This window comes from Streptomyces sp. NPDC014907 (genome assembly GCF_055562975.1).
This window is the reverse complement of the sequence record NZ_JBVHEG010000003.1, coordinates 603578-659049: the sequence shown is the minus strand read 5'-3', so window position 1 is coordinate 659049 and position 55472 is coordinate 603578. Positions and strand designations below refer to the sequence as shown.

Annotated in this window: 54 protein-coding genes (2 of these 54 running past the window's edge); 21 read left to right on the top strand and 33 right to left on the bottom strand. The window is 73.0% G+C overall.

Annotation, left to right across the window (positions count from 1 at the left end):
• The 3 genes from ACZ3IL_RS12155 to cseC form a co-directional block, all read left to right on the top strand.
• Window positions 1–479, top strand: partial view of a hypothetical protein gene (locus ACZ3IL_RS12155; RefSeq protein ID WP_467389225.1) — the 3' portion only. 334 nt of this gene lie to the left of the window's left edge; the window shows 479 of its 813 coding nt (coding positions 335–813); its start codon lies beyond the left edge, outside the window; the stop codon is at window positions 477–479.
• A gap of 70 nt (window positions 480–549) precedes the next feature.
• A complete protein-coding gene (gene cseB, locus ACZ3IL_RS12150; RefSeq protein ID WP_467389223.1) occupies window positions 550–1251 on the top strand; it encodes a two-component system response regulator CseB in 702 nt (233 codons plus the stop codon).
• Window positions 1248–2567, top strand: coding sequence for a two-component system sensor histidine kinase CseC (gene cseC, locus ACZ3IL_RS12145; protein WP_467389221.1), 1320 nt, complete (start codon window positions 1248–1250; stop codon window positions 2565–2567). The genes cseB and cseC overlap by 4 nt, the downstream gene beginning before the upstream one ends.
• A 212-nt stretch (window positions 2568–2779) precedes the next feature.
• On the opposite strand, the gene ACZ3IL_RS12140 is transcribed toward cseC, so the two are convergent.
• A complete protein-coding gene (locus ACZ3IL_RS12140; protein ID WP_467389219.1) occupies window positions 2780–4366 on the bottom strand; it encodes an MDR family MFS transporter in 1587 nt (528 codons plus the stop codon).
• 103 nt (window positions 4367–4469) lie between these two features.
• On the opposite strand from ACZ3IL_RS12140, the gene ACZ3IL_RS12135 reads away from it, so the two are divergent.
• Window positions 4470–5027 (top strand): TetR/AcrR family transcriptional regulator, encoded by a 558-nt coding sequence (locus ACZ3IL_RS12135; protein WP_467389217.1) that lies wholly within the window; start codon window positions 4470–4472, stop codon window positions 5025–5027.
• A gap of 12 nt (window positions 5028–5039) precedes the next feature.
• On the opposite strand, the gene ACZ3IL_RS12130 is transcribed toward ACZ3IL_RS12135, so the two are convergent.
• On the bottom strand, window positions 5040–5735 hold the full coding sequence (locus ACZ3IL_RS12130; protein WP_467389215.1) for a M23 family metallopeptidase: 696 nt from the start codon (window positions 5733–5735) through the stop codon (window positions 5040–5042).
• A 600-nt stretch (window positions 5736–6335) separates the two neighbouring features.
• On the opposite strand from ACZ3IL_RS12130, the gene ACZ3IL_RS12125 reads away from it, so the two are divergent.
• Entirely contained in the window at window positions 6336–8984 is a 2649-nt protein-coding gene (locus ACZ3IL_RS12125; RefSeq protein ID WP_467389213.1) for an NACHT domain-containing protein, read from the top strand.
• Window positions 8985–9060: 76 nt separating this feature from the next.
• Here ACZ3IL_RS12125 and ACZ3IL_RS12120 read toward each other — a convergent pair whose 3' ends face one another.
• Window positions 9061–11586 (bottom strand): ATP-dependent Clp protease ATP-binding subunit, encoded by a 2526-nt coding sequence (locus tag ACZ3IL_RS12120; protein WP_467389211.1) that lies wholly within the window; start codon window positions 11584–11586, stop codon window positions 9061–9063.
• A 476-nt stretch (window positions 11587–12062) separates the two neighbouring features.
• Between ACZ3IL_RS12120 and ACZ3IL_RS12115 the strand changes: the two genes are divergently transcribed.
• A complete protein-coding gene (locus tag ACZ3IL_RS12115; protein WP_467389209.1) occupies window positions 12063–12653 on the top strand; it encodes an SCO3374 family protein in 591 nt (196 codons plus the stop codon).
• On the opposite strand, the gene ACZ3IL_RS12110 is transcribed toward ACZ3IL_RS12115, so the two are convergent.
• From ACZ3IL_RS12110 to ACZ3IL_RS12065, 10 genes are all read right to left on the bottom strand, one after another.
• Window positions 12632–12967 (bottom strand): histone-like nucleoid-structuring protein Lsr2, encoded by a 336-nt coding sequence (locus tag ACZ3IL_RS12110; RefSeq protein ID WP_388690706.1) that lies wholly within the window; start codon window positions 12965–12967, stop codon window positions 12632–12634. The two genes, ACZ3IL_RS12115 and ACZ3IL_RS12110, sit on opposite strands and share 22 nt — an antisense overlap.
• Window positions 12968–13120: 153 nt before the next feature.
• Window positions 13121–13654, bottom strand: coding sequence for an amino-acid N-acetyltransferase (locus ACZ3IL_RS12105; protein WP_467389207.1), 534 nt, complete (start codon window positions 13652–13654; stop codon window positions 13121–13123).
• 9 nt (window positions 13655–13663) lie between these two features.
• Complete coding sequence (locus ACZ3IL_RS12100; RefSeq protein ID WP_467389205.1) at window positions 13664–14083, bottom strand: BlaI/MecI/CopY family transcriptional regulator; 420 nt, start codon at window positions 14081–14083, stop codon at window positions 13664–13666.
• 116 nt (window positions 14084–14199) lie between these two features.
• Window positions 14200–14379 carry a hypothetical protein gene (locus ACZ3IL_RS12095; protein WP_467389203.1) on the bottom strand — a complete coding sequence of 60 codons (180 nt, stop codon included), beginning with the start codon at window positions 14377–14379 and terminating at the stop codon, window positions 14200–14202.
• 14 nt (window positions 14380–14393) lie between these two features.
• Window positions 14394–14954 carry a hypothetical protein gene (locus ACZ3IL_RS12090; RefSeq protein ID WP_467389310.1) on the bottom strand — a complete coding sequence of 187 codons (561 nt, stop codon included), beginning with the start codon at window positions 14952–14954 and terminating at the stop codon, window positions 14394–14396.
• Between the two features lie 257 nt (window positions 14955–15211).
• Complete coding sequence (locus tag ACZ3IL_RS12085; protein WP_467389201.1) at window positions 15212–16018, bottom strand: type III pantothenate kinase; 807 nt, start codon at window positions 16016–16018, stop codon at window positions 15212–15214.
• The gene (gene nadC, locus ACZ3IL_RS12080) at window positions 16018–17043 is read right to left on the bottom strand and encodes a carboxylating nicotinate-nucleotide diphosphorylase (RefSeq protein ID WP_467389199.1); all 1026 of its coding nucleotides are present in this window, start codon (window positions 17041–17043) and stop codon (window positions 16018–16020) included. Before nadC ends, ACZ3IL_RS12085 begins: the two co-directional genes overlap by 1 nt.
• A complete protein-coding gene (locus ACZ3IL_RS12075; protein WP_467389198.1) occupies window positions 17040–18737 on the bottom strand; it encodes an L-aspartate oxidase in 1698 nt (565 codons plus the stop codon). The genes nadC and ACZ3IL_RS12075 overlap by 4 nt, the downstream gene beginning before the upstream one ends.
• The gene (gene panC / locus ACZ3IL_RS12070) at window positions 18734–19813 is read right to left on the bottom strand and encodes a pantoate--beta-alanine ligase (protein ID WP_467389196.1); all 1080 of its coding nucleotides are present in this window, start codon (window positions 19811–19813) and stop codon (window positions 18734–18736) included. The genes ACZ3IL_RS12075 and panC overlap by 4 nt, the downstream gene beginning before the upstream one ends.
• Window positions 19810–20775 carry a Rossmann-like and DUF2520 domain-containing protein gene (locus tag ACZ3IL_RS12065; protein ID WP_467389194.1) on the bottom strand — a complete coding sequence of 322 codons (966 nt, stop codon included), beginning with the start codon at window positions 20773–20775 and terminating at the stop codon, window positions 19810–19812. Before ACZ3IL_RS12065 ends, panC begins: the two co-directional genes overlap by 4 nt.
• A 124-nt stretch (window positions 20776–20899) precedes the next feature.
• On the opposite strand from ACZ3IL_RS12065, the gene ACZ3IL_RS12060 reads away from it, so the two are divergent.
• Window positions 20900–22105, top strand: coding sequence for a threonine aldolase family protein (locus ACZ3IL_RS12060; RefSeq protein ID WP_467389192.1), 1206 nt, complete (start codon window positions 20900–20902; stop codon window positions 22103–22105).
• Between the two features lie 99 nt (window positions 22106–22204).
• Here ACZ3IL_RS12060 and ACZ3IL_RS12055 read toward each other — a convergent pair whose 3' ends face one another.
• Window positions 22205–22885, bottom strand: coding sequence for a response regulator (locus ACZ3IL_RS12055; RefSeq protein ID WP_467389190.1), 681 nt, complete (start codon window positions 22883–22885; stop codon window positions 22205–22207).
• A 29-nt stretch (window positions 22886–22914) separates the two neighbouring features.
• Complete coding sequence (locus ACZ3IL_RS12050; protein WP_467389188.1) at window positions 22915–24117, bottom strand: sensor histidine kinase; 1203 nt, start codon at window positions 24115–24117, stop codon at window positions 22915–22917.
• Between the two features lie 96 nt (window positions 24118–24213).
• Here ACZ3IL_RS12050 and ACZ3IL_RS12045 point away from each other — a divergent pair, with 96 nt between their 5' ends.
• A complete protein-coding gene (locus tag ACZ3IL_RS12045) occupies window positions 24214–25209 on the top strand; it encodes an SAM-dependent methyltransferase (protein WP_467389186.1) in 996 nt (331 codons plus the stop codon).
• A 30-nt stretch (window positions 25210–25239) separates the two neighbouring features.
• Complete coding sequence (locus ACZ3IL_RS12040) at window positions 25240–26382, top strand: NADH-quinone oxidoreductase subunit D (RefSeq protein ID WP_467389184.1); 1143 nt, start codon at window positions 25240–25242, stop codon at window positions 26380–26382.
• Window positions 26383–26393: 11 nt separating this feature from the next.
• Here the strand turns inward: ACZ3IL_RS12040 and ACZ3IL_RS12035 are convergent, their stop codons facing one another.
• From ACZ3IL_RS12035 to ACZ3IL_RS12015, 5 genes are all read right to left on the bottom strand, one after another.
• The gene (locus tag ACZ3IL_RS12035; RefSeq protein WP_467389182.1) at window positions 26394–26882 is read right to left on the bottom strand and encodes a GNAT family N-acetyltransferase; all 489 of its coding nucleotides are present in this window, start codon (window positions 26880–26882) and stop codon (window positions 26394–26396) included.
• Window positions 26879–27940: a hypothetical protein gene (locus ACZ3IL_RS12030; RefSeq protein WP_467389180.1), complete on the bottom strand. Its 1062-nt coding sequence runs from the start codon at window positions 27938–27940 to the stop codon at window positions 26879–26881. Before ACZ3IL_RS12030 ends, ACZ3IL_RS12035 begins: the two co-directional genes overlap by 4 nt.
• Before the next feature lie 130 nt (window positions 27941–28070).
• Window positions 28071–29060, bottom strand: coding sequence for an ABC transporter substrate-binding protein (locus ACZ3IL_RS12025; protein ID WP_467389178.1), 990 nt, complete (start codon window positions 29058–29060; stop codon window positions 28071–28073).
• Window positions 29061–29113: 53 nt separating this feature from the next.
• A complete protein-coding gene (locus ACZ3IL_RS12020) occupies window positions 29114–29848 on the bottom strand; it encodes an ABC transporter permease (RefSeq protein WP_467389176.1) in 735 nt (244 codons plus the stop codon).
• Between the two features lies 1 nt (window position 29849).
• Complete coding sequence (locus ACZ3IL_RS12015; protein WP_467389174.1) at window positions 29850–30536, bottom strand: ABC transporter permease; 687 nt, start codon at window positions 30534–30536, stop codon at window positions 29850–29852.
• Between the two features lie 143 nt (window positions 30537–30679).
• Between ACZ3IL_RS12015 and ACZ3IL_RS12010 the strand changes: the two genes are divergently transcribed.
• Window positions 30680–31693: an ABC transporter ATP-binding protein gene (locus ACZ3IL_RS12010; RefSeq protein WP_467389172.1), complete on the top strand. Its 1014-nt coding sequence runs from the start codon at window positions 30680–30682 to the stop codon at window positions 31691–31693.
• Between the two features lie 63 nt (window positions 31694–31756).
• Here the strand turns inward: ACZ3IL_RS12010 and ACZ3IL_RS12005 are convergent, their stop codons facing one another.
• The gene (locus tag ACZ3IL_RS12005) at window positions 31757–32869 is read right to left on the bottom strand and encodes an alpha/beta hydrolase (protein WP_467389170.1); all 1113 of its coding nucleotides are present in this window, start codon (window positions 32867–32869) and stop codon (window positions 31757–31759) included.
• A gap of 165 nt (window positions 32870–33034) precedes the next feature.
• On the opposite strand from ACZ3IL_RS12005, the gene ACZ3IL_RS12000 reads away from it, so the two are divergent.
• The 6 genes from ACZ3IL_RS12000 (at window position 33035) to ACZ3IL_RS11975 (ending at window position 37860) form a co-directional block, all read left to right on the top strand.
• Window positions 33035–34873: a phosphatidylglycerol lysyltransferase domain-containing protein gene (locus tag ACZ3IL_RS12000; RefSeq protein WP_467389168.1), complete on the top strand. Its 1839-nt coding sequence runs from the start codon at window positions 33035–33037 to the stop codon at window positions 34871–34873.
• A gap of 31 nt (window positions 34874–34904) precedes the next feature.
• Window positions 34905–35765: a dihydropteroate synthase gene (gene folP, locus ACZ3IL_RS11995; RefSeq protein ID WP_467389166.1), complete on the top strand. Its 861-nt coding sequence runs from the start codon at window positions 34905–34907 to the stop codon at window positions 35763–35765.
• On the top strand, window positions 35762–36238 hold the full coding sequence (locus ACZ3IL_RS11990) for a nuclear transport factor 2 family protein (protein ID WP_467389164.1): 477 nt from the start codon (window positions 35762–35764) through the stop codon (window positions 36236–36238). Before folP ends, ACZ3IL_RS11990 begins: the two co-directional genes overlap by 4 nt.
• Before the next feature lie 134 nt (window positions 36239–36372).
• Window positions 36373–36732, top strand: coding sequence for a dihydroneopterin aldolase (gene folB / locus ACZ3IL_RS11985; RefSeq protein WP_467389162.1), 360 nt, complete (start codon window positions 36373–36375; stop codon window positions 36730–36732).
• Window positions 36729–37328, top strand: a complete 600-nt coding sequence (gene folK / locus ACZ3IL_RS11980; protein ID WP_467389160.1) for a 2-amino-4-hydroxy-6-hydroxymethyldihydropteridine diphosphokinase — start codon at window positions 36729–36731, stop codon at window positions 37326–37328. Before folB ends, folK begins: the two co-directional genes overlap by 4 nt.
• Before the next feature lie 52 nt (window positions 37329–37380).
• The gene (locus ACZ3IL_RS11975; protein WP_467389158.1) at window positions 37381–37860 is read left to right on the top strand and encodes a DUF3180 domain-containing protein; all 480 of its coding nucleotides are present in this window, start codon (window positions 37381–37383) and stop codon (window positions 37858–37860) included.
• A gap of 46 nt (window positions 37861–37906) precedes the next feature.
• On the opposite strand, the gene folE is transcribed toward ACZ3IL_RS11975, so the two are convergent.
• From folE to dacB, 6 genes are all read right to left on the bottom strand, one after another.
• Window positions 37907–38515, bottom strand: a complete 609-nt coding sequence (gene folE, locus ACZ3IL_RS11970; RefSeq protein WP_467389156.1) for a GTP cyclohydrolase I FolE — start codon at window positions 38513–38515, stop codon at window positions 37907–37909.
• Between the two features lie 99 nt (window positions 38516–38614).
• On the bottom strand, window positions 38615–40633 hold the full coding sequence (ftsH, locus tag ACZ3IL_RS11965; RefSeq protein ID WP_467389154.1) for an ATP-dependent zinc metalloprotease FtsH: 2019 nt from the start codon (window positions 40631–40633) through the stop codon (window positions 38615–38617).
• A 171-nt stretch (window positions 40634–40804) separates the two neighbouring features.
• The gene (hpt, locus tag ACZ3IL_RS11960) at window positions 40805–41344 is read right to left on the bottom strand and encodes a hypoxanthine phosphoribosyltransferase (RefSeq protein WP_388691329.1); all 540 of its coding nucleotides are present in this window, start codon (window positions 41342–41344) and stop codon (window positions 40805–40807) included.
• A 41-nt stretch (window positions 41345–41385) separates the two neighbouring features.
• Entirely contained in the window at window positions 41386–42408 is a 1023-nt protein-coding gene (gene tilS, locus ACZ3IL_RS11955; RefSeq protein WP_467389152.1) for a tRNA lysidine(34) synthetase TilS, read from the bottom strand.
• Between the two features lie 217 nt (window positions 42409–42625).
• Window positions 42626–43765: a zinc-dependent metalloprotease gene (locus ACZ3IL_RS11950; RefSeq protein WP_467389150.1), complete on the bottom strand. Its 1140-nt coding sequence runs from the start codon at window positions 43763–43765 to the stop codon at window positions 42626–42628.
• A 253-nt stretch (window positions 43766–44018) separates the two neighbouring features.
• On the bottom strand, window positions 44019–45425 hold the full coding sequence (dacB, locus tag ACZ3IL_RS11945; RefSeq protein ID WP_467389148.1) for a D-alanyl-D-alanine carboxypeptidase/D-alanyl-D-alanine endopeptidase: 1407 nt from the start codon (window positions 45423–45425) through the stop codon (window positions 44019–44021).
• 102 nt (window positions 45426–45527) lie between these two features.
• Here dacB and ACZ3IL_RS11940 point away from each other — a divergent pair, with 102 nt between their 5' ends.
• Both ACZ3IL_RS11940 and ACZ3IL_RS11935 read left to right on the top strand, forming a co-directional pair.
• Window positions 45528–46019: an inorganic diphosphatase gene (locus tag ACZ3IL_RS11940; protein ID WP_388690783.1), complete on the top strand. Its 492-nt coding sequence runs from the start codon at window positions 45528–45530 to the stop codon at window positions 46017–46019.
• A 137-nt stretch (window positions 46020–46156) separates the two neighbouring features.
• Complete coding sequence (locus ACZ3IL_RS11935) at window positions 46157–47854, top strand: threonine/serine exporter family protein (RefSeq protein WP_467389307.1); 1698 nt, start codon at window positions 46157–46159, stop codon at window positions 47852–47854.
• Between the two features lie 18 nt (window positions 47855–47872).
• Here the strand turns inward: ACZ3IL_RS11935 and ACZ3IL_RS11930 are convergent, their stop codons facing one another.
• Window positions 47873–48574 (bottom strand): DedA family protein, encoded by a 702-nt coding sequence (locus ACZ3IL_RS11930; RefSeq protein ID WP_467389145.1) that lies wholly within the window; start codon window positions 48572–48574, stop codon window positions 47873–47875.
• 277 nt (window positions 48575–48851) lie between these two features.
• On the opposite strand from ACZ3IL_RS11930, the gene ACZ3IL_RS11925 reads away from it, so the two are divergent.
• Both ACZ3IL_RS11925 and ACZ3IL_RS11920 read left to right on the top strand, forming a co-directional pair.
• Complete coding sequence (locus tag ACZ3IL_RS11925) at window positions 48852–49220, top strand: YbjQ family protein (RefSeq protein WP_467389305.1); 369 nt, start codon at window positions 48852–48854, stop codon at window positions 49218–49220.
• Between the two features lie 72 nt (window positions 49221–49292).
• Entirely contained in the window at window positions 49293–50582 is a 1290-nt protein-coding gene (locus tag ACZ3IL_RS11920) for an ion channel protein (protein WP_467389143.1), read from the top strand.
• 44 nt (window positions 50583–50626) lie between these two features.
• Here the strand turns inward: ACZ3IL_RS11920 and ACZ3IL_RS11915 are convergent, their stop codons facing one another.
• From ACZ3IL_RS11915 to ACZ3IL_RS11900, 4 genes are all read right to left on the bottom strand, one after another.
• On the bottom strand, window positions 50627–51241 hold the full coding sequence (locus ACZ3IL_RS11915) for a PadR family transcriptional regulator (protein ID WP_467389141.1): 615 nt from the start codon (window positions 51239–51241) through the stop codon (window positions 50627–50629).
• 44 nt (window positions 51242–51285) lie between these two features.
• Complete coding sequence (locus ACZ3IL_RS11910) at window positions 51286–51834, bottom strand: DinB family protein (protein WP_467389139.1); 549 nt, start codon at window positions 51832–51834, stop codon at window positions 51286–51288.
• A gap of 91 nt (window positions 51835–51925) precedes the next feature.
• Window positions 51926–53383 carry an aldehyde dehydrogenase family protein gene (locus ACZ3IL_RS11905; protein WP_467389137.1) on the bottom strand — a complete coding sequence of 486 codons (1458 nt, stop codon included), beginning with the start codon at window positions 53381–53383 and terminating at the stop codon, window positions 51926–51928.
• Window positions 53384–53519: 136 nt separating this feature from the next.
• Window positions 53520–54392: a helix-turn-helix domain-containing protein gene (locus ACZ3IL_RS11900; protein ID WP_467389135.1), complete on the bottom strand. Its 873-nt coding sequence runs from the start codon at window positions 54390–54392 to the stop codon at window positions 53520–53522.
• Between the two features lie 337 nt (window positions 54393–54729).
• Between ACZ3IL_RS11900 and ACZ3IL_RS11895 the strand changes: the two genes are divergently transcribed.
• On the top strand, window positions 54730–55227 hold the full coding sequence (locus tag ACZ3IL_RS11895; RefSeq protein ID WP_467389133.1) for an ATP-binding protein: 498 nt from the start codon (window positions 54730–54732) through the stop codon (window positions 55225–55227).
• Window positions 55228–55385: 158 nt separating this feature from the next.
• On the opposite strand, the gene ACZ3IL_RS11890 is transcribed toward ACZ3IL_RS11895, so the two are convergent.
• Window positions 55386–55472 carry the final stretch of a DUF397 domain-containing protein gene (locus ACZ3IL_RS11890; RefSeq protein ID WP_467389303.1) on the bottom strand. 126 nt of this gene lie beyond the right edge of the window, so 87 of the gene's 213 nt are visible here — the last part of the coding sequence; its start codon lies beyond the right edge, outside the window; it ends in the stop codon at window positions 55386–55388.

The window sequence follows — 55472 nt, the reverse complement described above, 5'->3', positions numbered from 1 at the left end:
CCGCGGGGCCGCGGCCGTCCGAGCGGGTGGACCCGATCAAGCTGCTCAAGGCCGACCCGAAGATCAGCGAGCGGTTCAAGGCCGACCTGAAGCCCTGCTCCGCGCACTCGTACCCGGTGGACACCTCCTACGGCAACCTCACCGGCGCCCCCGCCCCCGACGTCGTCGTCAACGTGATGACCTGCGGCGACGCCATCGGCATCGGCACGTACGTCTACCGCAGGCAGAGCGACCGGTACGAGAACGTCTTCATGGCCGAGGACGCGGCGGTCTACGCCACGATCGACCGGGGCGACCTCGTCGTCACCAAGCAGGTGTACGCGAAGGGCGACCCGGTCGCGTACCCCTCGGGCGAGGACGTGATCACCTACCGCTGGACGGGGAACCGGTTCACCCAGCACGACTGGGTGCACAACGACTACAGCCGGTCGGCCGGCGGCGCCGAGGCGCCCGCGCCGGCCGAACCCCACCCGAGCTGAGCCGCACGCCGAGGACACCGCCTCCGGGAACACGCCCCGGCAGGACGCACGACCCCGAAGGACACCCACGATGGCCGAAACCCATGTCCTGTTCGTCGAGGACGACGACGTCATCCGTGAGGCCACCCAGCTCGCCCTGGAGCGGGACGGCTTCCGGGTCACGGCCATGCCCGACGGGCTCTCCGGCCTGGACGCCTTCCGGGCGCGGCGGCCGGACATCGCGCTGCTCGACGTGATGCTGCCCGGCATGGACGGCGTCAGCCTCTGCCGCCGCATCCGCGACGAGTCGTCGGTCCCGGTGATCATGCTGTCGGCGCGCGCGGACTCCATCGACGTCGTCCTCGGCCTGGAGGCCGGGGCGGACGACTACGTCACCAAACCCTTCGACGGCTCCGTGCTCATGGCCCGCATCCGGGCCGTGCTGCGCCGCTTCGGACAGGCGGGCGGCGAGAACGGCGAGGGGCCGGCGGAGGACGGCGGCCTGCTCGTCTTCGGCGACCTGGAGGTGGACACCGAGGGCATGGAGGTCCGCAGGGGCGGGACGCCGGTGGCGCTCACCCCGACCGAGATGCGGCTGCTCCTGGAGTTCTCGTCCGCGCCGGGCACCGTGCTGTCCCGGGACAAGCTCCTGGAGCGCGTGTGGGACTACGGCTGGGGCGGCGACACCAGGGTGGTGGACGTCCACGTGCAGCGGCTGCGCGCCAAGATCGGCCAGGACCGGATCGAGACCGTCCGCGGCTTCGGCTACAAGCTCAGGGGACAGGGCGGGTGAGGCCGTTCCCCCTCCGTACCGGGGTCCGCTGGAAGATCGCCGTCGCCATCGCGGCGGTCGGCGCGCTCATCGCCGTCACCCTGAGCGTGGTCGTGCACAACGCCGCCCGCATCTCGATGCTCGACAACGCGCGCGAGGTGCAGATGGAACGGCTGCTCTTCGCGCAGCGGATGTACGAGACGTCGAAGCCCAAGGAGCCCCGCTTCGGCACCAAGATCAACGACTCGGCGCTGCCGCCCCAGCTCGACCGGCTGATGCGGTCCAAGCGGCGCGGCACCTACGTGCAGGAACACCGGCACGGCGGGCCGCCGGACGTGTGGGCGGCCGTGCCGCTCGCCAACGGCGACGTGCTGTCGCTGCACATCCCCTTCGCCGACCGCAGCGCGAAGATCATGCGGGATCTGGACCGGGCGCTCGTCGTCGGTTCGGTCTCGGTGGTCTTCGGCGGCTGCGCGCTCGGCGTGCTCATCGGCGGCCAGCTCTCGCGGCGGCTGCGGAAGGCCGCCGTCGCGGCCGGCCGGGTGGCGCAGGGCAACACCGACGTACGGGTACGGGACGCCGTGGGCGGGGTCGTGCGGGACGAGACCGACGACCTGGCGTGGGCGGTCGACGCCCTGACCGACGCCCTGAACGAGCGGATCGAGGCCGAGCGGCGGGTCACCGCGGACATCGCGCACGAGCTGCGCACCCCCGTCACCGGACTGCTCACGGCGGCCGAACTGCTGCCCCCGGGGCGCCCCACGGAACTGGTGCGGGACCGGGTGCAGGCCATGCGGACGCTCGTCGAGGACGTCCTGGAGGTGGCCCGGCTCGACAGCGCGTCGGAGCGGGCCGAGCTGCAGGAGATCACGCTCGGCGAGTTCGTGGAGCGGCGGGTGCGGAACCTCGACCCGGAGATCGTCGTCCGGGTCGTCCACGACTCCTGGGTGAACACCGACCCGCGCCGCCTGGAACGGGTCCTGGGCAACCTCCTCGCCAACGCGGCCAAGCACGGCAGGCCGCCGGTCGAGGTCACCGTCGAGGGCCGGGTGGTGCGCGTCCGCGACCACGGGCCGGGCTTCCCCGAAGCGCTGCTGCGGGAGGGACCGAGCCGGTTCCGCACGGGGACGAGCGACCGCGCGGGCCAGGGCCACGGCCTGGGCCTGACGATCGCGGCGGGCCAGGCCCGGGTCCTCGGCGCCCGGCTGACCTTCCGGAACGTGGCCTCCGAGGGGTCCCCGGACGGGGTGGGCGGCGCCGTCGCGGTCCTGTGGCTCCCGGACCACGCCCCGACGAACACGGGGACCTTCCCGGTGCTGCGGCAGCCGGAGCGGTAGGAGGGAACGGCGGGGGCCTGCCCCGGAGGAAACGGCACGGGGGCCGCCCCCGGAGGAAACGGCGGAGGGCCGGCCCCCGGAGGGACCGGCCCCTTGAACCGCCCGGACCACCCGGCCGGACCACCCGCCCGGATCAACCGGACCACCCGGCCCGGGCGTCCACCCGGACCTGGCGGTCCACCCGGCCCGGCCGCCCGGTGCGTTCCGGTCGCTCAGACCTTCTCGCCGGTCCCGGCCTTCACCGGGTCGCCGTCGGAGGGCTCCTTCGGGGCGGTGGCCGGCCCGGCGCCCCGGAGCGCCACCTCCTTGACGAAGAAGGCGAGGAGGAGGCCGAGGACGGCGACCGCCGAGGCGAGCAGGAAGGCCCCGTGGGTGCCGGAGGCCACCGCGTGCTGGTAGGCCTCGCGCAGCTCCGCCGGCAGCTTGGCGAGGCTCGCCGCGTCGAGCTGGGCGGTCCGCTCCGTGAGCCCGGCCCCGCCCCGGGCCGCCATCTCGTCCTGGACCCGGGCGGTGAAGAGCGCGCCCATGATCGCGACGCCGAAGGAGGAGCCGAGCGTCCGGAAGAGGGTGGTGGAGGACGAGGCGACGCCCATGTCCTTCATCTCCACGCTGTTCTGGGCGACCAGCATGGTGATCTGCATGAGGAAGCCCATGCCCGCGCCGAGGACGGCCATGTAGAGGCCGGAGGTCAGCCGCGAGGTGCCGGTGTCCATCGTGGAGAGCAGGAAGAGGCCGGCCGTCATGAGGGCCCCGCCCGCGATGGGGAAGGCCTTGTACTTGCCGGTGCTGGTGGTGATCCGGCCGGCGACCAGCGAGACGACCATCATCGAGAGCAGCATCGGCAGGAGCAGCAGTCCGGAGTTGGTCGCGGAGGCGCCCTGGACGGACTGCTGGAAGAGCGGCAGGTAGAGGACCGCGCCGAACATCACGAAGCCGGTGATGAAGCCGATCAGGGACATCAGGGTGAAGTTGCCGTTGCGGAAGATGTGCAGCGGCACGATCGGGTCGCCGGCCCGGGTCTCCACCCACAGGAAGGCGAGGAGCGCGGCGACGCCGCCGACCGCGAGGCCGACGATCGTGGCCGAGCCCCAGGCGTACTCCGTGCCGCCCCAGGTGGTGACCAGGACGATCGCGGTGATGCCGGCGGTCAGCAGCACGGCGCCGGGCAGGTCGATCCGGGTGTCCGTGCCGCGCGGCTTCTTCGGCAGGTGCAGCACGGTGGTGACCATGGCGAGGGCGACGGCGCCGAGCGGCAGGTTGATGTAGAAGGACCAGCGCCAGCCCCAGTGGTCGGTGATGCTGCCGCCGACGAGGGGGCCGCCGATCATGGCGAGGGCCATCACGCCGGCCATCATGCCCTGGTACCTGCCGCGCTCGCGGGGCGGGATGAGGTCGCCGATGATCGCCATCACGCCGACCATGAGGCCGCCGGCGCCGAGGCCCTGGATCGCGCGGAAGCCGATGAGCTGGCCCATGTCCTGGGCCATGCCGCTGAGCGCCGAACCGATCAGGAAGATCACGATCGAGGTGAGGAAGACGCCCTTGCGGCCGAACATGTCGCCGACCTTGCCCCAGAGGGGGGTGGAGGCGGCGGTGGCCAGGGTGTAGGCGGTGACGACCCAGGAGAGGTGTTCCAGGCCGCCGAGTTCGCCGACGATCGTCGGCATCGCGGTGCCGATGATCATGTTGTCCAGCATCGCGAGGAGCATCGCGATCATGAGGGCGAGCAGCACGACCCGGACGCTGCGTGCCGGTGGTGCCCCTTCCTCGTGTGTTCCAACGGTCCGTCGCGTCGCCATGTCGTTCCCTTACTTGCCGCCCGGCTGGTTACTACACTGGGGACGGTAGGCCCGTAACTTGTCGGTCGTCAAGTAAGTTCTTTGGAAAGTGGAGGGCACCCCCATGGCCCGCGGCAACACCCGTCAGCGCATCCAGGACGTGGCCCTCGAACTCTTCGCGGAGCAGGGCTACGAGAAGACCTCCCTGCGCGAGATCGCGGAACGCCTCGACGTCACCAAGGCGGCGCTCTACTACCACTTCAAGACCAAGGAGGACATCCTCGTCGGGATCTTCCAGGACCTGACCAGGCCGATGGACGAGCTGATCGAGTGGGCGGGGGAACAGCCGCGCACCCTGGAGACCCGGCGGGAGATCGTGCGCCGCTACCAGGTCGCACTGCTCGCGGCGGCGCCGCTCTACCGCTTCATGCAGGAGAACCAGGCGGCCGTGCGCGAGCTGAGCATCGGGCTCACCTTCAAGGAGCGCATGCTGTCCCTGACCGGTCTGCTGTACGACGACGACTTCCCCGTCAAGGAGAAGATCCGCTGCGTCGGCGCGATCTTCACGCTGCACGCGGGCACGTTCTTCACGCAGAACGTCGAGGGCGACCCCGAGGAGAAGCGCGAAGCCGTCCTCGAGGTCGCCCTCGATCTCGTCGACGAGGCCCATCGGGCCCCGTGAGTCCCGGGTGGGTCAGATGCCCACGCCGTGCGCCCGCAGGAAGGCGGCGGGGTTCACGGCGGAGCCGTAGTTCGGGGTGGTGCGGATCTCGAAGTGCAGGTGCGGGCCGGAGGAGTTCCCGGTGTTGCCCGAGAGGGCGATCCGCTGACCGGCGCCGACCTTCTGGCCGATCTTGACCTGGATCTTCGACAGGTGGGCGTACTGCGAGTAACGGCCGTTGGCGTGCTTGACGACGATGGCGTTGCCGTACGCGGGGCCGTCACCGCCGCCGTACGGGCCCGCCTTCACGACGGTGCCGGCCGCGGCGGCCTTGACCGGGGTGCCGACCGGAACGGCGAAGTCCTGGCCGGAGTGCTTGTGGGCCCACATGGCGCCGCCCTGGTTGAAGCTGGCGCTGAGGGTGTAGGAGCTGACCGGCTTGACCCAGGCCGGGGCCTTCTTGGCCACGGCGGCCTTCTTGGTGGCGGTCGCCTTGACGACCGTGACCTTCGCCTTCGCGGCGGCGGCCTTCACCTGGGCGGCGAGGTGGGCCTGCGTCTCCGCCTGGGCGGCGACGGCGGCGGACGCGGTCGCCGCGACCGGGGCGACCGCCTTGCCCTCGGCGGCGAAGGCGGACCCTGCTCCGGCCACCAGCGACGCTCCGAGGCCGGCGGCGGCGAGAGCGACGGCGGTGGCACGGGCGGCGGGGTTCATGACGCGCTTCGACATACGGGGGTGATCCTCCGGGGTGTACGGGACCCGGCGTGTTCGCCGGGGGTGCGGAACCCGACGCGCTTTCGGCGTGATGTCGGGCTTGCTCATCTTTGGTAACTCGGCACCCCACTCCGGCCAAAACACCCCATCTACGACATCTCTTCGTAGCGGACTCCTGGAAAGTTGACCCCTTGACGACCTGGAGCGAGGGATTGAAAAACGGACATAAACACCCATCGGGAGCGGTTTAACCGCACGTCGCGGCGGCCGGAACCGCCGGGAACACCGCCACCCGCCCGACCCGGCACCCCCGGCGCCCTCCGGACCGGGGGACCGCGCCCGGACGACCCGATTCGACCCCAATAGTCGCCACTATTCCGGTTAGTACCGGCCCGAAGGCCTGTGCGCCTTGTCACCAGAGGGCCGTTCCGGATGAGATCCGGGTCACGCGAAAAGGCATTCCGCGTGCGACCCGGGTCACGTGACCGGGGCCACGAAAAGGGATTCGAAGGGTGCGGAAAGGCGCCCGGAAGGGACCCGGGTCACACGTCCGGGCCCTCCGGAACCCCCTGCCCCACTACGCTGACCGCTCCGGGGAACCACAGGGGGTCACACATGGAACCGGCAGTCATCGGCACCCGCCTCGCCTCCGCCGCGATCGGGCCGCTCCTGAAGAAGCTTCTGGTCAGCGAGGGCCCGGGGGCGGGCCTCGTCAGCAAGGACGCCGAGGTCCGGCTCTCCGGACTCGTCTCCTTCCGCGGCGAGAAGCGCACGCTCACCGAGAAGGACGTGCGGAAACTCGCCGCCACCCTGGTCGAACGCTCCCGGCGGGGCCCCGGGGAGGAACCGTTCCCGGCCGACGAGACCGAGGCCGTCACCGACGCCCTCGCCGCGAACCTGCTGGCCCTCGGCGACCTCGACATGGACGACGTCCAGGCCGTCCGCCTCGGCCACCGCGACCTCGCCCGCCGGCTGCGCGCCGCCGCCCCGGCCCCCGACGGCCTCTCCACCGACGCGGTCCTCTACCTGGAGACGGTCACCGAGTGGTCCTGCCTCCACATCCTGGAGTTCTTCACCCGGCGCTCCTCCTTCGTCGCCCGCAGCCTCGTCGAACAGACCCGCGCCCAGGCCGAGATCCTCACCGGGGTCGACACCGTCCTCACCCGCACCCCGGACACCGGGAGCCGGGACGCGGCCTTCGAACGCCGCTACCTGGACCACCTCGCGAAGAAGCACGGCCGGCTGACCATCCACGGCATCGACCTGCGCCACTCGCCGGACGCGTGGCCGCTGGACGTCGCGTACCTGTCCCTGGAGGCCACGGGCGGGGAGGACGCTCCTGAGGCCCCCGGCCGGCGGGAGCAGGCCACCGGCCGCGCCGACCTCGCCCTCGCCCGCCACGAGAGGGTCCTGCTGCGCGGGCTCGCGGGCTCCGGCAAGACCACGCTCGTCCAGTGGCTGGCGGTCTCGGCGGCGGCCGGGGGCCGGACGGAGGGCATGGCGTACCTCCGGGGCCGGGTCCCCTTCGTCCTGCCCCTGCGCACCCTCACCCGCCACGGCGAACGGCTCCCCTCCCCCGACCGCTTCCTCCCCGCCGCCGGCTGCCCGCTCACCCCGCCCGACGGCTGGGCCGACCGGGTCCTCGCCGCCGGCCGGGGCCTGGTCCTGGTCGACGGCATCGACGAGATCCCCGAGGCCGAGCGCGGGCGGGCCCGCGCCTGGCTGCGCGACCTCCTCGGCGCGTACGACGGCAACCGCTGGCTCGTCACCTCCCGCCCCACCGCCGTACGGGACGACTGGCTGGCCCCGGACGGCTTCGCCGAACTGACCCTCGCCCCCATGAGCCGCACCGGGGTCACCACCTTCGTGCGCCGCTGGCACGAGGCCGCCGGACCGGACGCGGCGGCCTACGAGCAGCCGCTCCTGGACGCCCTGCGCACCGCCGCGCCCGTGGCCCGGCTCGCCACCAACCCCCTGATGTGCGGGCTGATCTGCGCGCTCCACCGCGACCGGCGCGGCTTCCTGCCCCGGGGCCGCAAGGCACTCTACGAGGCGGCCCTGTCCATGCTCCTGTCCCGGCGGGACCGCGAGCGGGACATGGGCGCCCCGACCGGGATCATCCTCGACGAGGCCCCGCAGATCCAGCTCGTCCAGCGCCTGGCGTACTGGCTGACGCTGAACGGGCGCGCGCAGATGGACCGCGCCCACGCCGAGTCGGTCGTCGCCGAAGCCGTACCGGCGGTGCCGGAGGCCTCCGCGTACCCCCCGGACCAGGTCTTCGCCCACCTCCTCCAGCGCAGCGGCCTCCTCCGCGAGCCGGCCGACGGCACGGTCGAGTTCGTCCACCGCACCTTCCAGGACCACCTGGCCGCCAAGGCCCTCGTGGACCGCTGGGACATCGGCGTCCTGGTCCGCCACGCGGCCGACGACCAGTGGGAGGACGTCATCCGCATGGCGGTGGGCCACGCCCGCCCGCGCGAGTGCGCGGAGATCCTGCGGGAACTGCTGGGGGCGGCGGACGCGGCCGGGGACCGCCGGGTCCGGCTGCGCCTCACCCTGCTGGCGGCGACGGCCCTGGAGCACGCGACGGAGGTGCCCCCGGAGATCCGCCGGGAGGTGCTGCGGCGGACGGAGGAGGTGATCCCGCCCCGCACGCCGAGCGAGGCGTGGCAACTGGCGGAGACCGGTCCTCTGGTGCTGGAGCTGCTGGGCGAGCCGCAGGAGCTGACCGAGGTCGAGGCACTGCACTCGGTGATCGCCGCGACCCATGTCGTGTCCGAAGCGGCCCTCCCCTACCTGTCCCGCTTCGCTCGGCACCCGAGCCTGCAGGTCCGTGCGCAACTCATCTGGTCGTGGCGCCGCTTCGAGGCGCGGCCCTACGCCGAGGAGGTCGTGGCGCGCCTCGACCTGGACGATCTCATCGTCACCCTCCAGGACGACTCCCAGGTCGACGAACTGGTCCGGCTCGGGATGCGTCCCTCCCTGCTGAACGTCGACCTCCCCGTCTCCGCCGATCGGACGAACACGCTCGTGTCCCTGTGCGATCCGATCGATCTGCACCTGGAACTCGGCACGCCGCCCGAACTGCCGTCCTTCTCTCCGCACGCGCGGCTGAAACACCTCGACCTGCACCGGGCCGCCTCCGAGGAGGTCTTGGACCTGGCACCGCTCGCCGCTCTGCCCTGCCTGGAGACGGTGGAGGTCTCCGGCCCCGTGGTCGGCGCCGAACTCCTTCCCTCGCGCGTCCGGCTCACCTGCCGCTGACGACGACGAAGGGGCGGCCCCGGAACCAGTCGGTTCCGGGGCCGCCCCTTCGTCGTGCTACGCGCTCGGCGCGGCGTCACGCGTCCTTCGAGAGGTTCGGGCCCGAGCCGCCCGCCGCCTCGACCGGGGGAGAGTCCGGCAGGGCCGCCTTCTCCTCGCCGCGGAAGGTGAACTTGCGCTCCTCGCCGTCGCCCTCCGTGTCCACGACCACGATGTGACCGGGGCGCAGCTCGCCGAAGAGGATCTTCTCCGAGAGCGTGTCCTCGATCTCGCGCTGGATCGTCCGGCGCAGCGGCCGGGCGCCCATCACCGGGTCGTAACCCTTCTTGGCGAGCAGCTCCTTCGCGGTCTGGGAGAGCTCGATGCCCATGTCCCGGTCCTTGAGGCGCTCGTCCACGCGGCCGATCATCAGGTCGACGATCTGGAGGATGTCGTCCTGCGTCAGCTGCGGGAAGACGATGATGTCGTCCACACGGTTGAGGAACTCCGGGCGGAAGTGCTGCTTCAGCTCGTCGCTGACCTTCGCCTTCATCCGCTCGTAGTTGGACTTCGTGTCGCCCTGGGCCGCGAAGCCCAGGTTGAAGCCCTTCGAGATGTCCCTGGTCCCGAGGTTGGTCGTCATGATGATGACCGTGTTCTTGAAGTCCACGACCCGGCCCTGGGAGTCGGTCAGACGACCGTCCTCCAGGATCTGGAGAAGGGAATTGAAGATATCGGGGTGGGCCTTCTCGACCTCGTCGAAGAGGACGACGGAGAACGGCTTGCGGCGCACCTTCTCGGTGAGCTGGCCGCCCTCTTCGTAGCCGACGTATCCGGGCGGCGAACCGAAGAGACGGGAAACCGTGTGCTTCTCGCTGAACTCCGACATGTCGAGGGAGATCATCGCGTCCTCGTCGCCGAAGAGGAATTCGGCGAGGGCCTTCGAGAGCTCGGTCTTACCGACACCGGACGGACCGGCGAAGATGAACGAGCCACCGGGGCGCTTCGGGTCCTTCAGACCGGCCCGCGTACGGCGGATGGCCCGCGAAAGACCGATGACGGCGTCCTTCTGGCCGATGACGCGCTTGTGGAGCTCGTCCTCCATGCGGAGCAGACGCGAGGACTCCTCCTCGGTCAGCTTGAAGACCGGAATGCCGGTGGCGGTCGCGAGGACCTCGGCGATCAGCTCGCCGTCGACCTCCGCGACGACGTCCATGTCGCCGGCCTTCCACTCCTTCTCGCGCTTGGTCTTCGCGGCGAGGAGCTGCTTCTCCTTGTCGCGCAGGGACGCGGCCTTCTCGAAGTCCTGCGAGTCGATCGCGGACTCCTTGTCGCGGCGGACGTCGGCGATCTTCTCGTCGAACTCGCGGAGGTCCGGCGGCGCGGTCATCCGGCGGATGCGCATCCGGGAGCCGGCCTCGTCGATCAGGTCGATCGCCTTGTCCGGCAGGAAGCGGTCCGAGATGTACCGGTCGGCCAGGGTCGCGGCCTGGACGAGGGCCTCGTCGGTGATGGAGACCCGGTGGTGGGCCTCGTACCGGTCGCGCAGGCCCTTGAGGATCTCGATGGTGTGCGGCAGCGACGGCTCGGCGACCTGGATGGGCTGGAAGCGGCGCTCGAGGGCCGCGTCCTTCTCCAGGTACTTCCGGTACTCGTCGAGGGTGGTGGCACCGATGGTCTGGAGCTCGCCGCGGGCCAGCATCGGCTTGAGGATGCTGGCGGCGTCGATCGCGCCCTCGGCGGCGCCCGCACCCACGAGGGTGTGGAGCTCGTCGATGAACAGGATGATGTCGCCGCGGGTGCGGATCTCCTTGAGGACCTTCTTCAGGCGCTCCTCGAAGTCACCGCGGTAGCGGGAGCCGGCGACCAGGGCGCCGAGGTCCAGGGTGTAGAGGTGCTTGTCCTTGAGGGTCTCGGGCACCTCGCCCTTGACGATGGCCTGGGCCAGGCCCTCGACGACGGCGGTCTTGCCGACGCCGGGCTCGCCGATGAGGACCGGGTTGTTCTTGGTGCGGCGGGACAGCACCTGCATGACCCGCTCGATCTCCTTCTCGCGCCCGATGACCGGGTCGAGCTTGGATTCGCGGGCCGCCTGGGTGAGGTTGCGGCCGAACTGGTCGAGGACCAGGGACGTCGAGGGCGTGCCCTCGGCGGGGCCGCCGGCCGTGGCGGCCTCCTTGCCGCTCTGGTAGCCGGAGAGCAGCTGGATGACCTGCTGCCGGACCCGGTTGAGGTCGGCGCCCAGCTTCACGAGGACCTGGGCGGCGACGCCCTCGCCCTCGCGGATCAGGCCGAGCAGGATGTGCTCGGTGCCGATGTAGTTGTGGCCGAGCTGGAGGGCCTCGCGGAGCGACAGCTCCAGGACCTTCTTGGCACGAGGGGTGAAGGGGATGTGCCCGGACGGGGCCTGCTGCCCCTGCCCGATGATCTCCTCCACCTGCTGGCGGACCGCCTCGAGCGAAATCCCGAGGCTCTCCAGGGCCTTAGCGGCGACACCCTCACCCTCGTGGATAAGGCCCAGAAGGATGTGCTCGGTGCCGATGTAGTTGTGGTTGAGCATCCGGGCTTCTTCCTGAGCCAGGACGACAACCCGCCGCGCGCGGTCGGTGAACCTCTCGAACATCGTTAATCGCTCCTCAGAGCGGTCAGTCAGTTAGGGGTCGATCCCCTCCCTGTCCTTCCGCAGCTTAGTCCCGCGAGCGGGGACCGCTCATTCCAACTGCCGACATCCGTCCGGATCACCCCGCTCTTCCGCGGGGGGACCTGCTGCCGAACAGCCGACAAATGCTCCAACCCGATGGTGCGAGACGATGTTCCCGCAGGCCAAGTAGTAAGCCGCGCCTTCAGTACGCCGATGGCGAACGCGAGACGCCCGGGTCCGCAGGGCCACCCCTCTCCACTAGGAATGTCTTACCCGTAAGTACGGACACTCCATGCGGCGAACCCCGGTTCCCTCCGCTACCAGCGAACACCCTTGCGTGCCCGAATGCACGCGTACGCCCCATCCCGGACACCGCGCGCGTCCGGCGGCGGACGGTGCGTCACGGCCGGGTGGCGTCCGGGGCGTAACCAAGTCGCCCCCGGGGCCGTTCCACGGGCATGGTCCCCGCCGTCCCGCCCCCCCGTGTGCCGCCCGACGCCGGTCCGGCGCGGTGGTACGAGGACGAACTCGGCTGGACGACGGTGGCGGGCCCGCCGGTGGAGCTGGTCACGGGGCTGCGCTTCGACGTCCTGGAGCTGCCCGCCGAGGCCGGCCGCGGCGTCCTGCGGCGGTTGGGCGGGGCGACCGGGCCGGTGGCCCTGGCGGGGAACCGGATGGCGCTGCTCGTGGCCGCGGGGAGCGCGGAGGAGCTGCCGGGGCTGCTCGACTGGCTGGAGTGGGGCGGGATCGCGCTGGACCTCACGGCCCTCGGCGCCGGTGGCCGGATGACCGCGCCCCTCCCGCCGGGGCAGGGCGGCTCCGGGGCGCCGGGTCCCGCCGTGTGGCTGCGGCCGCCCGTACCGGGTCGCGAGGCCGAGTCCTCGCTCCCCGCCCTGCGGGCCGCGCCGTGGGACGGTGGGGACGCCCCCGGCCTGGCGCGGCTCGTGGCCGCCGCCGCCGCGGAGTGCCACCGGGTGCGGCTGCTGAGTGCGCGGGCCCGGGGGCCGGCGGCCCAGCAGCTCCCGCCTCAGCGGTTCGCGTCCTCGTAGGCGGCCTTGACCTTCGCCGGGACGCGGCCGCGGTCGTTCACCTCGTAGCCGTTCTCCTTGGCCCACGCGCGGATCTTCGCGGTGTCGGCGTTGCCGCCGGCGGCGACCCGGCCCTTGCCGCGGGGGGCGGCGGCGCGGCCACCGGTGCGCCGGCCGCTCTTGGTGTAGGGCTCGAGAAGACCGCGGAGCTTTTCCGCGTTCGCGGTGGTGAGGTCGATCTCGTAGCTCTTGCCGTCCAGCGCGAACGTCACGGTCTCGTCCGCCTCGACGCCGTCGAGGTCGTCGACAAGAAGGACCTGAACCTTCTGTGCCACCGGTTTTCCTTTCATCGAAAATGCAGTACGCGGAAAGGAAACCGCTTTTCCCTGCAAAACACAAACCCCCGGGAGGGGTTCAGAAGCCCGGGAGTGCGGGAAACATGCGCGTTTCGGACATAGGGTTCGAGCGCCGTTCGGGCCGGTTCCCCCTCACAGGTGCAGAAGCATCCGGCTGTTGCCCAAGGTGTTCGGCTTCACTCGTTCGAGACCGAGGAACTCCGCGACTCCCTCGTCATAGGAACGCAGGAGCTCGCTGTACACATCCCCGTCGACCGGCGTCTCGCCGATCTCGACGAAGCCGTGCTTCGCGAAGAAGTCGACTTCGAAGGTCAGGCAGAATACCCGCCGCACCCCGAGCCATCGGGCGGTGTGCAACAACTTGTCGAGCACCCGATGTCCCACACCGGCTCCCCGGAACGCGGGATCGACGGCGAGAGTGCGCACTTCGGCGAGGTCTTCCCACATCACGTGGAGCGCCCCGCAGCCGACGACGACACCGTCCTCGTCGCGTTCCGCGACCCAGAACTCCTGGATGGACTCGTAAAGGGTCACGGTCGCCTTGTCGAGCAGGATGCCGCGCCGGACGAAAGGGTCGACGAGCCGGCGGACGGCGGTGACATCGGTGGTGCGGGCCCTGCGCACGGTGACGGCTTCGGAGGGGGCCGGGGAGGAGGACGGCGACATGGGGGGACGTTATCGCTCGCGGGCCCCGGTCCCCTCGCCGCCCTCCGCGGGCGGGGCGGACGGGGGCGTGTCGCGCTGGACGATGCGGATGGCGTCGTCGAGCGCCTGGCGCTGTTCCTGCGACATCATTCCGAAGAAGGCGACGAGGGCCGCCGCCGGATTGTCGCTCCGGGACCACGCCTCGTTCATCAGTGCGGCCGCGTAGGCGGCGCGGGTGGAGACCGCCGTATAGCGATAGGCGCGGCCTTCGACCTCCCTGCGGACCCAGCCCTTCTGGTGGAGATTGTCCATGACGGTCATGACGGTGGTGTAGGCGATGGAGCGTTCCCGCTGGAGGTCCTCCAGAACTTCCCGGACGGTCACCGGACGGTTCCATTGCCATACGCGCGTCATGACGGCGTCTTCGAGCTCTCCCAAGGGACGGGGCACAGCGCCACCCTAGTGCTCAAAACGCCAAAAAGAGTCGATTGACGGCATCAAACGAAACAAAAAGGACGCACGACCTCGAAAGGTCGCGCGTCCCCGGTGACCCGGAACCGGCGGGCTCAGGAGGCGGTGGAGCCCTCCGGCCGGTGGGCGGCCTCGGCGCGGGCGAGGGCGGCGTCCACGACGGCGTCCTCCTTGGCCTTGTTCGGGCCGCCCTGGCTCTTGACGATCGTGACGACGAGGCCGATGAAGAACGCGGCCATCACGACGGGGGGCAGGAGCGCGGATACGTAGTCCATGACGACCAGGGTAGCTATCCGGCGGCCCGCTCCTCGGGCGGGGGCGGCGGAACGGGCCGCCGGCGCGGCGGGAACACCTCGGAGGGCTTGGGCACCGGCCGCTCCTCCGGGCCCGGCGGGGCCGGGCGGGGCCCGTCGGCCGCCGCGCGCCCGCCGGGGAGGGCGAGCAGCCGGGCACGGGGGCTGCGGGAGGCGGGGACGGTGACCCGGGCCAGGCGGGCGCGCACGGAGCGTTCCGCGAGGCCCCGGCAGCGGTCCAGGAGTTCGGCGGCGGCCGGGTTGCGGCGCAGCGCGCGCAGGGCGGCGAGGTCGTCGGCGCCGGGGTCGTACCCGGCGGCCAGGGCCTCCCGGAGGAGCGTCAGGTAGCCGGCGAGGGAGCCGGGCAGCGCCTCGCGGTAGCGGGTCAGGTCGGCGAGGAGGAAGGCGCGCAGCCGGTCGGCCTCGCGTACCGCCTCGTCCAGGGATGCGGTCAGGCGCAGACAGTCCTGGACGTCCTGGTCCTGGAGGGGGGCGGGGCCGAGGGCGGCGGCGAGGGCGCGGCGGAGCACGCGCAGCTCGTCCGCGCCGAAGGCCATGCCGCCGCGAGATCCGTATGGCGTGGGCATGGGCCGACGATACGCGCCAATCGGACAACTTACGCTTAGCGATCATTTTCGGCGCGTCGTCGGCGGGACGTCCGGGAGGCCCGGCCGACGGCGCCCCGCACCGCGCCCCCGGGCCGCCGGGAGGGGGCTGGCGCGAGGCCGTCGGTGCGAGGCCGTAGACGCGGAGGGGCCGACGCGAGGCCGTCGGTGCGAGGCCGTCGGCGGGGAGCCGCCGGGGAGGCCGCACCTCACATGCGCGAGGCGTTCCGCTCGTACACCAGGCGCAGGCCGATCAGGGTCAGCCACGGCTCGTGCTCGTCGATCTCCTTCGAATCGGCGAGGACCATCGGCGCCAGGCCGCCCGTCGCGATCACCTTCACCGCGGACGGGTCGCCCTGGGGACCGGCCAGTTCCCGCTTCATCCGGCCCACGATGCCGTCCACCTGCCCGGCGTACCCGAAGACGATGCCGGACTGCATCGCCTCGACCGTGTTCTTGCCGATCACGCTGCGCGGGCGGACCAGCTCGATCTTGCGCAGCTGCGCGCCCCGGACGCCCAGCGCCTCCATCGAGATCTCGATGCCCGGCGCGATCGCCCCGCCCGCGTACTCGCCGCGCGGGCTGACCGCGTCGAACGTGGTCGCCGTGCCGAAGTCCACGACGATCGCCGGGCCCCCGTACAGCTCGACCGCCGCGACCGCGTTGACGATGCGGTCGGCGCCGACCTCCTTGGGGTTGTCCATGAGGATCGGGACGCCCGTCTTCACCCCCGGCTCGACCAGGACCGCCGGCACGTCCCCGTAGTACCGGCGGGTCACGTCGCGCAGCTCGTGCAGCACCGAGGGGACCGTCGCGCAGATCGCGATGCCCTCGATGCCGTCGCTCAGCTCGACGCCCAGCAGCGGGTGCATGCCCATGAGGCCCTGGAGCAGGACCGCCATCTCGTCGGCGGTCCTGCGCGGGTCCGTGGAGATCCGCCAGTGCTCGACGATCTCGTCCCCGTCGAAGAGGCCGAGGACCGTGTGCGTGTTGCCGACGTCGATGGTGAGCAGCATCAGGCCCGCACCTCGCGCAGGTCGAGGCCGATGTCGAGGATCGGGGAGGAGTGGGTGAGGCCGCCGACCGCCAGGTAGTCGACGCCGGTCGCCGCGTACGCCGCCGCGTTCTCCAGGGTCAGGCGGCCCGAGGACTCCAGGACGGCGCGGCCCGCGACGAGCGCCACGGCCTCCTCGGTCTCCTCCGGGGTGAAGTTGTCGAGCAGGATCAGGTCGGCGCCCGCGTCCAGGACCTCGCGGACCTGGTGCATCGTGTCGACCTCGACCTCGATCGGCACCTCCGGGAACAGCTCGCGCACGGCCTTGAAGGCCTCGGCCACGCCGCCGGCCGCCACCACGTGGTTGTCCTTCACCAGGGCCGCGTCGGAGAGCGACATGCGGTGGTTGACGCCGCCGCCGCAGCGGACCGCGTACTTCTCCAGGGCGCGCAGGCCCGGGGTCGTCTTGCGGGTGTCGCGGACCTTCGCCCCCGTGCCCTCCAGGGCGTCGGCCCACGCGCGGGTGGCGGTGGCGATGCCGGAGAGGCGGCACAGGATGTTGAGCGCGCCGCGCTCGCCGGTGAGCAGGTCGCGGGTGCGGGCGGTCACGCTCAGGAGCACGGTCCCGGCCTCGACGCGCTCGCCGTCCTCGACGTGCCGCTCGACCTCGAACTCGTCGGTGCAGACGATCGACAGGACCGCCTCCGCGACCCGCAGGCCGGCCACCACGCCGGCCTCGCGGGCGGTGAAGTCGGCGGTGGCGACGGCCTCCTCGGGGACGGTCGCCACGGTCGTCACGTCCACCCCGCCGTCGAGGTCTTCGGCGATCGTCAGGTGGGCGACGTCCTCGACCTGGACCGGGTCGAGGCCGGCCTCGGCGAGCAGCGCGGCGAGCGCCGGGTCGAGCCCGCACTCGAACTCCTCGGCGCCGCCGCAGCCGCAGCCGTCGCCGCAGCCGCCGGCCTCCTCTGCGGCCGGTCCGGAGGCGCTGATCTGGATGAGAGGGACGTCCACGGGTTCGGGACGGGCTTCCTCGGGCGTGCTCACGACTGCGTCTCCTCGGCTGGACGGGCGGTTACGGGGGGAAGGTCCGCGGTGGCGGTGGGGCGGACGGCGAGCGCGCCGCGGGGGGAGCGCCGCACGATCAGGTGGCGTCGCCACGCTTCGTCGTCGCGTTCGGGCCGGTCCTCGCGCCAGTGGCAGCCGCGGGTCTCCTCGCGGGCGAGGGCGGCCGTCACCAGGGCGCCGGCGACCTCCAGGAGGTTGGCCGCCTCCCAGGCCTCGGTGCACGGCTCGGCCGCCTTGCCCGGGTGGCCCGCGGCGGTGTCCGCGCCCAGGGACTCCAGGGCCCCGGCCGCCCTGCGCAGGCTCTCGCCGGAGCGCAGCACGCCCGCGTCCGCGCTCATGATCCGCTGGAGCACGGGGCGCAGCGCGGGGTCGGGCACCGGCACCGTCCGCGCCGGGGCGGCCGGGACTGGCGTCCCCTCGCGGTGCGGGCCGTTCGCGGCGATGTCGTCCGCGATCCGCTCGGCGAAGACCAGGCCCTCCAGGAGCGAGTTCGAGGCGAGCCGGTTGGCGCCGTGGACGCCCGTGCAGGCGACCTCCCCGCACGCGTACAGGCCGGGGACGGTGGTCCTGCCGTACAGGTCCGTGCGGACGCCGCCGGAGGCGTAGTGGGCGGCGGGGGCCACCGGGACCGGCTCGGTCACCGGGTCGATGCCGTGGGCGCGGCAGGCGGCCAGGATCGTCGGGAAGCGCCGCTCCCACATCCCGGCCCCGAAGTGACGGGCGTCGAGGTACATGTGCTCGGCGCCCCGCTCCCGCATCCGGCGCGTGATCGCCTTGGCGACGACGTCCCGGGGCGCCAGCTCGGCCAGCTCGTGCTGCCCCAGCATGAAGCGGACCCCGTCGGCGTCGACCAGGTGCGCGCCCTCGCCCCGCACCGCCTCGGAGACCAGCGGCTGCTGCCCCTCGGCGTCCGCGCCCAGGAAGAGCACGGTCGGGTGGAACTGGACGAACTCCAGGTCGGAGACCTCGGCCCCGGCGCGCAGCGCGAGCGCCACGCCGTCGCCGGTCGAGACCGGCGGGTTGGTGGTCGCGGAGAAGATCTGGCCCATGCCGCCGGTGGCGAGGACCACCGCGGGGGCGCGGACGGCGCCGACGCCGTCGTGCTGTCCCTCGCCCATGACGTGCAGGGTGACCCCGGCCGTCCGGCCCTCGGCGTCCGTGAGGAGGTCCAGGACGAGGGCGTGCTCGACGGTGCGCACGCCCCGGTCGCGTATCGCCCCGACCAGCGCGCGGGAGATCTCGGCGCCGGTCGCGTCGCCGCCCGCGTGGGCGATCCGGCGCCGGTGGTGGCCGCCCTCGCGGGTCAGCGACAGCTCGCCCCCGGAGGTCGTGTCGAAGTGGGCGCCGGTCTCGATCAGCCGGCGGACGGCGTCGGGGCCCTCGGTGACCAGGGTCCGCACGGCCCGCTCGTCGCAGAGCCCGGCGCCGGCCACGAGGGTGTCGTCCAGGTGCTGTTCGGGGGTGTCGCCCTCGCCGAGCGCGGCGGCGATGCCGCCCTGGGCCCAGCGGGTGGAGCCGTCGTCGAGGGTGGCCTTGGTGACGACGACCGTGCGGAGCCCGGCGGCGGTGCAGCGCAGGGCGGCGGTGAGGCCGGCGACGCCGGAGCCGACCACGACGACGTCGGCGTCGAGGGACCAGCCCGGTTCGGGGGCGTGCAGCCGGGTTCCGGTCACGTGGCGGCTCCGAGGGTGAGGGGGACGTTGTCGATGAGCCGTGTGCTCCCCACGCGCGCGGCGACGGCGAGGACCGCCTCCCCGGTGTGACCGTCCTCGACCTCGGTGAAGTCGGCCGGGTCGACCAGGGCCAGGTAGTCGAGGACGAGCGGCGGTTCGGCCGCGGCGGCCTCGTCCAGGACGGCGCGGGCCGCGGCGCGCACGGCCTCGGCGCCGCCGCACCCGGTGGCCTGGGCGACCGCGTGGGCGTCGGCGGCGGCCCGTGCCTCGCCGAGCCGGGAGAGCGCCTCGGCGCGGTCGCCGGCCCGGTCCCGTGCGCCGGGCAGGGCGGTGGCACGCGCGCGCAGCGCCTCCTGGGCGGCGAGCCGCTCCCGGCCGGCGAACAGGGCGCGGGACAGCGCGAGGGCCGTGCGGCGCTCCCCGGCGGACAGGTAGCGGTTGCGGCTGGAGAGGGCCAGGCCGTCGTCCTCGCGGACGGTCTCCACGCCGACGACCTCGACCGGGAAGTTCAGGTCGCGGACCATGCGCCGGATCAGGGCCAGCTGCTGGGCGTCCTTCTGGCCGAAGAACGCCAGGTCGGGGCCGGTGAGGTGGAGCAGTTTGGCGACGACGGTCAGCATGCCGTCGAAGTGGCCGGGCCGGGAGGCGCCTTCGAGGCGTTCGCCCATGGGGCCGGCGGTGATCCGGACCTGGGGCTCGCCGCCCGGGTAGACCTCCTCCGCGGAGGGCGCGAAGACGACGCTCGCGCCCGCGCCGAAGGCCAGCTCCAGGTCGGCGTCGAGGGTGCGCGGGTAGCGGTCGAGGTCCTCGCCCGCGCCGAACTGGAGCGGGTTGACGAAGACGGTGACGACGACGAAGCCCTCCTCCCCCACCCGCGCGCGGGCGGCGCGGATCAGGGTGGCGTGGCCCTCGTGGAGCGCGCCCATGGTCATGACCACGGCGTTGCGTCCGGGGGCGCCGTGGCGGGCGGCGGCGGTACGGAGCTGCCCGGCCGTGGAGACCAGTTCGGCCGGTTCGTGGCGGGCGGGCCGGCCGGTGGCGGCGCGGCCGGTGGCGGCGCGGTCGGACGGGCTCATCGGTCGTCTCCTCGCGGCCCGTCGCCGGACCCGGTGGTGCCGGTCGCGCCCGCCGATCCGTCGGCGAGCACCCCCAGCAGGTCCTCGGCCAGCTCGGGCTTGAGCAGGCCGTGCGCCAGCGCCCGGTCGGCGGTCGTCCGGGCCATCGCCAGGTAGCCGGCGACGGCGCCGGGGGCGTGCGCGCGCAGTTCGGCGACGTGGGCGGCGACCGTACCGGCGTCACCGCGCGCGACGGGGCCGGTGAGGGCCGCGTCGCCGGACCGCAGGGCGTTGTCCAGGGCGGCGCCCAGGAGGGGGCCGAGCATCCGGTCGGGGGCGGCGACCCCGGCCTTGTGGAGCAGTTCCATCGACTGGGCCACCAGGGTGACCAGGTGGTTCGCGCCCAGGGCGAGGGCCGCGTGGTAGAGCGGGCGGGCCTCCTCGGCGATCCACTCGGGCTCGCCGCCCATCTCGATCACCAGGGCCTCGGCGGCGAGCCGCAGCTCCTCGGGGGCGGTCACCCCGAAGGAGCAGCCGGCGAGCCGCTGGACGTCCACGGGGGTGCCGGTGAAGGTCATGGCGGGGTGCAGGGCGAGCGGCAGGGCGCCGGCCCGGAGGGCGGGGTCGAGGACCCGTGTCCCGTACCGCCCCGAGGTGTGCGCGATCAGCTGTCCCGGCCGTACGGCCCCGGTGTCCGCGAGCCCTTCGACGAGGCCGGGCAGGGCGTCGTCCGGCACGGTCAGCAGGACCAGGTCGGCGAGGGCGAGGACGCGGGCGGGCTCCACGACCGGGACGTCCGACAGGAGCACGGCGGCGCGCTTCCGCGAGGCGTCGGAGACGGCGGAGACGGCGACGGGACGGTGTCCCGCGAGCCGGAGGGAGGCGGCGAGGGCGGGGCCCACCCGGCCGGCGCCGACGACTCCGACGGTGAGCCGGGCGGGTCGGTCCCCGGCTCGGGGCTCTGGCGCTGCTGGTGCGTTCACGGTGGGGACGGCCTTCCGTTCCAGTCCTCGGCGGGTACCGGACGATTTCTGGTCATGCTACGCCAGCGGTGCGCGCCCCTCCGTGGCCGTCCACAGGGCGGGGCGGTGGTGTGATGATCGGCTCATGAATCCTGTGGACAGCGGAGACGCCGGGAACACCGCGGCCCCCGTGGGCGCCGTCGGCCCGGCGGACGAGGAGGCGGCCGGGCCGCACCGGGCGAAGGTCTGGGGCGGCGCCCGGCGCAAGCTGTGGCACGCCCCGACGGACGGCACGGTCGGGGAGCGGCTGCGCGAGCTGGCCGGCTGGGCGGAGGAGGCCGGGTACGGCGGGGTTCTGCCCGACACGTACGGGGACGGCCCGGTGGAGACGCTGGAGCGGCGGGTCGCCGGGGAGCTGGGCCTCCCCGACGCCGTCTTCTTCCCGACCGGCACCATGGCCCAGCAGGTGGCGCTGCGCTGCTGGGCGGGGCGCACCGGGAACCCGGTCGTCGCCCTCCATCCGCTGGCCCACCCGGAGGTCCACGAGGGCGGGGCGCTCGGGGCGGTCTCCGGGCTCCGCACCGTCCTCTTCCGCGACGCGCCCCGGCTGCCCACGGCCGAGGAGGTGCGGGACCATCCGGAGCCGTTCGGGACGCTGATGCTGGAGCTGCCGCTGCGGGACGCCGGTTTCGCGCTGCCCGCCTGGGAGGAGCTGACCGGGGTGGTGGAGGCGGCCCGGGAACGGGACGCGGTGGTCCACTTCGACGGTGCCCGGCTGTGGGAGTGCGCGGCGCACTTCGGGCGGGGGCTCCCGGAGGTCGCGGGGCTCGCCGACAGCGTGTACGTGTCGTTCTACAAGTCCCTCGGCGGCCTGTCGGGGGCCGCGCTCGCCGGGCCCGCGGACGTCATGGACGAGGCCCGGGTCTGGCGGCACCGGTACGGCGGCCAGGTCTTCCAGCAGTACCCGGCGGCGCTCTCCGCGCTGCGGGGGCTGGACGTCGAACTGCCCCGGCTGCCCGCGTACGCGGCCCACGCGCGCGTGGTGGCCGGCGCGGTCCGGGAGGCGCTCGCGGAGGCGGGCACGGGCTGGTTCCGGGTCCGTCCGGAGGTCCCGCACACCCACCAGTTCCAGGTCTGGCTCCCGTACGCCCCCGAGACCCTGACGGCGGCGGCCCTCGCCCAGACCGAGGCCACCGGCACCGCCCTCTTCCGCCGCTGGTCCGCCCCGGGGGCGGGCGGCCCGCCGGGGGTGGCCGTGACGGAGCTGACGGTGGCGGGGCCGGGCCTGGAGTGGACGGCGGCCGAGGTGCGGGAGGCGGTACGGGACTTCCTGTCGCGCGTCGGGCGCTGAGGGCCCGGGGGCCGGGGGCCGGGTCCCGGCAGCGCCGGAGGCCCGGCAGCGCCGGGGGCCCGGGACATCGGGACCCCAGGACGCCGGGACGCCGTCCCGTCAGCCCCGGCCCCCGCCGCCCGCCCTGACCAGGCCCGACTCGTACGCCAGGACCACGACCTGGACGCGGTCGCGCAGGCCCAGCTTGGTCAGGATGCGGCCCACGTGCGTCTTCACCGTCGCCTCGGAGAGGACGAGACGGGCGGCGATCTCGCCGTTCGACAGGCCCTGCGCGACCAGCATCATCACCTCGCGCTCCCGCTCCGTGAGGCGGCCCAGTCCGCTGTGCTCGGGCTCCTTGCCCGCCGACGGCAGCAGGGGCGAGAAGCGGTCGAGGAGCCGGCGGGTCGTCGAGGGCGCCACCACGGCGTCCCCGCTGTGCACCGAACGGATCGCGCCGAGCAGCTCTCCCGGCGGCACGTCCTTCAGCATGAAGCCGCTCGCCCCCGCCTTCAGACCGGAGAAGGCGTACTCGTCGAGGTCGAAGGTGGTCAGGATCAGCACCTTCGGGGCGTCGGGGTCGGCACAGATCCGCCGGGTCGCCTCCACCCCGTCCAGCTTCGGCATGCGCACGTCCATCAGGACGACGTCGACCGCCGTGGTCCGCAGCGCCTCCAGGGCCCCGACCCCGTCACCCGCCTCGGCCACCACCTCCATGTCCGGCTGGGCGGCGAGCACCATGCGGAAGCCGGTGCGCAGCAGCGCCTGGTCGTCGACGAGCATCACGCGGATGGGCTGCATAAGGGCGGTTCCTCAGGGGTCGGGGTGCGTCAGTGGGCGGGTTTGAGGGGGAGCAGGGCGCTGATCCGGAAGCCCCCGCCGGGGCGCGGGCCCGCGTCCAGGGTGCCGCCGACCATGCCGATCCGCTCCCGCATGCCGATCAGGCCGTGGCCCCGCCCGTCGGCGCCCCCGTCCTCGTACATCCCCTGGGGCGCGCCCCGGCCGTCGTCCTCGACGAGCAGGCCGAGACCGTCGTCGAAGTAGACCAGCCGGACGCTGGCGCCCACGTCGGGGCCGCCGTGCTTGCGGGTGTTGGTGAGGGCTTCCTGCACGATCCGGTACGCGGTGAGCTCGACGCCGCTGGGCAGCGGGCGCGGGCTCCCCTCGATCGCGAAGTCGACGGTGAGGCCGGCGCCGCGGACCTGCTCGACCAGGTCCTCGATCTGTTTCACGTCGGGCTGCGGCACGTACTCCCCGGCCTCCTCGTGCTCCCCGGTGCGCAGGATGCCGAGGAGCCTGCGCATCTCCGCGAGCGCCTGCCGGCCCGTGCCGGAGATGGTCTCCAGGGCCTGCTTCGCGGTCTCCGGGGAGGCGTCCATGACGTAGGCGGCGCCGTCGGCCTGGACCACCATCACCGACACGTTGTGCGCGACGACGTCGTGCAGTTCGCGGGCGATCCTGGCCCGCTCGGCCGCGACCGCGACCTTCGCCTGGGCCTCGCGCTCCTGCTCCAGGCGCGAGGCCCGCTCCTCCAGCTGCGCGAAGTAGGCGCGGCGGGTGCGCAGCGAGTCGCCGAGGACCCAGGCGAGGACGAACGGCACGGCCATCATGACCGTGAAGAAGACCCGGACCGCCCACGAGCTGAACTCCGTGGACGGCCAGCGCAGCTGGGAGAGGGGGGACGCGCTCAGCCCGCCCACGAGGGCGAGCCGGGACGCCCAGCGCGGCCCGGCGTGCGCCGCGACCGTGTGGATGATCACGAGCATGGCGAAGTCCGCCACGAACGGGACCAGGCCGAAGGCGAGCTGGACGAGGCCGAGCGCGACGGTGAGCAGCAGCATCTTCTCGGGGGCCCGCCGGCGCAGGGCCACGACCAGGGAGAGGAGCGCGGCGACGCCTCCGTACGCCACGGGGTGGTCGATCGCCGGGTAGGTCGACCCCACCCACAGCAGGGAGAACCCGAAGAGCACGAGGGCCCAGAAGCCGTCGACGCCCGTCGGGTGTCTGCGGAGGAAGTCGTAGAGGCGCTGCACGTCACCCAGAGTAGGCAAAGGAGGCGGGCGGGGGATCAACCGTGGGGGCGATCCTCGGCTCCGGACCTCTACTCCCGGAGGTGGAGACTGGGACGCGTGACGGATGAGACGTGTCGGTGGCGGGGGTGGCGGGCGGCCGCGGAACGGGCGCTGTACGGCCCCGGGGGCTTCTATCTGCGCCCCGGGGGGCCCGCGGGGCACTTCCGGACCTCGGTGCACGCCTCGCCCCTCTTCGCGGGGGCCGTGGCCCGGCTGCTCGGCGAGGTCGCCGGGGAACTGGGGACGGACCGGGTGGACCTGGTGGACGTGGGCGCGGGACGCGGGGAGCTGCTCACGGCGGTGCTCGCGGCGGTCTCCGGCAGTGGCCTCTCGGTGCGGGCGGTCGCGGTGGAGCGCGCCGCCCGCCCGTCCGGGCTCGACCCCCGGGTGGAGTGGACGGACCGGCCGCCGCGCGGGACGCGCGGACTGCTGTTCGCCAACGAGTGGCTCGACAACGTGCCGGTGGACGTGGCCGAGGCGGACGCGGCGGGCACGGTCCGGTACGTGGAGGTCCGCCCGGACGGCGCGGAACGGCCCGGCGCGCCCGTCTCCGGCGCGGACGCGGAGTGGCTGGAGCGCTGGTGGCCCCTGCGGGAGCCCGGTGCCCGGGCCGAGATCGGGCGGCCCCGGGACGAGGCCTGGGCGGCGGCGGTGGCCTCGCTCGCGGAGGGCCGCGCGGTGGCCGTGGACTACGCGCACGTGCGGGACGCCCGGCCGCCCTTCGGCTCCCTGACCGGCTTCCGCGCGGGCCGCGAGGTGCCCCCGGTCCCGGACGGCTCCTGCGACCTGACGTCCCACGTGGCCCTCGACGCGTGCGCGGCCGCCTGCGGCGGGGCCGCCGGGGAGGACGTGGAGCTGGTCACCCAGCGCGAGGCGCTGCGGCGGCTCGGGGTCTCCGGGGAACGGCCGCCCCTCGCGCTCGCCTCGTCCGACCCCGCCGGATACGTCGCGGCCCTCGCCTCCGCCGGCGCGGCGGCCGAGCTCACCGCCCGCGGGGGCCTGGGGGACTTCCTCTGGCTGACCCGGCGGGTGCGGGGGACGGACGGGCCGTAGGGGGCCTCCCGTACGGGAGATACTGGCCGCATGACGGAGACGACGGTCGGAATCGGCGGCGCGGCGGAGAGCACCGACATGGTGCTGAACATCGGGCCGCAGCATCCCTCGACCCACGGCGTGCTCCGGCTCCGGCTCGTCCTCGACGGAGAGGTGATCCGGTCGGCGGAGCCGGTGGTCGGCTACATGCACCGGGGCGCGGAGAAGCTCTTCGAGGCGCGGGACTACCGGCAGATCGTCATGCTGGCCAACCGCCACGACTGGCTGTCCGCCTTCTCCAGCGAGCTGGGGGTGGTGATGGCCGTCGAGCGGATGCTGGGCATGGAGGTCCCGGAGCGCGCCGTGTGGACCCGTACGCTCCTCGCCGAGCTGAACCGGGTCCTCAACCACCTCATGTTCCTCGGCTCGTACCCCCTCGAACTCGGCGGCATCACGCCCGTCTTCCACGCCTTCCGGGAGCGCGAGGAGCTCCAGGCGGTGATGGAGGAGGCGTCCGGCGGGCGGATGCACTACATGTTCAACCGGGTCGGCGGCCTCAAGGAGGACCTGCCCGCCGGGTGGACGGAGCGGACGCGGCGGGCCGTCGCGGACGTGCGGTCGCGGATGGACGTGTACGACCGGCTCGTCCTCGGCAACGAGATCTTCCGGGGCCGCACGCGCGGGATCGGGGTCCTGTCGGAGGCGGCGGTCCACTCCTACGGGGTGTCGGGGCCCATCGCCCGCGCGTCGGGCGTCGACTTCGACCTGCGCCGGGACGAGCCGTACCTGGCGTACGGGGAGCTGGGCGACGTCCTGCGGGTCGCGGTGCGGCGGGAGGGCGACTGCCTGGCCCGGTTCGAGTGCCTGCTCGAACAGACGCACAACTCCCTGGACCTGGCGGACGCCTGCCTGGACCGGATGGAGGAGCTGCCGCCGGGGCCGGTCAACCAGCGGCTGCCGAAGGTGCTCAAGGCGCCGGAGGGCCACACGTACGCGTGGACCGAGAACCCCCTCGGCGTGAACGGCTACTACCTGGTGTCGAAGGGCGAGAAGACCCCCTACCGGCTCAAGCTGCGGTCGGCCTCGTTCAACAACGTCCAGGTACTGGCCGAGCTGCTGCCGGGGACGCTCGTCGCCGACATGGTGGCGATCCTGGGTTCGCTCTTCTTCGTCGTCGGCGACATCGACAAGTAGGGGCCCGGCGCTCAGTCCTCGCGGCGCATCACGGCGTACGCGCGGCCCGGGGTGCCGGGCGTCCGCCGGCCGACGACGGCCCAGCCCCAGCGTTCGTACCGCTTCGTCAGTTCCGGCACGTCCAGGGTCATCAGGAGGCGGGAGCCGGGGGCCAGGCCCGTGAGGAGCGCGTCGTGGAGGGCCCGGCCGAGGCCGGCGCCCTGGTGGGCCGGGGCGACGACGAGTTCGGCGAGCTCGAAGGCGGGCTCCCGGCCGGTCAGGGCGGTGTCGGTCCAGCCCGCCGCGAACCCCCGCAGTCCGCCGTCGGGCCCGAACGCGGCGACGGCCCGGAAGTCGGGCCGCCCGACCGCCGAACCGAGCAGCCGCTCCACGGTCCGCACGGTGCCGGACCGCGGTTCGTGCCAGGGGGCGCCGCCGAAGGCCAGGGCGCACAGGCCGAGGAGTTCGTCCCGGCGGCGGGCGACCTCACCGGCGGGGAAGGCGGTGAGGCGGTGCGTCACGAGTTCACGGCCCCGCGCAGCTCCGCCAGGTCGAGCTGTTCCGTCTCGTCGTGCGCGGTCAGGTCGATGACCTGGCCGATCGTCCGGGGCGGCGCCGGGGTGCGGGGGACGGCGGGGGCGGCGGCCGGGGTGAGGGACGGGGCGCCGGGCGCGGTCCCCTCGGCCAGCACCTCCTCGCCCACGACGTCGGCGAGGTCCGTGTTCTGCACGGCCTCGATGGCGTCCGCCGTCTTCTGCGTGCCGAAGAAGTCGAAGCCGCCCTCGGGGCGCGGGGCGGACCTGCGGGCCGTGTACGGGACGATCGCGGCCGCGACGGGCACGCCGACGGTGCCGACGGGCGGGAGCGCGAGGACGGCCGGACGGGCGCCCCGCCCGGTGCCGGTGGCCGCCGCGTGCCTGCCCCGCTGCTCGTCCGTCTCCCGGGCGCGCTCGGCGAGGTCACGGGCGCGGGCCGCCCCGGTGGTGCGGCGGGCCTGCTGGGCGGCGGCGTTGCGGGGGAGGTCGCGGAGCGCCTCGGCGGCGCGGCGGAACGTCTCCGGGGTGGGCGTGGAGCCGCCGGCCGGCAGCGCGCGGGCTCCTCCGCCCGGTGAGCCGGACGTGCCGTGGGCCTCCAGGGCGAGGACGCGGCGGCCCTCCAGGGCGCTGGCCCGCTCGGTCTCGGCGGTGGCGTACCGGCGGAGCAGGTCGGCGTGTTCGCCGCGCAGTCCGGCGAGTTCGACGCGCTTGGCGCGGAGCTTGGCGTCGAGGCGGGCCCGCAGCGCGCGGGCCTCCTCCAGGTCGGACTCCAGTTCGGCGACCCGCTCCTCGGCCTTCCACTGGTCGGCGGCGCGCGCCCGGGAGAGTTCGGCGACCCGCAGTCCGGCGCTCCGGTCCCAGCCGCGCATGAGGACGGCACCGGTGACGGCGGCGGCGGCCGACGCGGCCGCGAGCAGCCGTACGACGGTCAGGTCTCCGGGCAGCCAGGCGACCGCGGCGCACACGACCGCGGTGCCGGCGACCGCGGAGGGCGGCAGCAGCTTGTGCAGAGGCGGGGAATGGCGGTGGCGTCCACGTGGCATGGCCTGAAATTTACCGTGCGTAGGCGACTTGTGGGGGGTCGGCCCGGCAATCTCTTGGCCACTTCTCGTCACCGGAAGTGGATATCAGTCGTTCCGGTTCCGTTTCGGGCCGACTCCCCCCGCCCCGCGCCTACTTCTTGAGCAGCCCCTTCGCCGTCAGATACTCCTTGGCGGCGTCTTCCGGCTTCGCCCGCTCGGCATCCACCTTGCGGTTGAGTTCGGCGAGATCCGCTGTGGTCAGCACCGCGGTGACCTTGTCGAGGGCGGCGGCTATCCCGGGAGAACCGGCGTCCTCGGCGTTGACCACGGGCAGCACGTTGTCGGCGTTCTGGAGCTTCTTGTCGTCGGCGAGGAAGACGAGGCCGTAGTTCTCGATCGTGGCGTCCGTGGTGGTCGTCAGGACCAGCTGGTCCACCCCGTCCTTGACGGCCTGCTTGGCCTGCGGGGTACCGACTCCCTTGGGGTCGATCCCGGCCACGTCGATCCCGTACGCCTTCTTCAGACCGGGCGCGCAGAAGGGGCGCACCGCGCATTCGTCACCGGCCGCGATCTTCACCCTCAGCTTGGCGGCACCGAGATCCGAAAGGGTCTTCAGCCGGTTCTTGTCGGCGAATTCCCGCGACACCGCGAAGGCGTTCTGGTCGACCGCCTCCCCGGCCGCGAGCACCTTCAGACCGCGCGGCTCCGCGAGCTTCCGCAGCGCCTCCACCGTGGCCTTCGCGTCGCCCGAGGCGACCGGCTTCTCCTCGGGCGCCTTCGGCCCGTTCGCCTTCGCGTTGAGGAATTCCGCGATCGTCGCCGCGTATTCCGGTACGACGTCGATCTCGCCGCTCTCCAGAGAGGGTTCGTACAGTTCGCGGTTCTTCACGGTGGTGACGGACACGGAGTATCCGGCGCCCCGCAGCACCTGGGCGTACAGCTCGGCGAGGACCTTGGACTCCGTGAAGGCCGCCGCGCCCACCACCAGCGACCCCTTGGAGCCGTCGCCGGTGCCCCCCGGGCCCTTCTTCCTGCCGTCCTCCAGGCTGTCGCCACCGCACGCCGCGAGCGCGGCGGTCAGCGCCGCCGTGCCCAGCAGCGCGCCCGCGATACGCGAGACCCTCTTCACGAGATCACCCATCCAGTCGGCTTCTTCGGTTCTTCAAGTCTTCGGTTCTTCAAGTCTTCGGTTCTTCACGGCTTCGGTTCTTCACAGCTGCGCCCCTTCACGGCTGCGGCTCTCCGGCCCCTCCGGCTCCCCGGCACTCCGGCCCCCCGGGCCCCCAGGAGCCGGTCGGCGCCCACGAGCGCCCCCTCCACCAGGAGGGCGAGCAGGGCCACGAGCACGGCACCCGCCACCACCTGCCCCGTGTCGTACGTGGCGAACCCCGTCGTGATGATCCGGCCCAGACCGCCCTGGCCCACCATGGCCGCGACCGTCGCCGTGGCGACCACCTGGACCGCGGCCGAGCGGACGCCGGTCATCACCACCGGCCGGGCGAGGGGGAGTTCGACCCGCAGGAAGAGCTGGCCCCCCGTCATCCCCATGCCCCGCGCGGCCCGCACCGCCGCCGGGTCCACCTCCCGCACGCCCACGTACGCGTTGGTGAGCAGCGGGGGCACCGCGAACAGCACCAGGGCCACCACGGTCGGCAGGTACCCGGCGTTCCGCAGCGGCGACACCATGAACAGGGCGAGCACCGCGAAGACGGGCACCGCCCGCCCCGCGTTGGACACGTTCACCGCGAGCGCCCCGCCCCGGCCCAGGTGGCCCAGCCACAGGCCCAGCGGCAGCGCCAGCGCCCCGGCCACCAGGAGCGACACCCCGCTCACGTACACGTGCTCCGCGAGCCGCTGCCCTATGCCGCCCTCCCCCGTCCAGTGCGCGCCGGTGGTCAGCCAGCCCCAGGCGTCCGTCACGGCCCCCACCTCACCCGCCTCCCCGCACGGCCCGCACCCGGGTCCAGGGCGTCAGCAGCCGCTGGAGCCCCAGGAGCAGCAGGTCGGCGGCGACGGCGAGCAGCACGCACAGCACCGAGGCGGCGAGGACCTGCGCCCGGAAGAAGGACGGCAGCGCGTCCTCGATCAGATTGCCCAGGCCGCCGCGCCCGACGACCGAACCGATCGTCGTCAGGGCGATCGTGGAGACCGTCGCCATCCGCACCCCGGCCATCAGGACGGGCAGCGCGAGCGGCAGTTCGACCGACCAGAGCAGCCGCAGCGAGCCGTACCCCATGCCCCGGGCCGCCTCCCGCGTCTCGTCCGGCACCGCGGCGAGTCCCGCCAGCGTGTTCCGCACGAGGATCGTCAGGGCGTACAGCACGAGGCCGGTCACCACGAGCGCCGCCGAGAGCCCGAAGAACGGCAGCAGCAGCGAGAACATCGCGAGCGACGGCACCGTGTAGAGCAGGGTGGTCAGGCCGAGGACCGGCCCCGCGAACCGGGGCCTGGCCCGCACGAGCAGCGCGAGCGGCACCGCGACGACGAGCGCGATCAGCACGGACGCCACCGTGATCCCCACGTGCTGGAGCAGCGCCTCCGTCAGCTCCTCGCGGCGCGTGCGGAGGTACTCCCCGCAGATCCAGTCGTTCGTGACCAGACAGTTCGACCCGCTCATCGGCCCTCCCCCCGGAACTCCCGCCTACCCGAACGCTCGTGTGACGACACTAACCCCCGGCACCGACAGTCCCCCGGGACCGCCACAATGCGGCAACACGCCCTTCACACACCTCCGGCGCCCGGGGGACAGAATGGGGAACCATGATCCGGTTCGAGCACGTGACCAAGCGGTACGCCGACGGCACCACCGCCGTGGACGACCTCTCCTTCGAGGTCGCCGAGGGCGAACTCGTCACCCTGGTGGGCCCCTCCGGCTGCGGCAAGACGACCACGATGATGATGGTGAACCGGCTCGTCGAGCCCACCTCGGGCCGCGTCCTCGTCGACGGCCGGGACGTCGCCGGCACCGACCCGGTCGCCCTGCGCCGCAAGATCGGCTACGTCATCCAGCAGGTCGGGCTCTTCCCCCACCGGACCGTCCTCGACAACACCGCGACCGTCCCCGCCCTCCTCGGCTGGAAGAAGACCGCCGCACGCGCGCGCGCCGCCGAACTCCTCGAACTCGTCGGCCTCGACCCCGCCGTCCACGGCCCCCGCTACCCCGCCCAGCTCTCCGGCGGCCAGCGCCAGCGCGTCGGCGTCGCCCGCGCCCTCGCCGCCGACCCGCCCGTCCTCCTCATGGACGAACCCTTCGGCGCCGTCGACCCCGTCGTCCGCGAACGCCTCCAGAACGAGTTCCTCGCCCTCCAGGCCACCGTCCGCAAGACCGTCCTCCTCGTCACCCACGACATCGAGGAGGCCGTCCGCATGGGCGACCGCATGGCCGTCTACGGACAGGGCCGCATCGAACAGTTCGACACCCCCGCCACCGTCCTCGGCGCCCCCGCCACCCCGTACGTGGCGGACTTCGTCGGCAGCGACCGGGGCCTCAAGCGGCTGGCCGTCACCCCGGTCACCGAGGCCGACCTCGACCCCGTGCCGGCCGGGGACCCCGGGCGGGGACCCTCCGGCGGCGAGGACGGCGCCCCCGTCCCCCTCGGCACCCCCCTCAAGGACGCGCTCGCCGTGCTCCTCCAGCACGACACCGGCCGCCTCACGGTCACCGGCCCCGACGGCCGGCCCCTCGGCGTCCTCACCCCCGCCGGCGTCCACCGCGCCCTGCGCCGGGCCACCCCCTCCCCGCGGGAGGAGGCGGACCCGGTCCCGCCCGCGTGACCGGCCCCCGGACCGGCGGAACGGAACCGGGCGGCCGCAGGGGGCGGACCCCGCCCCCGCGCCTCAGGTCGCGCTGAGCCGGCCGCCCATCCACACCAGGCCCGCCGGGATCTCCCGGTTCCACGTGTTGAAGTTGTGGCCGCCGCTCTCCAGCGTGATCGACGAGACCCGCGCCGGCCGCTTCACCTTCTTGATGAACTCCCTCGTCGCCCTCAGGTTGTCCTCGCCCCGCTCCGACGTCGTCACCAGGAACGACGACTTCCCCTGCGGCAGGTGGTCCAGGCTCCACAGCAGGTCCGACCGCTTGCGCAGCCGGTCGTCCCCCCGGAAGAGGTCACCGGTCGTCACGTCCTCCGCGGCCCGGTAGTACGCCGAGAAACCGGCCCCCGCCGCGAACCGGTCCGGGCGGTGCAGCGCGAACTTCAGCGCGCAGTACCCGCCCGTCGAGTTCCCCATGAACCCCCAGTTCCGAGGCTCCTTCCCCACCCGGTACGCCTCCGAGACCGCCTTCGGCAGGTCGTCCGTGAAGAACGTCTCCGTCTTCGGGCCCCCGGGCACGTCCAGGCACTCGGTGTCCCGCGGCGGCGCCACCGTCGGGCGCAGCATCACCAGGACCATCGGCTGCATCCGCCCCTCCTTCGCCTGGAGGTACGCCGTCCGGGGGTACTTCAGCCCCTTGATCAGGTTCTCCGCCGTCCCCGGATACCCGGTGAGCACCACCGACGCCGGAAAGGTCCGCTTCGCGTACCGCGTCTGGAAGTACTCCGGCGGCAGGTACACGTAGGCCGACGAGACGATCCCCGACCGCTCCCCCGCCACCACGACCTTCTGGATCTGCCCGCCCACCTCCGGACGCCCCGCGCCCGGCACGTCGAGCGCCCGCGTCCCCACCACCCGCACGTCCCCGGAGCCGCCCGCGTGGTCCACCACCACGCCCGGCTGCTGCTCCTGCCCGAACAGGTCCGCCCACGACCCGTAGAAGAGGAACGAGCGGTTCGCCGCGAGGCCCACCGCCGCGAACAGCGCCATCTGGGTCACGAGCAGCAGCCCCACCCGTCCCGCGACCGCACGCCATCCGCCGCGCGCCAGCCGCGGCCACAGCCACACCGTGGCCGCGAACAGCGCCACGGCCGCCACGACCGCCAGCACGAGGACCTTGGTACTGGTGAGTCCCATGAGCCGACCGAGCCTTCTTTCCGAGAATTTCCCGTACGCCGATGAACCCGCCTCCCCGCGGTGCCGTCCTAGAAGGCGCACCAGCCGGAACGGCCCGCCGGAAGCGCCGCGGGACCCGGCCGGAACCGAAGCCGCCGCGCAGGACCACGAGAAGTACGGGAAGTCATGTCTGTCACGGTAGATGGGGACAAAAGAGGATTGGTTCCGGACCGGGCACGCCGGATTCTCCGCGGCCCCCAACCCGCGAAGGTCCCCTCCCTCGTCGGTACGGCCTGCACCCTCATCGGCCTCATCGACATCGCCGCCGGAGTCTTCCCCCGCTTCCGCGCCAGCCGCGTCCACGCCCTCGCCGAAGTCCTCCCCGGCACCCTCGGCCCCCTCTCCGCCGCCCTCTCCCTGAGCGCCGGCGTCCTCCTCCTGCTCCTCGCCCACGGACTCAAGCGGCACAAGCGCCGCGCCTGGCGCGCCGCCGTCGTGCTCCTGCCCCTCGGCGCCGCCGCCCAGTTCGTCTGGCGCCACTCCGTGCTCGGCGCCCTCCTCTCCGTCGTGCTCCTCGCCCTCCTGCTGCGGCACCGCGGCGAATTCGCCGCCCTCCCCGACCCCCGCAGCCGCTGGCGCGCCCTCGCCAACTTCGTCGTCATGGGCGCCGGCTCCCTGGGCCTGGGCCTCGTCATCGTCAGCGCCCACCCGCGCCGCGTCCTCGGCAGCCCCAGCCTCACCGACCGCCTCGAACACGTCCTGTACGGACTCTTCGGCTTCGAGGGCCCCGTCGAGTACACCCACGGCGTCGACTGGACCGTCGGCTACTCCCTCGGCGCCCTCGGCATGCTCACCGCCCTCACCACCATCTACCTGGCCTTCCGCCCCGAGCACCCCGCCGCCCGCCTCACCGACGACGACGAGGCCCGGCTGCGCGCCCTCCTCGACCAGCACGGCGGCCGCGACTCCCTCGGCCACTTCGCCCTCCGCCGCGACAAGGGCGTCATCTTCTCCCCCAGCGGCAAGGCCGCCGTCTGCTACCGCGTCGTCTCCGGCGTCATGCTCGCCAGCGGCGACCCCATCGGCGACGTCGAGGCCTGGCCCGGCGCCATCGAGCGGTTCATGGACGAGGCCAAGATCCACTCCTGGACCCCCGCCGTCATGGGCTGCTCCGAGACCGGCGGCCAGGTCTGGACCCGCGAGACCGGCCTCGACGCCCTCGAACTCGGCGACGAGGCGGTCGTCGACGTCGCGGATTTCTCCCTCTCCGGCAGGGCCATGCGCAACGTCCGCCAGATGGTCAAGCGCATCGAACGCAACGGCTACACCACCCGGGTCCGCCGGGTCCGTGACCTCGACGCCGACGAACTCGAACGCGTCCGCCAGGCCGCCGCCGCCTGGCGCGGCACCGACACCGAACGCGGCTTCTCCATGGCCCTCGGCCGCATCGGCGCCCCCGGCGACGGCGAGGCGGTGATAGCGACCGCCCACAAGGAGGACGACGACGCGGACTCCCCCTACGGCGACCTCAAGGCGATCATCCACTTCGTCCCCTGGGGCCCCGACGGCATGTCCCTCGAACTCATGCGCCGCGACCGCTCCGCCGACCCCGGCATGAACGAGCTCCTGATCGTCGCCGCGCTCCAGGCCTCCCCCGGCCTCGGCATCGCACGCGTCTCCCTCAACTTCGCCATGTTCCGCGCCGCCCTCGCCCGCGGCGAGAAGATCGGCGCCGGACCCGTCCTGCGCCTCTGGCGCGGGCTCCTCGTCTTCCTCTCCCGCTGGTTCCAGATCGAGTCGCTCTACAAGTTCAACGCCAAGTTCCAGCCCCGCTGGGAACCCCGCTTCGTCGTCTACCGCGCCAGCCGCGACCTCCCCCGCATCGGCTTCGCCGCCATGCAGGCCGAGGGCTTCGTGAACCTCTCCTTCCCCCGCCCCTTCGCCCGCCGGCGCCCCGCCCGGGCCCCCCGCCCCTGCGCCCACCTCGCCCCCGCACCGGCCGAGCGGGGCGTCCACGCCGCCTGATCCCGGCCCCGGCAGGCCCTACGCTGGAACCATGCGTACGACGACCGACCGGGGCACGGCCCGGGGCCTGCCGGAGTGGGACCGCTGCGCGGTCATGGGCGTGGTCAACGTGACCCCCGACTCCTTCTCCGACGGCGGCCGCTGGTTCGACACCACGGCCGCCGTCAAACACGGCCTCGACCTCGTCGCCCAGGGCGCCGACCTGGTCGACGTCGGCGGCGAGTCCACCCGCCCCGGCGCCACCCGCGTCGACGAGGAGGAGGAACTCCGCCGGGTCGTCCCCGTCGTCCGCGGCCTCGCCGCCGAGGGCGTCACCGTCTCCGTCGACACCATGCGCGCCCGTGTCGCCGCCCGCGCCGTCGAAGCGGGCGCCACCCTCGTCAACGACGTCAGCGGCGGCCTCGCGGACCCCGCCATGGTCCCCGCCGTCGCCGCCGCCGAGGTCCCCTTCGTCGTCATGCACTGGCGCGGCTTCAGCCAGGACATGAACCGGCTCGCCGTCTACGACGACGTCGTCACCGAGGTCGTCGCCGAACTCCGCGCCCGCCTGGAGGCCGTCGTCGCCGGCGGCGTCGATCCCGACCGCGTCGTGATCGACCCCGGACTCGGCTTCGCCAAGCACGCCCCGCACGACCTGGCCCTCGTCGCCCACCTCCCCGAGCTGCGCGCCCTCGGCCGCCCCCTCCTGGTCGCCGCCTCGCGGAAACGGTTCCTCGGCCACGTCCTCGCCCACGAGGGCGCCGCCCCTCCCCCCGCCCGCGAACGCGACGCCGCCACCGCCGCCGTCTCCGCCCTCGCCGCCCACGCGGGCGCGTGGGCCGTCCGCGTCCACGAGGTCCGCGCCACCGCCGACGCCGTACGGGTCGCCCGGGCCGTCGAAGGAGCCAGGTGACCCCCGCCACGGACGAGGCCGCCGTCGAAGCCGCCAACACCGCCCTCTACGAAGCACTCGAGAACGGCGACTTCGAGACCGTCTCCGGCCTCTGGCTCGCCGACGACACCCCCGTCACCTGCGTCCACCCCGGCTGGCCCGTCCTCACCGGCCGCGGCGAGGTGCTCCGCTCCTACGCCCTGATCATGGCGAACACCGAGTACATCCAGTTCTTCCTCACCGACCTGCGGATCTCCCTGGCCGGCGACACCGCACTCGTCACCTGCACCGAGAACATCCTCAGCGGCGGCCCCGCCGAGGACGGCGACGACCTCGGCCCCCTCGTCGGACAGCTCGTCGTCGCCACCAACCTCTTCCGCCGCACGCCCGACGGCTGGCGCCTCTGGTCCCACCACGCCTCCCCCGTCCTCGCCGAGACCACCGGCCAGGACCCCGCCGGGCCCGCCCCCGACGACACCGAACCGCCCCTCTGACCCGCGACCCCAGCCGTCCCCCGCCCCCCACGGGCACGCCCTGTCGGTCCTCGCGGGTAGATTCGACGCTGGACACCCGGCCGTCCGCACCCGGCTGCGTGGCCACCCGAACTACGACAGCAGGAGTGATTCGCGTGGATCGTGTCGCGCTGCGCGGCCTCAAGGCCCGGGGCCACCACGGCGTCTTCCCCAAGGAGCGCGAGGAGGGGCAGACCTTCATCGTCGACCTGGTCCTCGGCCTGGACACCCGTCCGGCCGCCGCCGAGGACGACCTCACGAAGACCGTGCACTACGGAATCGTCGCCGAAGAGGTCGTGGAGATCGTCCAGGGCGAACCCGTCGACCTCATCGAGACCCTCGCCGACCGCATCGCCCGGCGATGCCTGGAGCACACCGGGGTACAGGAGGTGGAGGTCGTCGTCCACAAGCCGGACGCGCCCATCACCGTTCCCTTCGACGACGTCACCGTCACGATCACCCGGAGCCGACGATGAAAGCGACGCAGAGCGACCCCACCGTCCAGCCCGTGCCGGCCTCCGTCGTCGAGACCGTCGACGCCGCCGACACCACCCTCTCCAACCCCCGCCGCGCGGTCATCGCGCTCGGCTCCAATCTCGGCAACCGCCTGGAGACCCTCCAGGGGGCCCTCGACGCCCTCGCCGACACCCCCGGCCTCCGGGTCAAGGCCGTCTCCCCCGTGTACGAGACGGAGCCCTGGGGCGTCGACCCCGGCACCCAGCCCTCGTACTTCAACGCCGTCGCCCTCGTGAAGACGACCCTGCCGCCCTCCTCCCTCCTGGAGCGCGCCCACGCCGTCGAGGAGGCCTTCCACCGCGTCCGCGAGGAGCGCTGGGGCTCGCGCACCCTCGACGTCGACATCGTGGCGTACGCGGACGTGGTCTCCGACGACCCCGTCCTCACCCTCCCGCACCCCCGCGCCCACCAGCGCGCCTTCGTCCTCGCCCCCTGGCTCGACGTGGACCCCGGAGCGGACCTCCCCGGCCGCGGCGCGGTCGCCGACCTCCTCGACACCGTGGGACGCGAGGGCGTGACCGTCCGTGCCGACCTGGAACTCCGTCTGCCCGAATAGTCGTTAGGCTCGTGACGGAACGGACCGACCGCGACCACGTGAAGGACACCCGGTGAAACAACTGCGGCTCAAGGTGCTCGCCGGGCTGTTCCTGGCGGCCGGCGTCCTCTCCTGGGGCGGCGCCCGGCTCTGGGACTCGGTCGGCACGCTGCCGAGCGTGCCGGTCGCCGCGCCGGTCGTCCTCGCCGTGATCGCCGCCGTCCTCACGGCGACCGCCCTCTCGATCCGCTCCCGCCTCAGGGCCCAGCGCGAGCGCCGCCCCGGCGCCAAGGGCATCGAGCCCCTGATGGCGGCCCGCGCGGTGGTCTTCGGTCAGGCCAGCGCCCTGGTCGTCGCCCTCGTCGCCGGCATGTACGGCGGCACGGGCGTCTTCCTCCTCGGCTTCCTCGACGTCCCGGCCCGCCGCGACCAGGCCCTTTACGCGGCCCTCGCGGTCCTGGCGGGCCTCGGCGTCATCGCCGCCGCCCTCTTCCTGGAGCGCGTCTGCAGGCTCCCGGACGACGAGGACGACAACCGGCCGTCGACGGCCTGACACCGCTTCCGCTCCCGGCGGCCCCGGGAGCGGGACGGGCGGTCCGTTACCGGCGGGCCAGTATCAGGGACATGGCCTCGGCGCGCGTGGTGGCGTTGCGGAGCTGTCCCCGTACCGCCGAGGTCGTCGTCTTCGCGCCCGGCTTGCGGACGCCGCGCAGGGTCATGCACATGTGCTCGGCCTCGATGACGACGATCGCGCCGCGCGCCTCCAGGATCTCCATGAGCGAGTCCGCGATCTGCGTCGTCAGCCGCTCCTGGACCTGCGGGCGGCGGGCGAAGACGTCGACGAGACGCGCCAGCTTGGACAGGCCCGTGATCTTGCCCGATTCGGCGGGGATGTAGCCGATGTGCGCCACGCCGTGGAACGGGAGCAGATGATGTTCACAGGTGGCCATCAGTTCGATGTCCTTCACCAGGACCATCTCGTCGTGCCCCAGGTCGAACGTCGTCGTCAGGACGTCCTCGGGCTTCTGCCACAGCCCCGCGAAGAGCTCCTTGTACGCCCGCGCCACCCGGGCCGGCGTCTCCCTCAGGCCCTCGCGGTCCGGGTTCTCGCCGACCGCGATGAGAAGCTCGCGTACGGCGTTCTCGGCGCGCTTCTCGTCGTACTCGCCGATCGTGCCTTCGCCGGCCGGCGTCACCGGGTCGGTCATCTGTGCCTCGTTCCGTGTGAACCTGTGCGCGAAAGATGCCGCGCCCCCACAGGCTAGAACCTGTGGGGGCGCGGCATCCATTCCGGGTCCGCCGGGCGGTCAGTCCTCGGAGGGGGGGTCCACCGGGGCGATGTCGATGCCCTTGGTGGTCTCCACCTGGGTGGACGAGCCGTTCGCGCTGTTCGTCAGGGCCAGCTCCTTGGGGGAGAGGACCGGCGGGCGCGTGGAGGGGGTGCGGCGGGACGAGCCGGTCCACGCCGGGCGGGCCGGGCGCTTCACGATGGGGCGGAAGATCTCGGCGATCTCCTCCTTGCCCAGCGTCTCCTTCTCCAGGAGGGCGAGCACCAGGTTGTCGAGGACGTCGCGGTTCTCGACCAGGATCTCCCACGCCTCGTTGTGCGCGGTCTCGATGAGCTTCTTGACCTCTTCGTCCACCAGCGCGGCGACCTCTTCCGAGTAGTCGCGCTGGTGTGCCATCTCACGGCCGAGGAAGGGCTCGGTGTTGTCGCCGCCGAACTTGATGGCGCCGAGCCGCTCGGTCATGCCGTACTGGGTGACCATCGCGCGGGCCGTGGCGGTGGCCTTCTCGATGTCGTTCGCGGCGCCCGTGGTCGGGTCGTGGAAGACCAGTTCCTCGGCCGCGCGACCGCCCAGCATGTACGCGAGCTGGTCGAGCATCTCATTGCGGGTGGTCGAGTACTTGTCCTCGTCCGGGAGGACCATCGTGTAGCCCAGGGCGCGGCCGCGGGACAGGATGGTGATCTTGTGGACGGGGTCGGAGTTGGGCGAGGCCGCCGCGACCAGGGCGTGGCCGCCCTCGTGGTACGCGGTGATCTTCTTCTCCTTGTCCGACATGATCCGGGTCCGCTTCTGCGGGCCCGCGACCACGCGGTCGATCGCCTCGTCCAGCGCCTTGTTGTCGATCAGCTTGTGACCGCCGCGGGCGGTGAGGAGCGCCGCCTCGTTGAGGACGTTGGAGAGGTCCGCACCGGTGAAGCCGGGGGTGCGGCGGGCGACGGCGCCGAGGTCGACGTCCGGGGCGACCGGCTTGCCCTTCTGGTGGACCTTGAGGATCTCCAGACGGCCCAGCATGTCCGGGCGGTCGACGGCGATCTGCCGGTCGAAGCGGCCGGGGCGCAGGAGCGCCGGGTCGAGGATGTCGGGCCGGTTGGTGGCGGCGATCAGGATGACGCCGCCCTTGACGTCGAAGCCGTCCATCTCGACCAGGAGCTGGTTGAGGGTCTGCTCGCGCTCGTCGTGGCCGCCGCCGAGGCCGGCGCCGCGGTGGCGTCCGACGGCGTCGATCTCGTCCACGAAGACGATGGCGGGCGCGTTGGCCTTGGCCTGCTCGAAGAGGTCGCGGACCCGGGAGGCGCCGACGCCGACGAACATCTCGACGAAGTCGGAGCCGGAGATCGAGTAGAACGGCACCCCGGCCTCGCCGGCGACGGCGCGCGCGAGGAGCGTCTTGCCGGTTCCGGGGGGGCCGTAGAGCAGGACGCCCTTGGGGATCTTGGCGCCGACGGCCTGGAACTTGGCCGGCTCCTGGAGGAACTCCTTGATCTCGTGGAGTTCCTCGACGGCCTCGTCCGAGCCCGCGACGTCGGCGAAGGTGGTCTTCGGGGTGTCCTTGGTGATGAGCTTCGCCTTGGACTTGCCGAACTGCATGACGCGGGAGCCGCCGCCCTGCATCTGGTTCATCAGGAAGAGGAAGACGACCACGATGAGGACGAAGGGGAGGAGGGAGAGCAGGATCGAGACGAAGGGCGACTGCTTCGTCGGGGAGACGGTGTAGCCCTTCTCGATCTGCCCGGCCTCGAACTTGTCCTGGAGCTTGTCGGCGAGGGCCACGCCCTGGCTGCCGATGTAGCTGGCCTGGATCTTGTCGCTCTTGTCGATCTTCTGGCCGTCGACGAGCTCGATCTTGATGAGCTGTTCGTCGCCGGTGGTGATCTTTGCCTGCTTGACCTGGTTCTTGTCGATCGCCTGGACGACCTGGCCGGTGTCCACCGTCTTGTAGCCCTCGGACGAGCCGACGACCTGCATCAGCACGACCACGGCGAGGACGGCCAGCACGATCCACATGACCGGCCCACGGAAGTATCGCTTCACGTCCATCCATACGGAGCGATGACGCTCCGTCCCTCCTGCCCGTAGGAAAATGCTGCTGTGTGAGCTGCTGTGTGAAAAAGCTGTTCTTCGGACGGTACCTCAGCATCGTCGCCCGCGACCGCCTTCCCGTGGTTCAACGGTGGGAAGGCGGTGCGGGTTCCCCGTGCGGCCGTGGGATCAGCCGCCGTAGACGTGGGGGGCGAGGGTGCCGACGAAGGGGAGGTTCCGGTACTTCTCGGCGTAGTCGAGGCCGTAGCCGACGACGAACTCGTTGGGGATGTCGAAACCGATCCACCGGACGTCGATGGCGACCTTGGCGGCCTCGGGCTTGCGCAGGAGGGTGCAGACCTCCAGGGAGGCGGGCTCCCGCGAGCCGAGGTTCGACAGGAGCCAGGACAGCGTGAGGCCGGAGTCGATGATGTCCTCGACGATCAGGACGTGCTTGCCCTTGATGTCGGTGTCGAGGTCCTTGAGGATGCGGACGACGCCGGAGGACTGGGTGCCGGCGCCGTAGGAGGAGACGGCCATCCAGTCCATGGTGACGGGGGTGGACAGGGCGCGGGCCAGGTCCGCCATCACCATCACGGCGCCCTTGAGGACGCCGACGATGAGCAGGTCCTTGCCCGCGTATTCCGTGTCGATCTTCGCGGCCAGCTCTGCCAGCTTGGCGTCGATCTCTTCCTTGGTGATGAGCACCGACTGGAGGTCGGTGCCCATGTCCTTCTCGTTCACCCGGGTCACTTTCGTTGCAGCGTGCGTCAGCCTTGCCGGATGACCAGTCTGCCACCCTGGCGGCGGGCTTCGACGCGGCCGGGCAGGTTGATGGCGCCCTGGCCGTGCCAGCCGGTGACGAGCCGGTCGACTTCTTCGATGTGGCGCGCGAAGAGGGAGCCGGCGGGGGCGCCCTCGGCGATGACGGCCCGGCGCAGGACGCGGCGGCGTACGGCGGGGGGGAGTCCGGAGAGTTTGGCGCACTCCAGGGCGCCCGCCTCGTCGCGCACGGCGGTCTCGGCGTCGGCGGCCCAGGTGTCGAGGGCGTCGGCGTCGTCGCGGGAGAGCCGGGCCGTGCGGGCGAGGGCTTCGACGACGCCCTTGCCGAGGGCCTTCTCGAGGGCGGGGAGGCCCTCGTGGCGGAGCCGGGAGCGGGTGTAGGCGGGGTCGCTGTTGTGGGGGTCGTCCCAGACGGCGAGTTCCTGGGCGACGCAGGCCCTGCGGACGGTCTGGCGGTCGAGCTGGAGGAAGGGGCGGCGGTAGCGGCCGGTGGCGCCGGAGACGGCGGCCATGCCGGAGAGGGAGCGGATGCCGGAGCCGCGGGCGAGGCCGAGGAGGACGGTCTCGGCCTGGTCGTCGCGGGTGTGGCCGAGGAGGACCGCGGCGGCGCCGTGGCGTTCGGCGGCGGCGTCGAGGGCGGCGTAGCGGGCGTCGCGGGCGGCGGCTTCGGGTCCGCCCTCGCGGCCCACGGTGACGGCGACGGCCTCGGAGGGGGTGAGGCCGAGGGCGGTCATGCGTTCGGCCACTTCGGCGGCCCGGGTGTCGGAGCCTTCCTGGAGGCCGTGGTCGACGGTGACGCCGCCGGCGCGCAGGGGGAGCTTGCGGGCCTCGAAGGCGAGGGCGGAGGCGAGCGCCATGGAGTCGGCGCCTCCGGAGCAGGCGACGAGCACGAGGGGGGTGTGCGCGCCGGGTGCGGGGGCGGGGTCGGTCGTCTGGTGCTCGGTGAGGATGTCGTGGAGTACGCGGCGGACCGCCAGGCGTATCGCCGCGACCGCAGGATGGGGACCCATGTCCGGTGCCCTTCGTGATGGGGTGGGGTGCCTCGGTCGGAGTCTTAACGGTCGGGAGGGGGGGTTCGGTCACTCAGAGTGCGTCGATGGTGACAGAAACCCGCCCGTCGACCGAGCATTGCACGCCTCGCCCCGGGGGCAGGGTCCCTCGGACGGGTGATTGGGGGGCGTTCCGGTGTGTTCCTCCCGCGTTCGCGTGCCGTCCGTCACTCCTGTCTCAGGAGTCCGTCCTGCCGTGGACGCGTGCGATCCAGTCGGCGGGCGCGGCGATCTCGGCCTTGGTGGGGAGCGTGTTGGGCGAGGTCCAGACGCGGTTGAAGCCGTCGGTGCCGACCTGGTCCACGACGGCGCTGACGAAGCGTTCGCCGTCGCGGTACTGGCGGAGCTTGGCGTCGAGGCCGAGGAGCTTGCGGAGGGCGAGGTCGAGGCGGGAGGCGCCGCGGGCGCGCCTGGCCTGGAACTTCTCGCGGATCTCGGCGACGGAGGGGACGACCTGGGGGCCGACGCCGTCCATGACGTGGTCGGCGTGGCCTTCGAGGAGGGACATCACGGCGGTGAGGCGGCCGAGGATCTCGCGCTGCTCGGGGGTCTGGACGAGTTCGACGAGGGAGGGGGAGGGTTCGTCCTCCTCGCCCTCGGGGCGGCCGCCGACGAGGGACTGGGCGGCGTCGCGGAGGCGTTCGGCGAAGGAGCCGGGGTCGATGTCGGTGGCGGCGAGGAACGACTGGATTTCGCCCCTGAGGTGGTCGCGGAGCCAGGGGACGGCGGTGAACTGGGTGCGGTGGGTCTCCTCGTGGAGGCAGACCCAGAGCCGGAAGTCGTGCGGGGAGACGTCGAGTTCGCGTTCGACGTGGACGATGTTGGGGGCGACCAGGAGGAGGCGTCCGCCGCCGGCGTCGCCGGCGGGGAGGTCGCGGGTGGCGGGGGCGAAGGTCTCGTACTGGCCGAGGATGCGGGAGGCGAGGAAGGACAGCAGGACGCCGAGTTCGACGCCGGTGACCTTGCCGCCGACGGCGCCGAGGACGGCGCTGCCGGGGGCGGTGGAGCGGCGTTCCCTCATCTTGCCGAGGAGGGGGGTGAGGAGTTCGCGGAACCCGGCGACGTTGGCCTTGATCCAGCCCGCGCGGTCGACGACGAGGACGGGGGTGTCGGGGGGTTCGTGGCCCTCGGGGACCATCCGGGTGTAGGCCCGGACGTGTTCCTCCGAGGCCTTGGCGTGCCTGCGGAGTTCGGCGACGACCTCGCGGGCCTCGTCGCGGCCGACTTCGGGTCCGGGCCGCACGAGGCGGGTCGCGGTCGCGACCGCGAGGTTCCAGTCGACCATCCCGGATGTGCCTGCTCCACCGATGCTCGTCATGCGTCAACCGTACGGCCCCGGCGCCCGTTCGGTGCGTGTTCGGTACGGACGGGGCCGGAGCACGTCAGGCGCCGGTCCGCCGGGCGTGTCCTGGGGCGTGTGTCGGAAGTGACGTCGTCTGCCCGGAGGGCGGGCCCGGCGGTGTCCGGTGCGTGCGATCCCGACAACGCGGCTGGGGGCACCCCCGGGCCCGAAGGGCCACGGGGGGTGCGTGCCGGGCGCCGCCGGGCAGACGGGACTTCCGACACACGCCCTACGGCCGGTCCTGGCCGGCGAGGGCGGCGGAGAGCCGGTCGAGGGCGGGCTGCGCCTCGTGGGGCGAGGGGGTGCGGCCGGCGAGGAAGGCGAAGGCGAGGAGGCGGCCGTCGGGGGCGACGACGGTTCCGGCGAGCGTGTTGACGCCGGTGAGGGTGCCGGTCTTGGCGCGGACGAGTCCGGCTCCCGAGGTGGCGGGGGCGGTGTCGAAGCGGTCGGCGAGGGTGCCGGTGAAGCCGCCGACGGGCAGTCCGGTGAGGAGGGGGCGCAGGGCGGGGCGGGCGGGGTCGGCCGCTCGGGTGAGGAGGGCGGTGAGGAGGGCCGCGGAGACGCGGTCGCGGCGGTCGAGGCCGCTGCCGTCGGCGAAGCGGGCCCCGGTGACGGGGAGGCCGAGTGCGGCGAGTTCGTCCCGTACGGCCTTTCCGGCGCCGTCGAAGCTCGCGGGGAGCCCGCGGGCGAGGGCGGTCTGCCGGGCGAGGGCTTCGGCGAGGTCGTTGTCGCTGTGGGTGAGGGTGCGTTCGACGAGGTCGGAGAGGGGGGCGGAGTACGTGCGGGCGAGGGGGGCGGTGGCGGGGGCGCGGCCGGGGGCGGGGTCGCCGGTGACCCGGACACCGGCGCGGGTGAGGAGGGCGGCGAAGGCGGTCGCGGTGTCGCGGGCCGGGTCGTCGCCGCGGTCCGCGGGGCCGGTGGTGCTGCCGTCGAGGCGTCCGCCGCGGGTCATGAGGGCGGTGACGGGGGCGATGTTCTCGTTGCGGCCGATGGGGTGGCGGACCGGGCCGGAGTAGAGGCCGGTGTCGTGGGCGAGGCGTACGGAGGTGAGGCCGCGGGTCCTGAGGGCGCGGGCGGTGTCGGTGGCGAGGGCCTCCAGGCGGGCGGGGTCGAGGGTGGGGTCGCCGCCGCCGGTGAGGGTGACCGTCTTCCCGTCGGGGGACGCGGTCGTGGTGGTGGGGATGCGGTGGTCGGGGCCGAGGGCGGAGAGCGCGGCGGCGGTGGTGGCGATCTTGACGGTGGAGGCGGGGGTCATGGGGGTGGTGGCGCCCTCGCCGTAGAGCTGTCTCCCGGTGGCGGCGTCCACGACGGAGGCGGTGCGGAGGGGGCCGAGGCCGGGGTCGGCGAGGAGGGGGGCGAGGACGGCGGCGAGGTCGGCGGGGCGTCCGGCGGCGGCGGGCCGGGGGGCGGCGAGGACGCCGGGGGCGCTGGGGGCGGGCGCGGGGCGGCGGGGCGCGGCGGGGGCCGGGGGCGGGGCGTGACGTGCGCCACCCGCCGCGGGGGCGGTGGCGCGGGCCCGCTCGGCCGTACGCTGGCCGGAGTCCCAGGGGCCGGCCAGGGTCACCGCCGTGGCGGCCACGGCCAGACCGAGGGCGGCGGAGCCCGCCGTGAGCTGCCAGGTCCTCGGCTCGGGCATTGCTGACCAGCCCCTTTCGCGATCACACACGTGCGTGAGGGACACTTAATCACCGCGCGCCGTCGCGAGCGTTCACTTGTGCTGATTCAGGAGGAGCCACCCGTGGAGTTCGACGTTCTCATCGAGATCCCCAAGGGATCGAGGAACAAGTACGAGGTCGACCACGAGACCGGTCGCATCCGTCTGGACCGTCGCCTCTTCACGTCGACGGCCTACCCGACCGACTACGGGTACGTGGAGAACACCCTCGGCGAGGACGGCGACCCGCTGGACGCGCTCGTGATCCTCGACGAGCCCACCTTCCCGGGCTGCCTGATCAAGTGCCGCGCGATCGGCATGTTCCGCATGACGGACGAGGCGGGCGGCGACGACAAGCTGCTGTGCGTCCCGGCCACGGACCCGCGCATGGAGCACCTGCAGGACATCCAGCACGTGCCGGAGTTCGACCGCCTGGAGATCCAGCACTTCTTCGAGGTCTACAAGGACCTGGAGCCGGGCAAGTCGGTCGAGGGCGCCGACTGGGTCGGCCGCGCCGAGGCCGAGGCCGAGATCGAGAAGTCGTACGCGCGCGCCAAGGAGCAGGGCGGCCACTGAGCCGGTTCCCCCGTGACCGTGTGACGGGCGGTGTGCCCCCGGGAGTTCCCCGGCGGGCGCACCGCCCTTCGTGCGTCCTGCGCACGCCCATACTGGAGGCCACGGTTCCAGATGTGCGAGGAAGTGAGGCGGGCAGAGTGGTGGCGGAGCCCGACGGCTCGAAGGACGTGCGGGAGAAGGCTGCCGGGGAGGGTCCGGAGGACCGGAAGCCGGTGTCGGACGAGGCGCGGAGCGCGTTCGTCCCGCCGTCCGGGGTGGAGCCGGCCGCGCCGCCGGAGGAGGAGCACCCGACCTCCGAGTTCGCGCTTCCGCCGGGGACGAGGACGGAGACGGAGCGGGAGCCGGAGGGTTCGGCGTTCGCGCCGCCCGCCACGTACTCGGCGAAGAACTCGCCGCCCGCGTTCACCCCCGCGTACGGGGTGCCCCTGGTGCGGCTGTCGAAGGACGCGCCGTGGCAGGACCGGATGCGGACCATGCTGCGGCTTCCGGTGGGCGAGCGGCCGGTGCCGGAGGCCGCGCGCAAGGCGGACGAGGCCGGGCCCTCGGTGCCGCGCGTGCTCGACCTGACCCTGCGCATCGGGGAGCTGCTGCTCGCGGGCGGGGAGGGCGCGGAGGACGTCGAGGCGGCGATGTTCGCGATCTGCCGTGCGTACGGGCTCGACCGGTGCGAGCCGACGGTGACGTTCACGCTGTTGTCCGTCACGTACCAGCCGTCGCTCGTGGACGATCCGGTGACGGCGAACCGGACGGTGCGCCGCCGGGGCACGGACTACACGCGGCTCGCGGCGGTCTACCAGCTCCTCGCGGACATCAACGCGCCGGCGCACGACGACCAGGCGCACGAGGTGACGACCGAGGAGGCGTACCGGCGGCTCGCGGAGATCCGGCGCAACCGGCACCCGTACCCGGGGTGGGTGCTCACGTCGGCGGCGGGGGTGCTCGCGGGGGCGGCGTCGGTGCTGCTCGGCGGCGGCGCGACGGTGTTCTTCGTGGCGGCGCTCGGCGCGGTGCTCGGCGACCGGCTGGCGTGGCTGTGCGCGGGGCGGGGGCTGCCGGAGTTCTACCAGTTCCTGGTGGCGGCGATGCCCCCGGCGGCGATGGGGGTGCTCCTGACGCTGCTGCACGCGGACCTGCGTCCGTCGGCGGTGATCACCGGTGGCCTGTTCGCGCTGATTCCGGGGCGGGCGCTCGTGGCGGCGGTGCAGGACGGCCTGACCGGTTTCTACATCACGGCCTCGGCGCGGCTCCTGGAGGTCGCGTACTTCTTCGTCGCGATCGTGGTGGGCGTGCTGTCGGTGCTGTACGTGGCGGTGCAGTTCGACGCGCAGCTGAACCCCGAGGGGGCGCTGCGGGCGGTGGAGCGGCCGGTGACGCAGATCCTGGCGTCGATGGTGCTGTGCGCGACCTTCGCGGTCCTGCTGCAGCAGTCGCGGGCGACGGTGCTGTTCGCGACGCTGAACGGCGGGGTGGCGTGGGTGGTGTACGCGTCGATAGCGGTGACGGCGGAGGGGTCCGCGGTGATGGCGACGGCGGTGGCGGCGGGCCTCGTGGGCCTCTTCGGGCAGCTGATCGCCCGGTACGAGCACACCTCGTCGCTGCCGTACGTGACGGCGGCGATCGGCCCGCTGCTGCCCGGTTCGGCGACGTACTTCGGGGTCCTGGCCATCGCCCAGAACAACCTGGACCAGGGGTTCGCCTCGCTGGCGAAGGCGTCGGCGCTGGCCCTGGCGATCGCGATCGGGGTGAACCTGGGGGGCGAGCTGGCCCGCCTCTTCATGCAGGCCCCCGGCGCGGCCGCGGCCCGGCGGGCCGCGAAGCGCACCAGGGGCTTCTGACGGGTGCGGCGCGGGGCGTCAGCGCTTGGCGTGACGGCCCCGGGACGAGGGGGAGTCCGGGGCGCCGGGGGCGTCCTGGTCCTCCTGGGCGCGGGCCTTCCTGGACTGGGCGCGGGCCCGGAGGTACTCGATCACGATCGGGACCACGGAGATCAGGACGATGCCGACGAGGATCATCTCGATGTGCTTGTGCACGAAGTCGATCTTGCCGAGGGAGGCGCCCAGCAGGGTCACCCCGGCGCCCCACAGGACGCCGCCGATGACGTTGAAGGTGATGAACGAGCGGTAGTTCATCCGGCTGACGCCCGCGATGATCGGCGTGAACGTCCGGACGATGGGGACGAAACGGGCCAGGATCAGGGACTTCGGGCCGTGCTTCTCGAAGAACTCGTGCGCCTTCTCGACGTTCTCCTGCTTGAACAGCTTGGAGTCGGGGCGCTTGAAGAGGGCCGGCCCGACCTTGCGGCCGAAGAGGTACCCGACCTGGTCGCCGATGATCGCGGCGGCCACCACCAGGGTGCAGACCAGCCACAGCGGCGTGTCCAGCTTCCCCGTGGTGACGAGCAGACCGGTGGTGAAGAGGAGCGAGTCACCGGGCAGGAAGAACCCGATGAGGAGTCCGGACTCGGCGAAGACGATCACCAGGACACCGATCAGACCAAAGGTCTGGATCAGATAATCCGGGTCCAGCCAGCTCGGTCCGAGGGCAAGCGTGTTCACGGGTTCCGGACTCCTGCGGTCGGTGGGGGCTCGGGGACGGCTGCCCCAAACTATCAACGCGGTGCGGCCGCCCCCGGTTCCACCCGGTTCCCACGGCTTCCCGGGGACCTTCCGGACCTTCACCGGGACCTTCCCGGCCTCCTCCGGGCCCTTCCCCGAGTCTTCTCCGAGGCTTCCCCGGAGTCCTCCCCGGGCCTCCCGCGCGGCGCGGACGGGGCGCGGACGGGGTGCGGGAGGCGCGCGCGGGGCGGAAGGTGGGGGCAGGAGGTGCATGCCGATGGGCATCGAGGAGTACGGAGGCGGCCAGGGTCCGCATCCCGACGTGCTGGTCGTGACCACGAACGACGTCCCGGGCCACGAGGTCCGGCACGTGATCGGCGAGGTCTTCGGCCTCACCGTGCGGTCCCGCCATCTGGGCAGCCAGATCGGCGCCGGCCTGAAGTCGATGATCGGCGGGGAGCTGAAGGGGCTGACGAAGACCCTGGTGGAGACCCGCAACCAGGCGATGGAACGGCTGGTGGAACAGGCGCGGGCACGCGGCGCGAACGCCGTGCTCATGTTCCGCTTCGACGTGACGGAGGCGGCGGACGTCGGGACCGAGGTCTGCGCGTACGGCACGGCCGTGGTGATCGAGCCGAGCCCCTGAGGGGAAGACGGCTCGGGGACGCCCCGCCCCGTCCTGGCCGTTTGCGGGGTTTTGGGTCCTTATGGTGGGGCGGTGTCCAGCGATCAGGCGCCGCCCGCGCCGTCCCCCGCCGCCGACGAGGCCCCGCTGCGGGTCCTGCTGCCGCAGATCCTGCCCGCGATCGTGGTCGGCGTGGGGGCGGCCCTGCTGTTCCTGGGGATCAGCGCCCTCGCGGAGGAGTTCAAGGACGTGCTCTGGGAGGACCTGCCCGGCACCCTGGGCGTCGGCGCGTACTCCGCGCTCTGGACGGTCTCCGTGCTCACGGCGACCGGCGTCGCCGTGGGCCTGGTCGTGTGGAAGGTTCCCGGGCACGCCGGGCCCGATCCGGCGACCACGGGGCTCGGCGGGACGCCGATCGCCCCGGGGGCGGTGCCGGGGCTGCTGGTCGCCGGCACCCTCGCCCTCGCCGGCGGGGTCAGCCTCGGCCCCGAGAACCCGGTCATCGCCTCCGCCGTCGCGCTCACGTACGGGCTGGGCCGCAGGGTCGCGCCCGCCGTGCCGGCCGTCGCCTGGGTGTCGCTCGCCTCGGCCGCCACGATCGGCGCCCTCTTCGGGACCCCGGTCGCGGCCGCCCTCGTCATCTCCGAGGCCCTGGCCGGGCATCCGGGCCCCGGCTCCCTCTGGGACCGCCTGTTCGCCCCGCTGCTCGCCGCCGGCACCGGCGCCGTGACCACCCAGCTGCTCGCCGAGCCCACCTTCGCCCTGGGGCTGCCGCCGCTGACCGACCCCGGCGGGGAGGACCTCCTGGCGGCCCTGGTGATCGCCTCCGCCGGGGCCCTCCTCGGCCTCCTGGCCGGTCACCTCTTCCCGTACGTCCACGCCGCCGCGCGGCGTCTGCGGCACCCCCTGCTGATGCTGCCCCTCGGCGGCCTGGTCCTCGGCCTCCTGGGTGCCCTCGGCGGGCCCCTGACCCTCTTCAAGGGCCTGGAGGAGGTCAAGCAGCTCACCGCGAACATCGGCGGCTGGCCCTCGGGCGAACTGGCGAAGCTGACCGCCGTCAAGCTCCTCGCGCTCCTCGTCGCCTCCTCCTGCGGCTTCCGGGGCGGCCGGATCTTCCCCGCCGTCTTCGTCGGCTCCGCCCTCGGGCTCCTCGCGCAGGCCCTCGTCCCCGAGGTCCACCCGGCCGTCGCCGTCTCCTCCGCCGTCCTGGGAGTGCTGCTCGCCACCACCCGGCAGGGCTGGATCAGCCTCTTCGTCGGCGCCGTCCTCGCCGCCTCCCCCGCGATGCTCGCCCTGCTCTGCCTGGCCTCGCTGCCCGCCTGGCTGATCGTCACCGGCCGCCCGCAGCTCGAACTGGACGGGGCCGGGAAGCCGTTGCGCTGACGGCACGGAGGCGCCGCGCCCGCGCCGGCCGGAAGCGGGCCCCGTCAGGTCGCGTACGGGTTCTCCTCGCCGTCCGCGAGCACCCCCACGAAGGGGTCGCCCTCGCCCGCGAACACGTACGCCCCGCCCTCGATCCGACCGATCAGGCCGAGCGTCCACTCCTTGCCCGCGTCGGCCGAGGCGAGCCACATGTGCATGATCTCGCCGATGTGCCCGAGCCCGCCCGGGCCCTCCGCCGGCGTGTAGTACTCCGTGACGGACGTCCGCCACTCGTCGAGCGCCCGCACCCGGCGGCGCAGCAGCTCCACCACCTCTTCCCGGGGCAGGTCCACCATGAAGCCGATGCCCGCCGACAGGACGTCCGTCTTCTGGTCGAAGGTGGTCAGCGCCTCGCGGAGCAGCGCGAAGTACTCCTCCGTGCCGGCTTCCGTCAGCTCGTACTCGACGCGCGGCGGGCCGCCGACCGCGCTCGGCGCGACCTCGTGGGCGTGCAGCAGTCCCTGCTTCGCCATCTGCTTCAGCGCGTGGTAGATCGACCCGGGCTTGGCGTGGGACCACTCGTGGGCGCCCCAGTACTCCAGGTCGTTGCGCACCTGGTAGCCGTGGGCGCGGCCGTGCTGCCGCACCGCGCCCAGGACAAGAAGACGGATCGCCGACATTCCACGTACCTCCTGGTCGATCCCGACCAGGGTACGCGCGGCGATCACCGGGTCCGCGCCTCCGCCTCCTCCGCGATCAGGTCGAAGGAGCCCTTTCCGTCGATGGTCTCGCGGACGATGTCCGCGTGGCCGGCGTGCCGCCCCATCTCCTGGACGAGGTGGAGCAGCATCCAGCGGACGGTGACCCGCCCGTCCTTCGGGAACCAGGGCGCGGGCGGCAGCGGGAAGGTGTCGTCCAGGCTGGGCGCGGAGCGGACGAACTCCTCCGTCTGCTTCGCCACGTCGGCCCAGAACGCCAGGGTCTCCGGGATCGTCTCGCCGTCCACGAGCCGGAAGCCGTCGCCCCAGGTCTCCTGGGACCGCTGCCGCTCGTTGGGCCGCTGCTGGGCGAGCCGGAGCCAGTTCAGCTCGACCTCGGCGACGTGCTTGACCAGGCCGGAGAGGCTCAGCTCGCTGGCGCTGGGGGCGCTCGCCGCCTGCTCCTCGGTGAGGCCGAGGAGGGAACGGCGGAGCGCGGCGCGCTGGGCCTCGACGAAGTCGAGGAGCGTGCCCCGCTCGTCGCCGGGGGTTCCTGGGGAAACGAGGGCAACCATGGTGTACGCCTCCTGCTGCTGGCTTCTTGTGACACCGTTCACGTTACGGAGGCTTGCGGACAACCGCTGTCCTCAAGCCGGTTCGGCCGGTTCAGAAGGGGAAGCGGCTGCGGCCGTGCTGGACCGAGATCCACTTCTGGGTGGTGAAGGAGTCCACCATCGAGTCGCCGTTCAGCCGTCCGACGCCCGAGTTCTTCTCGCCGCCGAAGGGGACGATGGGCTCGTCGTGCACGGTGCCGTCGTTGATGTGGATCATGCCGGTGCGGATGCGCTTGGCGATCCGCACGCCCCGCTCGACGTCACCGGTGTGGACGGCGCCGCTGAGCCCGTACGGGGTGTCGTTGGCGATCCGCACGGCCTCGTCCTCGCCGTCGAAGGGCACGATCAGGGCGACCGGGCCGAAGATCTCCTGGCTCAGGACCGGGGAGCCGGCGGTGATGCCGGTGAGGACGGACGGGGAGACGAGGTTGCCGTCGACCGTGCCGTGCAGCAGCGCCGTGGCGCCGGCGGCGACCGTCTGGTCGACCAGGGAGGAGACGGACTCGGCCTGCTGGGAGTTGATGAGCGGGCCGATGTGGGTGGCGGGGTCGGCCGGGTCGCCGACGCGCAGGGTCCTCACCTTCGCCACGAACTTCCCGGTGAACTCCTCCTCCAGGGAGCGGTCCACCAGGATGCGGTTGGCGGCCATGCAGACCTGGCCCTGGTGCACGAAGCGGCTGAAGACGGCCGCGTCGACCGCGTAGTCCACGTCGGCGTCGTCCAGGACGATCAGGGCGCTGTTGCCGCCGAGTTCGAGGACGGCGTGCTTGAAGTTCTGCGCGCAGACCGTGGCGACGTGCCGGCCGACCTTGTCGGAGCCGGTGAAGGAGATGACCTTCGGGACGGGGTGGGTCAGGAGGGCGTCGCCGATCTCCGCGATGTCGGTGACGACGACGTTCAGCAGGCCGGCCGGCAGGCCCGCCTCCTCCATGACCTTGGCGACGAGGGTGCCGCCGCAGATCGGGGTGTTCTGGTGCGGCTTGAGGACGACCGCGTTGCCGAGCGCGAGGGCGGGCGCGACCGACTTGAGCGAGAGGAGGAAGGGGAAGTTGAAGGGGGAGATGACCCCGACGACGCCGACCGGGACGCGGTAGACGCGGTTCTCCTTGCCGTCGACCGGGGAGGGCAGGATGCGGCCCTCGGGGCGCAGCGCCAGGTGGACCGCCTCGCGCAGGAACTCCTTGGCGAGGTGCAGTTCGAAGGCCGCCTTGAGGCGGGTGCCGCCCAGCTCCGCGACGATCGTCTCCGCTATCTCCTCCTCGCGGTCCTCGACGATCCGCAGCGCGCGTTCGAGGACGAGCCGGCGCGCGTACGGGTTGGTCTCGGCCCACGCGGCCTGGGCGCGTTCGGCGGTCCGGTAGGCGCGGTCCACCTCTCCGACGGTCGCGACGGTGATCGACGCCAGCTTCTCCCCGGTGTACGGGTTGAAGTCGATGATGTCCCACGAGCCACTGCCCGGCTTCCACTCGCCGTCTATGTACTGGTGGGCCAGGTCGGTGAAGTGCGACATGGTGGAGACCCCTCTACCCGCTGCCTGAGGCGCGCCCGGTGCGCGACTGAGCACGACCGCCGCACGACCGGACGCGACTGGTGCACGACCGGGTGCGACTGGTGTGCGACTGATGTGGCGTCATCGTACTGATGGATCAGGAGAGTTGAAGGAGGCCCCGGAGGATGTCCCGGCTTTCGGCCGAATCCGGCCCGTCCTGCTGGAGCCGCTCCATCACCCGCCGGTACTGGGCGACCTCCTCGCGCTTGTCGAGGTAGAGGGCGCTGGTGAGCTGTTCCAGGTAGACGACGTCGGAGAGGTCGGACTCGGGGAAGCTCAGCACGGTGAAGGCACCGCTCTCGCCGGCGTGGCCGCCGAAGCTGAAGGGCATGATCTGGAGCGTGACGCCGGGGTGCTCGGAGATCTCGATGAGGTGCCTCAACTGGCCCCGCATGACGTCGCGGTCGCCGTACGGGCGGCGCAGGGCGGCCTCGTCGAGGACGGCGTGGAACCGGGGGGCGTGCTCGGAGACGAGGATCTTCTGGCGTTCGAGCCGCAGGGCGACCCGGCGGTCGATCTCGGCGCGGGGGGCGCCGGGCATGCCCCGGGAGACGACGGCCTGGGCGTACTCCTCGGTCTGCAACAGGCCGTGCACGAACTGCACTTCGTAGACCTGGATGCGGGAGGCGGCGCCTTCGAGCCCGATGTACGTCTGGAACCAGCCGGGCAGGACGTCGCCGAAGCTGTGCCACCAGCCGGCGACGTTGGCCTCGCGGGCGAGCCCGAGGAGGGCTCCGCGCTCGGCGTCGTCGCTGACGCCGTAGAGCGTGAGCAGGTCCTCGACGTCCCTGGCCTTGAAGCTCACCCGTCCCAACTCCATGCGGCTGATCTTGGATTCGGACGCGCGGATCGAGTAGCCGGCCGCTTCGCGGGTGATCCCGCGCGACTCCCGCAACCGCCTGAGCTGGGAGCCCAGCAGGATGCGCCGCACCACGCTCCCGCTCGCTCCGCCCGTTTCGCCTGCGGTCACGGCCCCAGCCTCCCCTTTGGTGTCGAACCCCCGTCCGGCCCCCGTCGAGCCCCGGATTCTGCCACCAAACGCTCCGGGGCGTACACAGGCGATTACAGATGAGTGGCGACTTCTGGGTCTTCGTGCGCACAGTGCGTGCAGATAGCGGAAAGTTTCCTTCCAGGTCCGGATGACTTATGCATAGATTCAGCATGGGAACGGACAGGTCCGGCACGTGCACGTGCATCTGCCCTTGCATCCCGTGGGCGCATTCGGAACCATGGGGCCCGCGCAGCCGCGTACTCGTTCGTGTTGTCGTGTTGTCGCACCACAGTCGCGATTCCCGGGAGTGCCTCGCATGGGGACGAATGGATCGACCGTGCTCGAGCCTTTACGGCAGGGCCTTCCGCCGCTCGATCCCGGCGCCGTCTCCACCTCCGCCTCCTGCGCGCTGCCCGCGCGGTACGAAGCGGTGCGCGGGGCACGGAAGTTCACCAGCGCGACGCTCGACCGCTGGGAGCTGTCCGAGCGCTTCGACGACGTGTCCCTCGTCGTCTCCGAACTCGTCACCAACGCCCTGCGCCACGCGGTGCCGGCGGAGGCGTGCCGGGACGACGACCGGAATCCGCCGGTCCGGCTGCACCTGATGCGCTGGGCCTCGCGCCTGGTGTGCGCCGTGCGCGATCCCAGCACCGAGAGCCCGGAGACGCGCGACGGCGAGGAGGACTTCGCCGCCGAGTCGGGGCGCGGCCTGTTCCTGGTGGACTCGTTCAGCGACAGCTGGGGCTGGCACCCGCTGGCGGGCACGCTCCGGGGCAAGGTCGTGTGGGCGCTGTTCCGCGTCGGCCCCGAGTAGCCCCCGGCGGCCCCGAGCGGTCCCGGGTCGCCACTGACGGCCCCGGCCGGTCCCGGGCGGAGACGGACGGTCTCGTACGGAGACGGGGAAGAGGCCCCGGCGGTCACCGCCGGGGCCTCTTCCGTGCCGGACGCGCCGTCGGCGCGCGCCGTCCGCGTTCACACCAGGTGGTCGAACTCCCCGTCCTTCACGCCCAGCAGGAGCGCCTCGATCTCGGCGGGCGTGTAGACCAGCGCGGGCCCCTC

Excerpts from the sequence above, each read along its gene's own strand:
- ACZ3IL_RS11950 (WP_467389150.1), bottom strand. The coding sequence starts at position 43,765 with ATGACGAGCATCGGTGGAGCAGGCACATCCGGGATGGTCGACTGGAAC.
- ACZ3IL_RS12030 (WP_467389180.1), bottom strand. The coding sequence starts at position 27,940 with ATGCCACGTGGACGCCACCGCCATTCCCCGCCTCTGCACAAGCTGCTG.
- ACZ3IL_RS12130 (WP_467389215.1), bottom strand. The coding sequence starts at position 5,735 with ATGTCGAAGCGCGTCATGAACCCCGCCGCCCGTGCCACCGCCGTCGCT.
- ACZ3IL_RS12025 (WP_467389178.1), bottom strand. The coding sequence starts at position 29,060 with ATGGGTGATCTCGTGAAGAGGGTCTCGCGTATCGCGGGCGCGCTGCTG.
- ACZ3IL_RS12120 (WP_467389211.1), bottom strand. The coding sequence starts at position 11,586 with ATGTTCGAGAGGTTCACCGACCGCGCGCGGCGGGTTGTCGTCCTGGCT.
- folP (WP_467389166.1), top strand. The coding sequence starts at position 34,905 with ATGCGTACGACGACCGACCGGGGCACGGCCCGGGGCCTGCCGGAGTGG.
- ACZ3IL_RS11905 (WP_467389137.1), bottom strand. The coding sequence starts at position 53,383 with ATGTCGCACTTCACCGACCTGGCCCACCAGTACATAGACGGCGAGTGG.
- ACZ3IL_RS11925 (WP_467389305.1), top strand. The coding sequence starts at position 48,852 with ATGGGCATCGAGGAGTACGGAGGCGGCCAGGGTCCGCATCCCGACGTG.
- ACZ3IL_RS12010 (WP_467389172.1), top strand. The coding sequence starts at position 30,680 with ATGATCCGGTTCGAGCACGTGACCAAGCGGTACGCCGACGGCACCACC.
- panC (WP_467389196.1), bottom strand. The coding sequence starts at position 19,813 with ATGAGCCCGTCCGACCGCGCCGCCACCGGCCGCGCCGCCACCGGCCGG.
- folE (WP_467389156.1), bottom strand. The coding sequence starts at position 38,515 with ATGACCGACCCGGTGACGCCGGCCGGCGAAGGCACGATCGGCGAGTAC.
- ACZ3IL_RS12055 (WP_467389190.1), bottom strand. The coding sequence starts at position 22,885 with ATGCAGCCCATCCGCGTGATGCTCGTCGACGACCAGGCGCTGCTGCGC.
- cseB (WP_467389223.1), top strand. The coding sequence starts at position 550 with ATGGCCGAAACCCATGTCCTGTTCGTCGAGGACGACGACGTCATCCGT.
- dacB (WP_467389148.1), bottom strand. The coding sequence starts at position 45,425 with ATGCCCGAGCCGAGGACCTGGCAGCTCACGGCGGGCTCCGCCGCCCTC.
- ACZ3IL_RS12090 (WP_467389310.1), bottom strand. The coding sequence starts at position 14,954 with ATGGCCTTCGGCGCGGACGAGCTGCGCGTGCTCCGCCGCGCCCTCGCC.
- ACZ3IL_RS12085 (WP_467389201.1), bottom strand. The coding sequence starts at position 16,018 with ATGCTGCTCACCATCGACGTCGGCAACACGCACACGGTCCTCGGCCTC.
- ACZ3IL_RS11915 (WP_467389141.1), bottom strand. The coding sequence starts at position 51,241 with ATGTCGGCGATCCGTCTTCTTGTCCTGGGCGCGGTGCGGCAGCACGGC.
- ACZ3IL_RS12115 (WP_467389209.1), top strand. The coding sequence starts at position 12,063 with ATGGTCCCCGCCGTCCCGCCCCCCCGTGTGCCGCCCGACGCCGGTCCG.
- tilS (WP_467389152.1), bottom strand. The coding sequence starts at position 42,408 with ATGGGTCCCCATCCTGCGGTCGCGGCGATACGCCTGGCGGTCCGCCGC.
- ACZ3IL_RS11895 (WP_467389133.1), top strand. The coding sequence starts at position 54,730 with ATGGGGACGAATGGATCGACCGTGCTCGAGCCTTTACGGCAGGGCCTT.
- ACZ3IL_RS12135 (WP_467389217.1), top strand. The coding sequence starts at position 4,470 with ATGGCCCGCGGCAACACCCGTCAGCGCATCCAGGACGTGGCCCTCGAA.
- ACZ3IL_RS12105 (WP_467389207.1), bottom strand. The coding sequence starts at position 13,654 with ATGTCGCCGTCCTCCTCCCCGGCCCCCTCCGAAGCCGTCACCGTGCGC.
- ACZ3IL_RS12015 (WP_467389174.1), bottom strand. The coding sequence starts at position 30,536 with ATGAGCGGGTCGAACTGTCTGGTCACGAACGACTGGATCTGCGGGGAG.
- ACZ3IL_RS11910 (WP_467389139.1), bottom strand. The coding sequence starts at position 51,834 with ATGGTTGCCCTCGTTTCCCCAGGAACCCCCGGCGACGAGCGGGGCACG.
- ACZ3IL_RS12005 (WP_467389170.1), bottom strand. The coding sequence starts at position 32,869 with ATGGGACTCACCAGTACCAAGGTCCTCGTGCTGGCGGTCGTGGCGGCC.
- ACZ3IL_RS12040 (WP_467389184.1), top strand. The coding sequence starts at position 25,240 with ATGACGGAGACGACGGTCGGAATCGGCGGCGCGGCGGAGAGCACCGAC.
- ACZ3IL_RS12000 (WP_467389168.1), top strand. The coding sequence starts at position 33,035 with ATGTCTGTCACGGTAGATGGGGACAAAAGAGGATTGGTTCCGGACCGG.
- ACZ3IL_RS12060 (WP_467389192.1), top strand. The coding sequence starts at position 20,900 with ATGAATCCTGTGGACAGCGGAGACGCCGGGAACACCGCGGCCCCCGTG.
- ACZ3IL_RS12125 (WP_467389213.1), top strand. The coding sequence starts at position 6,336 with ATGGAACCGGCAGTCATCGGCACCCGCCTCGCCTCCGCCGCGATCGGG.
- ftsH (WP_467389154.1), bottom strand. The coding sequence starts at position 40,633 with ATGGACGTGAAGCGATACTTCCGTGGGCCGGTCATGTGGATCGTGCTG.
- ACZ3IL_RS12095 (WP_467389203.1), bottom strand. The coding sequence starts at position 14,379 with ATGGACTACGTATCCGCGCTCCTGCCCCCCGTCGTGATGGCCGCGTTC.
- hpt (WP_388691329.1), bottom strand. The coding sequence starts at position 41,344 with ATGGGCACCGACCTCCAGTCGGTGCTCATCACCAAGGAAGAGATCGAC.
- folK (WP_467389160.1), top strand. The coding sequence starts at position 36,729 with ATGAAAGCGACGCAGAGCGACCCCACCGTCCAGCCCGTGCCGGCCTCC.
- ACZ3IL_RS12140 (WP_467389219.1), bottom strand. The coding sequence starts at position 4,366 with ATGGCGACGCGACGGACCGTTGGAACACACGAGGAAGGGGCACCACCG.